The following is a 57,671-nucleotide window of genomic DNA, read 5'->3' as shown; positions in this document are numbered from 1 at the left end:
GTCCACCGCCGCACCGCAGACGTGCGGGCCTATGTGCGGCGGGGCCAGGGAGCGGCTGGCCTGCACGTAGACGTGCTCCGGCGGCCAGTCCGGGTTGGCCTCGCTCAGCGTGGCCGCGTACCGCAGGAAGTACCGCTCCTGCAGCTCGGGCGGCCGGTACGCCTCCACGACGAGCAGGCGCAGCCCCGCGGGGAGCCGACTCTGGGCGTGCAGGAGGCGTTCGACGTGGCCCTGGCGGATGTGCGCGTAGGCGCCGTCCGCATCGGCCATGCGCCCGTCCAGCCGCAGCTCGGGTACGGTGCGGAGATCCACCAGCGGCTCCCCTCGATCCTCGACGGGCATCTCGCTGACCCGCGGGTCGGACATGAGGACGATGTCCAACACGGCGTTCCCCTTGCGTCGGTCGGGCAGGCAAGGAAAACGATCGTCGAGCGCTCTACAAATCCACTCCAAGAACGCACTAAACCCGGGAACGTCCCAGCTCGCCGTGCTCGCGGGTGCCGAACTTGGCGAAGACGGCGACGGCCTCGGCCCGCAGGGACTCCGCGGACGGCCCGTTCCCGGTCGCCTCGCGCACGGCGGCCAGGTCGCGCAGGGTGCGCGCGCGGAACAGCGGCAGGTCGAGCCGCTCCCACGCCTCGACCGCCCGGCGGAGATGCTCCTCGGCCAGGGCGTACCGGCCACGGGCCAGGTGCGACTCGCCGATGGTCCGCTCGACGAGCGCCATGCCGAACCGGTCACCGTGCCGCTCGCACACCCGCAGCGCGTCGCGGAGCTCGGGCAGGACTCCGGCATCGCCGCCGAGCCGGATCCTGGTCTTGGCCAGGGCCTGCACGGCGTACGCGGTCATGAGCGGGTCGCCGGCCTCGCGCAGCAGGACGACGGCCCGCGCGCACAACGCCCGCGCCCGGTCGAGCTCGCCGACGGCCCGATGGACCAGCCCGATGCTCCGCAGCGTGAGGCCCTCGCCGCGCCCGCTGCCCAGCCGGCGGAAGGCGGCCAGCGCGTCGTCGAGCAGCGCGTGCGCGCCGGCGAACTCGCCCTGTTCGAGCAGCACCGATCCGGCCAGCCGGTTGACGTGCGCGATCCCGGCGTCGTCGCCGAGCGCGCGGAAGGTGTCGCCCGCCTGGCGCAGGTGTACCAAGGACTCGGCCAGGTCGCCCTGCTCGCGGCAGGTGGTGCCGATGCCGGTGATGGCCACCGCCTGCCCGTGCGCGTCGCCGCCCGCCCGCAGCAGCGGCAGCGCCTGCCGGAAGAACCTCTGCGCCTCCGGGTAGCGGTCCTGCCGGTAGCGGAGTTGGCCGAGCCCCACCAGCAGGATGGCCTCCGCCAGCGGGTCGCCGGCGCGCCGGGCCGCCTCCAGCGCCGACTCGTGCGTACGCCGCCACTCCTCGAAGCGGGCGTCCAGCCAGAACGAGGAGGAACACAGGGCGGCGGCCACCTCGCAGGCCACCTCGTGCAGGTTCATGGCGGCGGCCCGTTCGACGGCGACGACGAGGGCGGGGCTCTCCGCGTTGAACCAGGTCAGCAGGTCACCGGCCACCCCGTCGGGGACGTCCGCGCCGACGGGCCTGGCCGTGGTGTACTCGCGCCGCAGAGCCAGCGCGCCCGAGGGCCAGGCGGCGGCGGCCCGCGTGATCAGCCACAGCCATCCGCCCAGGACCCGGGTCACCGCCGCCGCGCGCTCCTCGGGCGGCTCCTCCGCCTCGGCCCGCTCGGCCGCGTACACGCGGAGGAGGTCGTGTAATCGGTAGCGGGTCTGGCCCACCGCGTCCACCGCGACGTGGTCGAGGAGCTGGGCGTCCAGCAGGCGGTCGACGACCCCCTCGGCCACCGCCTCGGGCACGTCCAGCAGGGCCGCCATCACCCAGGACGCGAAGTCGGGCACGCCCAACAGCCCGAGCAGGCGGAACGCCCGCTTCGCCGGGTCGTCGAGCCCCCGGTAGCTCAGCCCGACGCTGGCCCGCACCTCCAGATCGCCGGCGGTGAGCTCGTCCAGGCGGCGGCGCTCGTCGGCCAGGCGCAGGGCGAGCGTCGCGAGCGGCCAGTGCGGGCGGGCGGCCAGCCGCGCACCCGCCGTGCGCAGCGCTAGCGGCAGGTGACCGCAGAGCCGGACGATGCGCTCGGCCGCCTCGTGCTCGGCGTGGACGCGCGCGGGACCGGCGATGCGGGCCAGCAGGTCCACGCCCGCCTCTGTGTCGAAGACGTCAAGGTCGTTCACCCGCACCCCGTCCAGGCCCGCGAGCCGGCGCCTGGCGGTGATCAGTACGGCGCAGGTGGGGCTGCCCGGCAGCAGGGGGCGTACCTGCTGCTCGGTGCCGGCGTCGTCGAGCACCACGAGCAGTCGCTTGCCGGACACGGCGCTGCGGTAGGCGTCGACGCACTCGGGCACGGTCTCCGGGATGGCGGCGGGCGGCAGGCCGAGCGCCCGCAGGAAACGGCCGAGCACCTCCAGGGCGGGCGCGGGCGAGCCGGTGACGCCGCGCAGGTCGGCGTACAGCTGGCCGTCGGGGTAGGCCGGGGTCACCTGGTGGGCGACCTTCACCGCGAGCGTCGACTTGCCCACCCCGCCCTTGCCGGAGATGACGCACACCGTCAGCGTGTCGCTGGCGGCGCCGAGCAGGGCGGCCAGCTCGGCGAGCGGCTTCTCCCTGCCGGTGAAGTCGGCGACGCCGCGCGGCAGATGCGCGGGGACCGCCCCGGGGCCGGGCTGCGTCGGCGGCGGAGCGGAGGTCAGGGCAGGGTCCGCGCGCAGGACGGCATCGTACAGTTCCTGGAGCTCCGTGCCGGGGTCCACGCCCTGTTCGTCGGCGAGCGCCTGCCGCCCCTGGTGGTAGACGGTCAAGGCGTCGGCCTGGCGACCCAGCCGGTACAGGGCCTTCATGAGCTGGGCGCGCGGGCGTTCGCGGGCGGGATGGGCCCGGACCAGCTCGGTGAGCTCGCCGACCGCCTCCGCCTGCCTGCCCAGCGCCAGCTCGGCGTCGAGGCGCTCCTCCAGGACGAGCAACCGCGTCTCGTCCAGCCGCGCGGCCTCGCCACGCAGCACGTGCCCGATCCCGTCGAGCGCCGATCCCCGCCACATCGACAGCGCCGCGCGCAGGCTCTCCGCCGCGCACTCGTGGTCGCCGTCCACCGCCTGCCGGCGGCCGTCGGCGACCAGTTGCTCGAACGACTCCACGTCGAGCTGCCCCGGCTGGAACAGCGCCGCGTAGCCGGACAGCCGGGTCTCGATCACCTCAGAACCATCGCCGCCTTCGGCGAGCGTCCTGCGCAGGCTGTAGACGTACGTCTGGACGAGCGCGTGGGCGCTCTTCGGCGGTTCGTCGCCCCACAGCACGTCGACCAGGCGTTCGCTGGAGAGCACCTTCCCGGCGGCCAGCAGCAGGGCGGCCAGGAGGGCGCGGGGTTTCGGACCGCCCAGTGGCAGGCAGCGTCCACCGTCCCAGGCTTCGACGGGACCGAGCAGTCGAAACTCCACTGATCCCCCTCGGGGAACGTGACCTTGTACCGCAGTGATAGCACCACGGCCCGGCCGGCGGAACCCGTGTCACACCCCGGTTTCGGCCACCACGACGACGTCATGAGGAGCCAGCTCCACCCCGGCGGCGCTCACGGGACGGTCACCGTGGTTGAGCAGGAACAGGTGCCGCCCGCGCCGTACGGCCTCCACCTCGTCCGGCAACCCCGGCAGAACGGGCGCGACCGCCGCCAGCCGCAGCGTGTCGCGGACGAGCTCGCGCATGGCCCGCTCGTCGGGCCGCGTGCCGAGGTAGGTGGCGGTGCCCAGTCCGAAGGCGTTCCTGGTGATCGCCGGCGACCCGGGCAGCGGCCCGTCGGCGTAGGCGGCCAGGATGTCGGCACCCTCCGGCACGACGTGGTCGGCCCACAGGTCGGCGCTCCCGCCCGAGGTCAGACCCACGCTCTCACCCTCACTGAGCGGCCAGAACTCCGCCACCCGCAGCCCGAGCAGCTCCCGGAAGGCGCCCGGGTACCCGCCCAGCCGGACGCGGTCGCACTCGTCGACGATCCCGCTGAAGAACGACATCAGCAGGTGCCCGCCGCCCTCGACGTAGCTCCGGAGGTTGGCGGCCGCCGCGTCGGTGCACAGGTAGAGGTTCGGCACGACGACCAGCTTGTACGAAGACAGGTCCGCCTCAGGGGTCACCACGTCCACCGTGACGTTCTCCCGCCAGAGCGGCGCGTAGTGGGCGCGAACCCGCTCGGGGATCTTCAGCTCACCCGGCCTGGCGTCCAGCTCCAGCGCCCACCAGTTGGCGTAGTCGTGCACGATCGCCACGTCGGCACGCACCCGTGTGCCCGCGATCCCGGACAGCTCCGCCAGCTCGGCGCCCAGCCCGGCCACCTCGCGGAAGATCCGGTTGTCCGAGCCGCCGTGCGAGACGATCGCGGAGTGGAACTTCTCCGCGCCGCCCGCCGAGGCCCGCCACTGGAAGTACATGACCGCGTCGGCGCCGCGCGCGACCGCCTGGTGGCTCCACAACCGGTTGAGCCCGTCCCGCTTCGGCCGGTTCGGCGGGCGGTAGCTGATCGCGCTGGTCGCGGTCTCCATCATCAGGTATGGCCGACCGCCGCCCAGCGAGCGCATCTGGTCGTGGAAGAAGGCCGCGTCGATGTGCGCGCCGGGGTCCTTCGGCTCGGGATAGATGTCGAGCGCCACGACGTCGAAGTCGGCCGCCCAGGAGGCGTAGTCGGCGACCGGTTCCCACATGCCCATGATGTTCGTGGTGATCGGCACGTCGGGGGTCAGCTCCCGGAGCACCTCCCGCTCGGCCCGGTAGCAGTCCAGCAGCGCGTCGGAGCTGAAGCGGCGATAGTCGAGCTCCTGCGCGGGGTTACGCAGCGTCGGGGTCGTGCGGGGCGGCAGCACGTCGGCCCAATCGGTGAACCGCTGGCTCCAGAACGTGGTGGACCAGGCGGCGTTGACCGCGTCGAGGTCGCCGTAGCGCTCGCGCAGCCAGGCCCGGAACTCCTCTGCGGAGACGTCGCAGTAGCACTCCTGGATGTGGCAGCCGTACTCGTTGCCGACGTGCCAGATGGCCAGCGCGGGATGCCGGCCGTACCTCTTGGCCATCTCTACGGCCAGGTCCGCGGCCGCCTGGCGGTAGACGGGCGAGCTGGGGCAGTAGTGCTGGCGGGAGCCGGGCGACAGGCGCACGCCGTCGCGTGAGACCGGCAGCGTCTCGGGGTGCAGGCGGGACAGCCAGGCAGGCGGTGACGCGGTGCCGGTGGCCAGGCTGACCTCGATGCCCGCGTCGCCGAGCAGGTCCATGATCTCGTCCAGCCAGGCGAAGTCGTAGACCCCCGGCTCGGGCTCGACAAGGGCCCAGGAGAAGACGCCGAGCGTGACGATGGTGACCCCCGCCTCGCGCATGAGGCGGACATCCTCGCGCCACACTTCCGGCGACCACTGCTCGGGGTTGTAGTCGGCGCCGAAATGCACTCGCTTCACGTGCAACTCCTGTTAATCATCGTGACATATGGGAACATGGTGAGTCTTGGTAGCAAAGGGGCGGTTAATGCATGATGACCTGCAGGCAGCCATCGAAGATCTGGTGGCGGAGTTCGGCAGGCAAGTCCACCAGGTCCGGGAGACACACGCCCAGCTCCGGGAAGTAACGGCCACGGTATCCGACGGCAATGTCACCGTGACGGCGGGCCCGCAGGGCAGGATCGACGAGATCACCTTTCATCCCCGCGTCTACAGCCGGCTCTCGCCGTCAGAGCTGGCCCAGGCGGTTCTCGATCAGGTCACCAAGGCCAACGCGCAGGTCGCCGAGGAGTCGCGGGGGCTCATGGCGCCGCTCGTGCCCGAGGGGATGGCGGCCGAGCAGCTGTTCGGCGGCGAGTTCGACCTCGACGGGCTGCTGCCGGAGACGCCCTTCCGGACGCCCCGGGAGGCGCGATGAACGAGTGGGCGCAGGGGTTCGACGTCGCCTGGAACCGCATGCGCCGGGCGGGGACGGGCTGGTGCGCCCCCGCCGACACCATACGTGGCGCGCACGGGCTCGTACGGTCCGTGCTCGACAGCGCCCCGTGGGGCCAGGACCAGTACGGCCGGCAGTTCGCCGCCGGCTTCGTCGGCACGCTCGAAGACCTCCTCCAGAGCTGCGGCCAGGGCGCGAAGAGCATCGACGATCTGGAGGAACAGGTCGACCTGGCCGCCCGCAACTACGAGCGGGCCAACCACCTGTACCCGCAGGTCTGAGGCGTGGACCTGCAGACCCTGCTCGGCCCCGCCTTCCCGTACGTGGAACCGGTGCTCGGCTGGGTCGTCGGCATGGACTACCCCCAGGGCGACGGCGAGCGGAGCCTGGCGGGAGCCGCCGACCTGCGTACCGCGGCCACGAGGTGCCGTACGGCGGCCGGCGAGGGCGACGAGACGCTCAGCAACGTGCTCGCCTATGCCATGGGCCCCGCGGCCTCCGCGCTGAGCGCCTACTGGGGGAAGTTCTCCACCGATGACCCCGCGTACGTGGAGGAGCTGGCCAGGTCCTGCGAGAGCGCGGCGAAACAGCTTGAGGCGTACGGACTGGACACCGACTACACGCAGAAGTACATCGCGCTCTGCCTGATCCTGCTGGCCTTCCTGCTGCTGCGGTCCTACGCGTTCGGGCCCGCCACGGGCGGCACCTCGTTCCTGTCGATCGGGCCCGCCTGCTCGATGGCCAGGCTGAACGTCAGGACGATCGCCAAGCTGCTGATGATGAGCATCGCGTTCATGGTCGGCCTGGACGGCGGCACCCAGCTCTGGCAGTTCGCCGAGGGCAAGCGGGACGAGTGGGACGGCGACAAGACGGTCGCGGCCGTGGAGGGCGGGCTGCTGACCGGGCTGGCGTTCGCCGGGCTGGGCGGGCTCATCGCCAAGCTGGGCGGTCCGCGGCTGCTGGGTGGCGTCGTGCTGAAGGAGGAGATGACGGCGCGTGAGCGGGTGGCGGCGTTCCTGACCCAGACCGTGGGCGGGGTGGCCACCCAGAGCAGCGTGGCCTCGGTGATCGGCTCGGTCCCCATGCTGGTGGAGAACGGCCAGCTCACCCCCGAGGCGCTGGGCAAGGCGGCGGTGGCGGGCTTCGTGGGCGGCATCGACGGCCGGGCGGGCTACGCGGGCCCGCGCGCCGCCGACGGCCTCCGCGTGCCGCGGCTGGGAGAGGTGCCACGGCTGGGCGGCACCCGGCTGGCGGACGCGCGGATCCCGGGAGAGACGCCGCGGCCAGCTGACCAGCGGGTGCCCGCGTACCACTTCGGCCCGGACCCGCACGACGGCGCGGGCGGACCGTCCCACGACGGCGCGGGCGGTGCGCCGCACGAGCGGACCGGAGGAGGCGCGCCCGGTGGCGGGGCGCGCGGGACCGGCGGCCGGGCCGTGCCGGAGCTCACGTCCAGGCATCGGGAGATCATCCGGCAGAGCAGGCACGAGGTGGCCTCGGGTGTCTGGTACCGGGATCCGGGCCAGGCGGTCATGCCCAGCGCGGACATGCGGCTGCTGCGGCAGACGCCGGGCGTCATCGAGGTGGGCATCAGCGCCGACCGCAACGGGTTCTACCTCGGCGACCAGCGGCTGTCGAGCCACGACGTGGGCACGATGCTCGCCTACGACCCGGTCGTGATGGCCGATCCCAGCGCCAAACTACGCATCCTGGGCTGCGATCTCTACCAGAACCCCGCCGCGGTGCGGCAGCTCGCCGACATCACCGGCCGGGAGATCATCACGGCCGACAAACTCGTCTACATCGGCGCCGACCGGCTGGCGCACACGGGGAGCATCCCCCAGTACCGCCAGGACGGCCGGCCGATCTTCCGTGACGACGGCCACTGGCACCACACCCAGGCGGAGCAGCCGCACCAGCAGCCGACCGTCCCGCTGGACGTGGCCCGGCCGAGCCACGAGCTCCCGCCGGGGCCGCTCAACGAGGAGACGCTGAAGGCGAAACTGGAGCGGGAGCAACCAAGGATCGAGGTCATCGGCGATGGCCAGCACGGGATCGTGCAGAAAGTCCGATTCCGTGACGGCACTTTCCTCATCAGGAAGGTGCATAACTTCGGGCATGTCACGGTGAAGAAGGACCTGCTCGCCTCCCTTGTCGGGCGGGCGATCGGTGCTCCCGTGCCGCACATCATCAGGGATCCGACGAACCCGGACGCCGTCTACATGCAGTTCATGGACGGCGTCGACCCGTCCCAGCTCAAGGGCAGCGTCTACCCCTTCATCTCCGGCACGTCGGGGAGGTTGCTCGGCCTGCTCGACGCGCTGGTCGCCAACACCGACCGCAGGGGCGGCAACTGGCTCGCCCACGGCAAGGACGGCGTCCACGGGATCGACCTCAGCAGATCCTTCAGCTTCGGGCTGGCGAAGGACGAGTACATGTTGAACGACTTCGCCGAGCACTACATGGACGTGGAGGGCGAGTGGATCGACAACGAGCTCACCCGTCAGGACATCGAGCTGTTCACCGAGCGGCTCGAGGCGCTGCGGCCGGAGTTCGCGAAGCTGGGCCGCGAGGCGTGGCACGACAAGATGCTCGACAACCTGTACCAGATCGGCGACCACGCGACCGGTGACGTGCCGCTGAGCCATGAGCCCGTCCACCACTTCGGCGATCAGGAAGGGGTGAGGCCGTGATCGCGGTCGCCCGAGTCTTCGACGGCGTCAGGAACGGCGTGCCGTACTTCGAGCCCGGCCATCCCCTGGTGGAGAGCCCACGAGAGCGCGAACGGCTGGCCGCCTACCTGGAGGCGGGCCTGCCGATCCTGGGCACCACCGGGCTGGACGTGGACCGGGTCGAACCGGAGCGCGGCGAGGTGGTGCCGCTGAGCTTCCGCACCGACGGGACGTACGTCTGGACGGACACGGTCACCTACTACCTGCGCGCCCACCATCTGCGGCCGGACCCGGAGCTGTGCGCGCACATCGCGGCCGGCGGGTACGTCTGCCCCGAGGTGGGCCCGGACCAGGCCGCGCGGGTGCTCCAGGAGTTCTACCGGTTCTCCGCCGAGCCCGGATGAACCCGCACGGCCGGGCGTCCGTACCTCTACGCAGGACGGAGTTCGCGACCCGAGGAGGACTGCCACGTGATCATGCGTCGCCGGATCGCGAGTGTGGCGGTCGCCGTGCTCGGCGTGGGCCTGCTGCTGCCCGCCGGGCCGGCCGGTGCCCACGGGGCACTGGAGAACCCCCTCAGCCGGGCGGCGGCCTGCGGCGCCGACAGCCCGCGGACGGCCAAGTCGCCCGCCTGCAAGGCCGCCCTGGCGGTGAGCGGTACGGCGCTGCCCCGCGGGTGGGACAACCTCAGGGTGGCCGACGTCGCCGGCCGGGACCGCCAGGTGATCCCCGACGGGAAGCTGTGCAGCGGCGGCATCAAGGGCTACAGCGGCCTCGACCTCGCCCGCAAGGACTGGCCCGCCACCAAGCTGACGGCCGGGGCGGGCTTCACCTTCAAATACCGCGGCACCATCCCGCACAAGGGGACCTTCCGGCTGTACGTCACCACGGACGCCTACAACCCGTCCCGTCCGCTCAAGTGGTCCGACCTGGAGAAGAAGCCTTTCCTCAAGGTCACCGACCCGGCGATGGCGGAGGGCTCGTACGTCATGAAGGGCCGCCTGCCCGCCGGTAAGACCGGTCGCCACCTGATCTACACGATCTGGCAGAACTCCGACACGCCGGACACCTATTACTCCTGCTCGGACGTGGTCTTCCGGGGCGGCAAGACCGCCGCCGCGCGCTCCAAACCCGAACCCGCCGCGCTGTCCGAGGCGGCCGCCGCCGGGCCCGCACCCGCCGGGAACGGCCGCCTGCCATGGGCGGTGGGCGGTGCGGCACTCGTCGCCGCCGCCGGCGTGCTCACCCTGCTGGCCCGGTCGAAGAGCCGCCGCTTCCGGTAACTGACCCGATCGAAACCTCGGGTCCCCGGCCGCCCGAGATCATCGGGCAGCCGGGGACGCCGGGCGCTAGCCCGTCGTGATGAAGCCGTCCGGGTTCACCACCACCGGCGACTCCAGGTAGAGGCCGCGGTACTCGTCCTGGATGCCGCTGTTGTGGATCTGGATGGCCAGCGGGCCGACCTGCCCGGCGGTGGTGTCCTTGAACGCCAGCACCTCGACCGCCGTACACGTGGGGGCGCTCGCGGTGAGCGGGCAGCAGGCCATCCTGGCCTGGCCCGTGCTCTGGTTGGCCACGAGCTCGCACTGGCTCCAGTTATGGATGTCCCACTTGGTGTGCGGGAACTGGGTGAACAGGCTGCCGCCGCCGTTGTTGTGGCCGGGGCGGTAGTCCCAGTGGCCGCCGTTGGGCGGCTGGAACTGGATGGCGCTGAGGGCGTCCCTGATCGGCGTGGTGGTGCCCCAGATCAGCACGGTCGGCGCGTGGTCGCCCGACACCTGCCGGACGTTGAAGATCCAGCGGAAGGTGCCGGTCTGCTGCTTGTTGTAGTAGATCCAGCCCCTGCCTGCCGTACCGGTGCCGTGGATGGCGCCGCTCTTCACTGTCCAGCCGGCCGCCGCGTGCGGGGTCCAGCCGTCCAGCGTGCTGCCGTCGAACATGGAGACCAGGTAGGGGTCGCCGTACGGGTTCTGCGCGACGGTGGTGTGCACGGTGAGGTCGGGGCTCGGCGGGGAGACGTTGCCGGCCGCGTCCCGCGCGACGACGTGGATGACGTGGTCGGCGTCGGCGCTCAGGCCCGTACAGGTGCCCGTGGTGGTCTGTCCTGAGACGGTGCCGCACGCCCGCCCGTCGCCGAACAGGTCGTAGAAGGCGACGCCCACGTCATCTGCCGAGGCGGCCCAGGTCACCGTGACGCTGGCCGAGGTGATGTCCGTCTGGCTCGGCGGGCCGGGTGCCGTGGGCGGATGGGAGTCGATGGGCCCGGAGACGGTGAGCTTGTCGAGGTTGGGGCCGCCGGCGGTGCCTGTGGCGGTCGCCCTGACCGTGTTCGTCCCTTCATTGAGTGAGGCGGTGATGGCGAGGTCCGCCCAGGTGTCCCAGTTCGTCGTGGGGTTGAACGCCTGGCCTGCGGCGACCACGGTGCCGTTGACCGAGATGTCCAGCGGGCGGTTGGCCGTCGTCCCGTTGGCGTAGCGCAGGGTCAGTGTCGTCCTGGCCGCCTCGGGCACGTTCACCATCCACTCGACGTAGCCGCCCGTCGTGTTGACGTAGTCGACGAAGCCGGTGCCGGTGAAGCCGGTGTGGTTGCTGGCCACCGCCGCCTGGGCGAGTACGGCGGTCTCGGCCTGGTAGGCGATGTCCTGGGTGCTGGACATGGTGACGTCGAGGAAGTCCAGGTTGGGGTTGCCGTTGGCGGTGGTCGCGGTGATCCTGACCGAGTTGGCGCCCGCCTGCAGCGTCGCGGTGAGTGTGGCGGTGGCCCAGGTGTCCCAGTTTCCCGTGCCGTTGAACGCCTGGCCGGTGGCGATGGCCGTGCCGTTGACCGTGATGGTGGCGGGACGGTTGGCGGTGGTGCCGTTGGCGTAGCGCAGGGCGAGGGTCGCGGGGCCGGCCGAGGGGGCGGTGACGGAGAACTCCAGGTAACTGCCCGAGACGTTGTCGCCGTTGACGTAGCCGGTGCCGGAGAAGCCGGTGTGGCTGGCCTCGAAGACGCCCTTGGAGATCGTGGCGGCTTCCGCCTCGTAGCGGGTGGCGGCTGCGGCCTGCGCTACACCTCCGATCAATGCCGCCGCCAGGAGGGTGAGTACGGCTAAGACAGGCACCGTTCTGGACATGGCGCAGCTCCCTGTGACGTGCGCTCGTTAACAAACTTTCCTAATATTTCTCGATATGACCACCGGTTGCCAGACGAGTCAATAGGTCGGATGTGTTCTCTTGGCGAACGCCATGGAACGGCATGGAACGCCTCCAAGGCATGGAACTGCGCACACGCTTCACCGACGCCTACGGTCTGACCACCCCGATCGCACAAGCCGGCATGGCGTTCGTCGGCGCGCTGCCGGAGCTGGCGATCGCGGTGAGCAACGCCGGGGCGCTGGGGTCGCTCGGGGTGGGGCTGATGCCGGCCGCCGCCATGGTCGAGACCATCGGCGCGGTACGCGCCGGCACGACCGGGCCGCTCAACGTCAACCTCATCACCCCCTTCGCCAAGCCCGAGCAGATCGACGCGGTCTGCGCGGCCGGTGTCGCGGTGACGTCGTTCCACTGGGGGCATCCGCCGAAGGGCTTCATCCGCCAGTTGCACGGCGCGGGCGTACGGGTCTTCGAGCAGGTCGGGTCGGTGGACGACGCCAAGCGGGCGGTGGACGACGGCGTGGACGTGGTGGTGGCGCAGGGGCTGGAGGCGGGCGGGCACAATTACGCGACGCTACCGACGTTCGCGCTGGTCCCGCTGGTGGTCGACGCGGTCGCCCCGGCGCTGGTCCTGGCCTCCGGGGGGATCGCGGACGGCCGGGGGCTGGCCGCGGCGCTCATGCTCGGGGCCGACGGTGCCTGGATCGGTACGCGGCTGGCGGCCACGGCCGAGTCGGCGGCGCACGAAGGCTACAAGAACCGGCTGGTGGCGGCGCGGGGCACCGACACCGCGCGTACCCGGGTGTTCGGCCCGGAGACCCCGCAGTTCAACCCGACGCGGGTGCTGCGTAACCGGGTGGTCCGCGAGTGGCACGACCGGGCGGACGAGGTGCCGTGCGACACCTCGGGTCTGGAGGTCATCGGGCACACGACGCTCAACGGGGAGCGGGTGGACATGCGCAAGTTCTCCTTCCTGGTCCCGATGCGCGGCCTGACCACCGGCGACCTGGAAGAGATGGCGCTGCTCGCGGGGCAGGGCGTGGGCCTGGTCGACTCGATCGAGCCGGCCGGCGCGGTGATCGAGTCGATCACCGCGCAGGCCCACGCCGCGCTCGCCCGCTATCGCGAGTAGCCGAGCTCACCAGTTGGCGGGCAGTCCCGGCGTGGTCGCGGGCAGGGCGTGGCCGGGCGGGTAGATGACGTACACGATGCCGCCGCTGCTGGAGCTGCGGAGCCAGACGTTCTCGAAGTCGGCCCGCGGATAGATGTGCCGCACGGCGTCGTTGGTGGCGGAGGCGGGATCGTTGGCGATCACGTCACCGGTGGCGGTGAAGCCGACGACCACCATGATGTGCCCGTTGGTGCCGTATCCGGCGCCCGGCAGCTCGCCCTTCTTGAAGGACTGCGAGGTGATCACCGGGATGCCGACGCTGATGAACCGCTCCAGCTCGGTCAGCGACCGCAGGCGGGTGATGAAGCCGTTCAGGCCGTAGCGTCCGGCGTAGGCGGTGTTGAACGGCCAGTTGCCCGAGCCCTGGTAGGCGTAGTCGTAGGAGTAGCGGGCTTCGTAGTCGACCTCCGGGTTCGGGTCGGCCGGATCGACCCAGGAGGTGTCCTGCGCGCTGGGCCACCTGCCCCAGTAGCCGAGGACCATCGTGGTCGAGGTCGGGCTGCACCAGGCCTGACCGCCGCCGTCCCATTCCGGGTAGTGGCCTTCGTGCACGTTCTGGGAGCGGCGCGGCACGCTCAGCTCGGTGCCCCACGCGCCGCCGCCCGGGCTGACCGGCACGGTCTTGCGGTCGGGCACGTTCGAGGCCATCGCCCCCAGCGTCCGTACGGTCGGCGTCACGCCGGAGCCCGGCGTCCGGTAGAGGGTGAGGCGTAGCTGGTAGGCGTTGATCTGCTTGTCCGACGCCGCGACGAACGTGTCGACGGAGACGGTGCCGTCGGCGTCGGCCTGACCGGGCACCGAGGTGCGGCGGATGTCGCCCTCCCCGTACGCCCAGCGGCCGAGCACGTACCACTTGGTCAACCCGGCCGCGTGCCGGCCACGGACCTCGACCTGCAGCCAGCTACCCGCCGGGACGTCGGCGGTCCAGGAGGCGATCAACTGGGTGGCGGCGAAGTCGATCGTCCGCTCCGGGCCGGTCCAGCGGGCGTACTCCCAGCTCTTGGTGCCGAGTGCGTCGGTATAGGTGGTGGTGCCGGCCGCGGCGGCGAACGACAGGCCGTCGCCGGCGGCCGTCCCCTCGAACGTACCGGCGGCGAAGTCGGCTCGTTGATAGACGACGTTCACCGTGGCCGCCTCGGGTCGCGTGGCGGCGAGACCAGGCGCGGGAGCGGCCAGGGTCGCGGAAACCAGGACAGTGGAGAGTAAGACGGTCAGCGCGCGCATGAACCTACCTTGATTGGACGGCGCTCAATGCGGCAGACAGTAGACATTGGGCGCATTCCGCACATCGGAAAATCTACGTACGCGCCGGTTCAGCTCAGGCGCGCAGGGCGGCCCGGCGCTCCAGCCGGGGCAGGCGCATGGTGACGGTCAGACCGCCCTCCGGTCGCGCCTCGGCGGTGACCGTGCCGCCGTGCGCGTCGACGATGGCCCGGACGATCGACAGTCCCAGCCCGGCGCCGCGCGCCGACCGTACCCGGTCGCCCTGCAGCCGGCGGAAGGGCTCGAACAGGTCGTCCACGTCGTACGGCGGGACGGGCGTCCCGGTGTTCTCCACCACGACGACCGCCTCCGCGCCCTCCTCACGCAGGCGCAGCCACACGTCACCGTCGCGGACGTTGTACTTGATCGCGTTCTCCAGCAGGTTGTACACGCACCGCTCGAGCAGGAGCGGGTCGCCCGTCGCGAGGACGGCGCGCAGGTCCTGGTGGAAGGTGACCGGCCGCTTGCGGGGTTGCAGGTCGAGCTGCTCCTCCACGGCCCGGATCACCTGGCGCAGGTCGATGCTCTTGCGGATGGCCAGCTCCTGCTCCGACTGCGCGAGCAGCAGCAGGCCCTCGATCAGCCGCTCGTAACGGGCGTTGGTGCCCAGCAACGCCCGGGCCAGCGCCTTGAGATCCGGCGAGGCCCCCGGCTCCTCCAGCGACACCTCCAGAATCGTCCGGTTGATCGCCAACGGCGTCCGCAACTCATGCGAGGCATTACCGATGAACCTGCGCTGCGCCTCGAACACCCGATGCAACCGATCCAACATCGCGTCGAACGTGTCGGCCAGCCGCTTCACCTCATCATGCGGACCCCGCAACCCGATCCGCTCATGCAACGTACTCTCCGACAACCGCCGCGCCGTCTCCGTCACCCGATCCAACGGCCGCAACGCCCGATCAGCCATCAGGTAACCGAGCACGAACGCGATGACCCCGATCAGGATCATGATGATGAGGGAGGACCGCAGCATCTCGTCGAGCACGCCGTCCGCCCGCTGCTTGACGTTGACCCGCTGGAAGAACACCTCGCCTTTGACCGCGTCCCCTGGCACGCCCTCGGCACGCTCGCCGCTCACCACCCTGGGCCCCGGGGAGAACTGCTCGTTCAGCGCCTGCCCGGTGATCAGGTACGTAGACCAGAGCAGCAGCGAGCCGGCGACGAAGAACGAGCAGCCGTACAGGAGCGTGAGGCGCATCCGGAGCCCCAGCCGGTTCCACGGGAGTACCCGGCCCCAGGCCCGCTCTTTCACGACAAGACCCCTTCCGGTCCCGTTGAGCATGGCGGATCAGGTGTTAGGTGCGGGTAAGGCACTCCAAGACCGCAAAGTGAGGTTGTGACCATCAACCGGCCGGCGTCCGAACAGGACGGCACGCTCCTGAAGAATCGCGACTTCATGCTCTTCTGGACCGGGCAGAGCATCAGCGATCTGGGTGCCGCCGTCACGACGCTGGCGGTGCCGCTCACGGCCATCACCATGCTCCGCGCCTCGACCTTCGAGGTGGGGGTGCTGACCGCCTTCAGCACGGCCGCCTGGCTGGTCATGACGCTGCCCGCCGGGATGATCGTCGACCGCGTCGTCAAGCGCCCGCTGATGATCGGCTGCGGTGTGGCGCGGGGCGTGGTGGTGGCCTCGGTTCCCGTCGCGGCGGCACTGGGCGGGCTGACGATCATTCACCTGTACGCGGTGGCGTTCCTCGTGGGTTCGATCAATGTCGTCTTCGAGATCGCCTGCCAGAGCTACCTGCCGGTCCTGATGTCGCGGCGGCGGCTCATCGAGGGCAACGGCAAGATCGCCACGACCAACGCGGTGGCCGTCGCCGGTGGTCCCTCCCTGGCGGGCGGCCTGATGACGGTGCTGCACAGCGCGGCTCGGGTGATGGTCGTGGACTGCCTCTCGTACGTGATCGGCATCGTGACCCTGCTGCTGATCCGCAGTCCCGAACCGCGGCCCGCCGACCGCGGGGACCGGAGCATGCGCCGGGAGGCGGCCGAGGGAATCACCTTCGTGCTGCGGCACCCGGTGCTGCGGCGCGTCGTGGCGTGCAGCTCGATCTCGAACCTCTGTGACGCCATGGTCACCACGCTCGTCGTCGTCTTCCTGCTCGGCGACCTCGGCACCGATCCCGCCACGCTCGGGCTGGTGCTGGGGCTGGGCAGTGCCGGCGGGATCGTGGGCGGGGTGCTCGCCACGTCGTTCGCGCGATGGGTGGGCGGGGCCCGGGCGTTATGGGCGGGGAAGCTGTACCTCGGGGGGTTCGCGCTCCTCATCCCGATAGGCGGGCCCGGCTGGGGAGTGCTGGCCGTCGCGGCGGGGCTGTTCGCCTCGCGGCTGTCCACTGTCGCGTACAACGTGCTGCAGATCGCCTTCCGGCAGTCGATCTGCCCACCCGAACTGCTCGGCCGGATGAACGCGAGCATCCGGTGGATGATCCGCGGCGCGATGCCGATCGGCGGGCTGCTGGCAGGGATCCTCGGCGCCTGGCTCGGTGCCCGCGCGACCCTGGCCGTCGCGGTGAGCTGTTCCTGGCTGGCGGTGCTCTGGCTGGTGTTCTCACCGCTACGGCGGCAGCGGGAGATGCCGGTCACGCCGGATTGGTCTTGATCACCTTGCCGTTGACGTTGGCCACCAGGTAGGCCGTCCGGTATTTGTCGCCCACATAGATCATCATCGAATCGTGGACGCCGCCCACGAAGGCGAAGGAGGGGTCCACGATCACGTAGTGGGTGGTGGGCTTGGGGACACCCAGCTCCTTGTCCGCCTTGCGCAACAGTGCGGGGAGGCGGTCCCAGTCGAACTTGGCAAGATCTATCGGGGTCTCGTCCGTGCTGCCGCTGGCGGGCTGGCTCGTGACTGCGCCGTCGCGGTAGGCGTAGCTGTCGTAGATGCCCTTCTCGCCCTTGACCGGCGCCTCGAGGCTCGCGTACTCCGGGTACAGCGTCAGCCGGAAGACCTTGGTGCCGCCTATCACCGGCTTCAGCTTGGAGATCATGGTCCGGACACCCGCCGGGGTCAGCAGGTTGCCCGGGTCGGCGGTCTCGGTGGGCTTGCTGGTGCTCTTCTTGGTGGACCTGGTGGCGGAGCTGGTCGGCTCCGCGGTCTTCAGTGCCTGCGGATCGTCGTCGGCGCCGCCGTTCAGCGCGGGCAGGAACGTCCACACCAGCACGCCCACCACCACGACCACGGCGGCGGACACCGCGACCGTGGCCGGGTGGGCACCGCGCCGCGGGCGGCGGCGGCTCACGGGTCCGGTGACCGGGCGCGGGAGTGGCGGGCTGGTGTTCTGCTGGGGGTACTGCGGACCCATGGCCGAGTACGGGCCCATGTTCGGCTGCGGGCCCATGCCGGACTGCGGGCCCATGCCGGACTGCGAGCCCATGTGCGGCGGCGGGAACGGCTGGCCGCTGTTCGGCTGGCCGCTGTTCGGCTGCGAAAACGACGGGCCAGTGGGTGACTGCGGAAACGACGGGCCAGTAGGTGACTGCGGAAACGACGGACCGGTGGGCGACTGCTGGAACGGCGGGCCGCTGTTCGGCGGCTGCGCGAGTGGCGGGCCCGGGGCCCAGCCCGGAGGCGCGGGCATCGACGCGGAGGCGTCGGTCACCGAGGCGAGCATGCGATCCAACGTCTCGCCGTCCGGCCGGGCGGCCAGGTCGCGCGTGAGCACGTAACCGAGCACCGGACCGAGCGCGCCGGCCCGCTGCGGCGGCGGCACGTCCTGGTTGAGCACCGCGGCCAGCGTCGCCAGCGTGGTGGCCCGGCGGAGCGGGTGGCGGCCTTCGACGGCGACGTACAGCAGCATCCCCAGCGACCACAGGTCCGAGGCCGGGTCGCCCTCGTAGCCGTTGATGCGCTCCGGCGCGATGTACTCGGGCGAGCCGATGAACGAGCCGGTCGCCGTCAGGCTGGTGGACTCGCGTACCGCGGCGATGCCGAAGTCGGTGAGCACCGAACGGCCGTCCGGCCGCAGCAGGACGTTGGCGGGTTTGACGTCGCGGTGCTGGATGCCGACGGCGTGCGCGGCCCGCAGCGCGGACAGGATCTCGCGGCCGAGACGCGCGGTCTCCTGCGGCGTCATCGGGCCGTGTTCGAGGCGTTCCTGAAGCGAGCCGCCGGAGACCAGTTCCATGACGAGCCAGGGGTAGCCGCTGTCGCCGTTGTCCACGATGTGGTGGATGGTCACGACGTGCGGGTGGTTCAGCCGGGCCAGGGCGCGGGCCTCGCGGAGCACCCTGGCCCGCAGCTCGCGGGCGGCCTCGGGATCGCGCTCGTCCATGTCGGGATCGGGCGGTCGTACCTCCTTGAGCGCGACCTCCCGGTGCAGGGCCACGTCCCAGGCCCGCCAGACGAGGCCCATGCCGCCGCCGCCGAGCCGTTCCACCAGCTCGAATCGGTCGTCGATCACCCGTCTGCGCATGCAGAGCAGCGTACTGCCGTCAGCCTCGCCCAGGATGGGCTGTCTCATATACGCATTTTTCCTGACAACCGGGTGTTTGGAGCGCTCAACCTGGCGCCTTGCGACTGAGGTGCTCCCAGGCGCGGTACTCCTCCGTCCGGGCCTGCTCCATCTGCTGGACGAGGTCGTACGAGTGGCCGCCGACGATCAGCCGCAGCGGCGGGTCCGGAAGGTCGACCAGCTCCATGATGACGGGTGCGGCCGTGCTCGGCTCGGGTCCGGCGTCGTCGCCCCAGACCTCGGCCAGCTTCTGCCGCAGGGGCTCGTACTCGGGCAGGTGCTCGGTGACGGTGGTGCCGACCGTGAACAGCCCGGTGTTGTACCCGCCCGGCTGGACGATCGTGACCTTGATCCCGAACGGCTCGACCTCCATCGCCAGCGACTGGCTGACCGAGTCGAGCGCCGACTTGCCCGCCGCGTACAGGCCGACCGAGGCGAATCCCCCGCCGGAGCCCATCGAGGTGACCTGGAGGATGTGCCCGGAGCCCTGCGCCCGCAGGTACGGGACGACGGCTTGGGCGACCCAGATCGCGCCGAAGAAGTTGACGTCGAAATGCGCCCTGACCTGCTCCTCGGTGGCCTCCTCCAGCATGCCGAACAGCATCCCTCCGGCGTTGTTGACCACCACGTCGAGCCGCCCGAAGGCCGCCGCCGCCCGGTCCACGCCTTCCCGGACCGCCGCGCGATCGGAGACGTCCATGGCCAGGCGTACAAGACGGTCTGGATGCTCTTCCGCCAGTGCCGCGAGCGGCTCGACATCGCGGGCCGCGGCCACGACCCGGTCTCCCGCAGCCAGCGCCGACTCCGCGAACGCCCGGCCCAACCCCCGGGACGCCCCGGTGATGAACCACACTCGGGTGGCCGTCACGGGCCCCACCTCCTCTCGTTCAAGACGAGACGGTTCGTCTCGCAGGCACAGCTTGCACCCATCACCCTCATTCGTCAAGACGGAACGTCTCGTCTCGTGAAGCTGCTATCCTCATCCGCATGTCCACCGCGAAACAGCCGGACCCCGCCCGTCGCAACGAGCGATCACGCCAGGCGATCCTCGACGCGGCCCGCGAGCTGGTCACCGAGGTGGGCTACGCGAAGGTCACGATCGAGGCCATCGCGGCACGGGCCGGGGTGGGCAAGCAGACGATCTACCGCTGGTGGCGCAGCCGAGGAGCGGTGATCTTCGACTCGTTCCTGGCGCTCAGCGAGGGAGCCGAAGGGCTCGCGCTGCCCGACACGGGCGACATCGAAGCCGACCTCAAGACCGTCATGCGCGCGACCGTCGCCGAGTTCGCCGACCCCGGCTTCGAGGCGCCGATCCGGGCGCTCAACTCGGAGATCATCAACGATCCGGAGCTCGCCGCCCAATACCGCGAGAAGCTGGCCGGCCCCGTGGACGAGGCCAAGAAGGCACGGCTGCGGAGCGCGCAGCGGGCGGGTCAGCTCGCCGCGGACGCCGACCTCGACCTGGCGCTCGAACTGCTGTACGCCCCCCTCTACCAGCGCTGGCTGCACCGCTCCGGGCCGCTCACCCCCGAGTACGCCGACGCCCTGGTGGAGCTCACCCTCAGGGCGTTCCGCCCCTGAACCCAAGGTGGCATCAGCCGACGTGGACGTGCGGTCGGCGTTCGAGGTCCGGCTCGGCCTTGCGGAGGACCTCGCGGGTCAGCGCCGGTACGTCGCCGCCGCCGAAGACCAGGTAACGCAGCATCGCCACGATCGGGTTGCCCTCGGTCCAGTGGAAGTAGATGTGCGGCGCGCCGCCGGTGCGGTCACGCAGGTAGATCAGGAGCGCGGCCAGCGCGTTGGCCACGGCCGAGCTCTCGATGGTGAGGATCTTGTGGCCGTACCGCTCCTCGCCCTTGACGTGCAGCTCGGTCTCGAACTCCGACGCGTCCGGCACCGACACCTCGACGAACAGGCACGGCTCGGAGCTGCGCAACCGGTGGTTGATCCACGTCTCTCGCAGCTTGTCGTTGTACTCGGCCTGATCGCGCTGGTGCGGCTCGTTCGCGAGCACATGGATCTCGCCGCACGCCTCATTGACGAACTCCTCCGCCAGCGGGTCCAGGTGCACCTGGGTGACCCGCAGTTCCGTGGAGCGGGTCGCCCGCGAGATCAGCGACGTGACGACGATGGCCGCGATGAAGAACGAGGCGATCTTCACGCCGTCCGGCCGCTCGAAGACGTTGTCGACCAGCGTGTACGCCAGCACGGCCGAGATGACGCCGAACCCCGCGGTCGCCCGGTGCTGCCTCTTGGTCCGCGCCGACAGCGTCACCGCGACCGCCGCCGACAGCATGAGCACCAGCACGCCAGTGGCGTACGCGCCGCCCTGGGCGTCGACGTCGGCCTGGAAGATGATCGTGATGGCGAACCCGATGGCGGAGAAGACCAGCACCAGCGGCCGCACGGCCCCGGTCCACTCCGGCGCCATGCCGTAACGGGGCAGATATCGCGGCACCAGATTGATCAGACCGGCCATCGCCGAAGCCCCGGCGAACCAGAGGATCGCGATCGTGCTGACGTCGTAGGCGGTGCCGAACCAGTTGCCCAGGTACTCGTGAGCCAGGTACGCCAGCGCGCGCCCGTTGGCCTTGCCGCCCTCCTCGAACTCGTGGTGCGGGATGAGCACGGTGGTCACGAAGCTGGAGAAGATCAGGAACACGCTCATGATCAGCGCCGCGACCGTCAGCAACCGCCTGGTCCCCGCGATCCGCTGCGGGATGTCCCCCTTGACCACCGGCATCACCGCCACGCCGGTCTCGAACCCGGACATGCCCAGTGCGAGCTTGGGCATCACCAGCAGCGACAGCCCGATCATCGCCAGCGGACTGCGGTAACTCGTGCTCAGCGCCTGCTCCCAGTCCACGACCACCCCCGGCGCCTCCAGCACGTGCGCGATCGCGGTGGCCACCACCACCGCGTTCAGCCCGAGATAGACGAAGACGAGCAGGACGGCGATGCCGATCGCCTCGCTGAACCCCATCAGGAACACCCCGCCGAGCAGCGCCAGCAGCACCAGCGTGACGATCACCCGTTGTCCGGCCAGGAAGTCGGGCACGAACGGGTTCTCCAGCAGGTGCGCGGTGGCGTCGGCCGCCGACAGCGTCATCGTGATCACGAAGTCGGTGGCCGCGAACCCGAGCAAGGTCAGCACGAAGAACTTGCCCCACCACTGCGGCGCCAGCTTCTCCAGCATCGCGATCGAGCCCTGCCCGTACGGGCTCTCCTCGGCCACCCGCCGATAGACCGGCAGCACGCCCAGCAACGTCAGGGCCACCAGGAACAGCGTGGCCAGCGGCGACAGCAGCCCGGCCGCCAGTGCGGCGATGCCCGGCTGGTAGCCGAGCGTGGAGAAGTAGTCGACACCGGTCAGGCACATCACCCGCCACCACGAGTGCTTCACATGCGGACCGTGCTCGATCTGCTTGCGGTCGGTCTGCAGCCCCTCCAGCAGCCACGACCGCAGCGTCCCCTCCGTAGCGACCGGCCGTTTCGCCAGCACCATCCCGGTCACCCTCCATCAACATCGCGCACTAGGCACATTAATGAAGAGAGATGGGTGTTTTGCCTGGTTAGGGCGTCAAGAAAACGTATATTTGAAGCGCTCCCCACGACTAAGGTCGGGGGATTCCAGCCAGCTCGGGCTCCGTCTGCGCGGTGGCCTGGGCTGCTGTTGCTTGGCGGTTCACCTTCCGGCCCACGCGGTTGCGTGGTTTGCGCGCCCCAACCCGCACACCCGGTCTGGGCTGTGCGTGCTCCGCCCTCCCGGCGGTGAGGATGTTCTTGGCGGCGTTCACGTCGGCGTGCTCGGTGTGTCCGCACGAGGTGCACCGGAAGACCGCTTGGCTCTCGCGGGACCTCCGATCCACCACCGTGCACACGTTGCACGTCTGACTCGTGTACGCCGGATTAACCGTGATCACATTGGTGCCCGTGTACCGGGCCTTGCTGCGGGCGGCCAGCTCGATCCGATGCCAGCCCTTGCCCAGAATGCTGCGATTCAGGCCAGACTTGCCCGCGGCCCCGTTCGGCAGGAACACACCCGGCCGTTCGGGATCCGGCCTGGGCGCGACACCGGCGGTCATGTTCCTGGTCGCCAGCGCCTCGAACACCACCAGCTCAAAGCTCGTAGCCAGGGCGCAGGCGGTCTTGGCGGCGAAGTCCTGTCGGCGTCGGCGGATCTTCCGCGCCAGTTGGGCGGCCCGCGCGGCAGCATCCCTGCGCCGGGCCGACCCCTTCGTGGTCCGGGCGAAGTCCCGCTGAAGCTTCTTGGCGTGCTCGACTTCCCGATCCCGGGCGAACACCTGGTGATGGAAATATCCGTCCGAGCGAGTGACGACCTTGACCACGCCCCGGTCGATACCGACCGCACTGCCCGGGCTGGCGTGCCGCCCGGGTGCGATCACGCCGTCCTCGACGAGGAAGCTGACGTACCAGTGCTGGCCGTCCCGGCTGACGGTGGCGTTCTTGACCGTCCCGCCCAGCGGGCGGGTGATGCGGAAGCGGACCCAGCCGAGCTTGGGGAGTTTCGCCCGCGCCCAGCGCCGGTTCAACCGCTCGATGGCGATCTTGGCGCCTTCCGGAAACCGGAAGCTCGGAGCGTTCCTTACCCTGGACTTCCAGCGGACCTTCCACGTGCCGTGCCGGGAACACGCCTGGTCCAGGTCGATCAACGTCTGCTGCAGGCAGTGGCCGGGCACCTCGCCCAGCCACGCGAATTCCCGTTTGGCCTCGGCGAGCTGGCGGGCCTGGTCGTGGTAGCCGATCCACGCCCCCCGGCGGCGATAGATGCGGCGCTGCTCCAGAGCGGTATTCCACACGCTGCGGCATGCGCCGCCGATCCGCTCGGCGAACTCCGCCTGGCCGGCAGTCAGATCCAGGCGGTACCTACGTCCGGCCATCATCCGCGATCACCGGTTCTTCTGGTTCTCGACGTACCGCCTGACGACCTCCAGAGGCGCCCCTCCGACGGTGGCCACGAAGCAGGAGGAGCTGGTCCACAGCGTCGGCAGCTTCGACCTCAAGCTCGCAAACTCCTGACGCAGGACACGCGAAGAGCGACCCTTGACGGCCTTGACCAGCTTGTGGATCCCGAACCGCGGACCCACCTCGACCAGCAGATGCACATGGTCAGGCATGACGTCCAGCTCCACCAGCCACGCCCCCCATTCTCCTCGATCACCTCGCGAATGAGCTGCATGAGCCGTTCCTCGACCTCTCCGCCCAGCACCCGCCCGCGGTACTTAGGGCACCACACCACCTGGAAGACGCACTGGAAGGCGATGTTGCCGGTCGTGAGCAAGGTCACCGCCACCTGGGCCAACATAAAGCAACGACTCATCTACCGCTCAAAGATTCGACAGAAGAGCTCACCCCCACGGCCAAAGCCAGGGGTCCGCGCCCTAGATCACCGATCGAGGTCAGCGGCCCATCACGTCAGATGTGAAAATAACAGCCGCCGCGATACTCCGCGCGCCGAGCCACCACAGCCAGCCTGAGCTGGGACTTCACTTTCAAGACCGCTCGTCGGATGTTACGAGGTAGGGCTCATTGTAACGCTGGACAGCGTGAGAATCACATGTCAATGTTAAGCCGCGTTATGCTCCCTCCGCTTCGCGGAAACCCCCTCCGGAGACAGCCATGATGACCGACGACAGGGAAGCCCGGCGGGGACCCGCGCGGCGGCAGGAGGCCATCGCGGAGCGGATCCACGCCAAGGGCGAGCTCGCGGCCGCCGAGCTGGCCGAGCTGTTCCAGGTCAGCGTGATGACGATCCACCGCGATCTCAACGAGCTGGAACGCCAGGGGATCGTCCGCAAGCTGCGCGGCGGCGTCACGGCGCAGCCGTCCAGCGTCTTCGAGAGCAACGTCGCCTTCCGCGAGAAGTCGATGCGCAGGGAGAAGGACGCGATCGCCGCCAGGGCGGTGGAGCTGGTCGAGCCCGGCATGGCCGTCATACTCGACGACTCCACCACCAGCCTGGCACTGGCCAGGAAGCTGGAGCCGCTGGCACCGCTGACCGTCGTCACCAACTTCCTGACGACGATCGAACTGGTCGCCGGCATGCCCGGCATCCGGCTGATCGCGCTGGGCGGCGACTACGACGTGCTGCACAACTCCTTCCTCGGCGTCTCCTGCACCGACGCGGTCGCGGCCCTGCAGGCGGACCTGTGCTTCGTCTCCACCTCGGCGGTGACCGGCGAGTACGCCTACCACCAGGAGCAGCACATCGTGCCGGTGAAACGGGCGATGCTCGCCGCCGCGACCCGCAGCGTGCTGCTGATCGACCACACCAAACTGGCCAGGACAGCGCTGTACCGGGTCACGAGCCTCCAGACGTTCGACCATGTCATCGTGGACGACGGCGCCCGGCCGGAGGCGCTGTCCGGCCTCGACGAGCTGAACCTGTCCTACGACGTGGTGGCTGTGGCCACCTCTCCTTTGGACCCTTTGGAGCTGCCATGACCCTGCCGGCCGAGCTCGCCGACATCCTGCGTCACCCGCCTCGGGCGTACTCCCCTGCGGCCATCTGGTGGTGGAGCGGCGAGCGGTTGAGACACGACCGGCTGCGCTGGCAGTTGGAGCGGTTCGCCGAGGGCGGCGTGTGGAACCTCGTGATACTCAACCTGGCGCCGTCGGGACCGATGTTCGGCTCCGACGCCGACGACCCGCCGTTCTTCTCCGAGGACTGGTGGACCCTGCTGGAGCAGGTGTGCGCCGACGCCGAGGAGCTGGGGATCTCCCTGTGGTTCTACGACCAGCTCGGTTTCTCGGGCGCCGACCTCCAGGCCCGGCTGGTCGACCAGGAGCCCCGCTTCGCCGGCCGGTGGCTGTCGCCGGACGGCTCGGTGACCACCCGCGGCTTCGACTACCTGTCCGCCGAGGCGTGCGCGGCGCTGATCGACCGGGTGCACGGCGAGTTCGAGCGCCGGATGGGGCACCGGCTGGGCCGGGTCATCGCCGGTTCCTTCCAGGACGAGCTGCCCTCGCTCCCCACCTGGTCCGACACCTTCGCCGTGGAGTTCGAGAAGCGCCGGGGCTACGACCTCACCCCTCACCTGCCGCTGCTGTGGGCGGACGGGGAGGGCGCGGGCGAGGTACGCCAGGACTACCAGCGCACCCGAGCCGAGCTGGCGGAGGAGGCGTTCTTCCGCCCGCTCGCCGCCTGGCACGAGCGCCACGGCCTGCTGAGCGGCTGCGACCAGCAGGATCCCGCCCGCGCCGGCTACCCGGTGGAGGGCGTCCAGCTGTACGCCGACTACGCGCGCACCCACCGCTGGTTCAGTGCGCCGGGCTCCGACCATCACGGTGACGCGCGGGTGCACTCCTCGCTGGCCCACCTGTACGACCGGCCGCGCACCTGGATCGAGGCGTTCCACTCCAGCGGCTGGGGCGGCACGCTGGAGGAGACCTTCGACTGGCTGCTCCCCTGGCTGCGGGCCGGAGCCACGCTCTACAACCCGCACGCCGTCTACTACACGACCAAGGCCGGGTGGTGGGAGTGGGCGCCGCCGTCCACGGACTGGCGCCAGCCGTACTGGCGGCACCACCGCGTCTTCGCCGACGCCGTCACCCGGCTGTGCGCGATCCTGTCGCTGGGCCGGCACGCCTGCGACCTGGCGGTTCTCATGCCCACCGCGACCGCCCAGGCGAGCACGCGGCTCGACGGCGTGGCGGCGGAGGCCGCGCGGGCGCAGGAGGTCTACCGCGAGATCGTGGGCGAGATGGCGTGGTTCCGGATGCGGCCCGGCGCCCTGGACCGGCTCGGCCTGGACGCCGACGTGATCGACGACGACTCACTCCAGCGAGCCACCATCCGACCCACCACGGCCCACTCCGGCGCGGGCGTGAACTCTACGGCACGGACGCGGCTGGCGGTCGCGGACGAGTCCTATGCCGCGATCGTGCTGCCCGCGTGCGTCACGCTCGATCCGGCCACGGAGGAGGCGCTCGTGGCGTTCGTCGACGAAGGCGGGCTGGTCGTCGCCGTCGGCGCGCGCCCCGAGGGCCCGCTGCGCTCGCGGGTCCGCTTCGCCGCGACGACGGCCGACCTCGGCCCGCTGCTGTCGCCGCTGCGCCGGGTCGAGGCGCCGGTCCCCCCGCTGGTACGGGAGTTCGACGGCACCACCATCGTCTACCTTCAGGCCACCTTCCCCATGGCGAGCCGGGTGTCGGTCGAACGGCCCGACGACCGCGGCACCGACCAGGGCTGGGACTCGGCCACCATCGACTTCGACCCCGGCCGGTACGCCGCCGAGATGCCGGTGCGGGTGCACGGCGTCTCGGGGACGCCACTGCTGGTGGACCCGTTCGGGGGTGGTGTGCGCGCGTTGCCGTACACGGTGGACGGCGAGCACACCGAGGTCGTCGTGCCGTTCGACGCCGGTCCCGCCGCACTGCTCGTCTTCACCGGCGAGACCAGCGAGACCGGCGAGACCGGCGAGCAGGCGGCGACGCCCGAACCGGCCGCGCCCCCCACGCGGGAGCTCGACCTCGGCTCCGGCTGGGAGATGGAGCTCGTACCCACGCTGGACGACACCTGGGGCGACCTCGGCCACTCCGGACCGGTCCTGCACCGCTGGGAGGTCGAGCACCGCGTGAACAGCCTGAAGTGGCGGCCCGCGTACGCGACGTACGGCTCGCACGGCAGCTCACGGGTCGACGGCGGCGAGTGGCGGCCCGCGGTGTTCTCAACCTCGCGTGGCATCAGGAAGGACCCCATCCACCGCCGGACGCTCGGGCCCAAGGGTCACGTGCCGGAGGAGTTCCTGGACTTCGGCGAGGTGGCCATGGGGAAGAGCGCCTGGTTCAGGGCCGAGCTGACCGTGCCGGAGCACGGGTTCCTCGCGATCGGCGCGGCAGCCGCCAAGGCGGTGCGGGTCGACGGCCATGACGTCGAGCTGGACGACAGGGGCTACCTGGCGCTCGCCCGCCGGCCGCTCTCGCCCGGCAGCCACCTGCTGGAGGTCCGGCTGGTGCCCGAGGACGACGAGTGGCTGCGCGCGCACGTCGCCGTCGTGGCCAGCCCCGAGCACTACCTGCGCCCGGAATGGATCACCGGCCCGGCGGGGCCGGCCGAGCTGACCGCTTCGTTCACGCCGAAGGGCACGCTGCTCCAGGTGGCCTCGATGACGGCCTGCCAGGTGCTGGTCAACGGGGTGGAGATGGGGCGGCAGGGCGGCTTCGACCCGTACGCCGACGAGCGCAAGCCCCGGGTACGCCGCTACAACCTGGCCGGAGTGCTGCGGCCCGGCGCGAACGAGGTGACCATCCGCGTGGGAGACGGCGCCGAGCCGGTCCTGGTCGACGGCTGCGTCACCTCCGGGCCCGGCTGGTGGGCGACGCATGACGGCGAGCGCGCCCCGGCCGAGACCCGCAGGACGCAGTACCACGACCCCGCCGCCCTACACCTGCCGCGCCGCCCGCACCCGCTCCCCGGCACCGCCTGGCTGTCAGGGGACGAACCGGTCGCGTCGCCGGTCGTTCTGCCGGTCGTGCTGGCGGAGGAGGGTACGGCGGGGCGCGTCGAGTGGCTGCGCTTCGAGGTCCCACCGGGCGCGACCGCCCTGCGGGTGCCGTTGCGCGGCGCCGCCGAGCTGCTGGTCGACGGGAAGAGGGTGGCGGAGGGCTCCGGCTGTCTGGAGACGTCCCTCGACGGGCGGGCCGGGCCGCGCGAGGCCCTGCTGAGGGTGGTGACCGAGGCCGGGCACACCGGCGGCGCCATCCTCACCGGACCGATCGAGATCGAGACCGGCCCCGGCCCGATCGAGCTGGGCGACTGGGAGCGAACCGGCCTGCCGGAGTACAGCGGCGGCGTCCGCTATCGCCGCACCGTACGTCTCGACGAGCGCCCGGCCACCGGCCTCATGGACCTCGGCCGAGTGCGCGGCACCGCGGAGGTGCGGGTCAACGGTCACTCGTGCGGGATCAGGGTGTGCTCGCCGTACCGGTTCGACGTCGGCGCGGCACTGCGGGCCGGTGAGAACACGGTCGAGGTCGAGGTGTACGGCACGCTGGCGCCACACCTCGACGCGGTCAGCCCCACCCACTTCGTCTTCCCGGGACAACGGGTGACCGGCCTGCACGGTCCGGCCCGCCTACTGCTCGGCTAGCCGCGTTCCCACAGATACCGCTCCGCCACCAGCACCACGAACGATCGCCGCCCCGCTCCACAAAAGGACCCCAGCAACCACCATCCCCACTCCACAGAAGGACCCCAGCAACCACCGCCCCCGCTCACAAAAAGGACCCCAGCCGAAGTACGGCGGGGAGTGCGGGAACGTAGGCCAGCCACCTAGGTGCGAAACCGGTTCCGATAAGTCGTCGCACTAAGCCCGAAATACGCCTTGAAGCGGCGCGCGAAGTGGCTCTGGTCCGGCCACCCCACCGCCCGGGCGATCGACGTCACCGGCTCATCAGTACGCAACAGCAGGTCGGCCGCCGTCTCGACCCGCAGCCGACCCAAGTAGGCCATCGGCGGCAACCCGGTGGCCGACTTGAAGAGCCGCACCAGGTAGGCGGGGCTGAGCGCGACAGCCCCGGCCAGCTCGGCCAGCGTCCAGTCGTGGGCGAGGTCGCCTTCCACCATGCCCACCACCCGCATGACCGTCGGATGCGTCACCGAGCAGTCGGCCGCCGCCTCGTCCTGGCCGGTGTCGACGGTGCGGGACAGGTGCCCGAGGAAGAGCGAGAGCCAGCCGATGACGTCGGCCCGGTGCTGCTGGATGCTGCGATCGCGCAGCCGGTCGAGCGCCTCCAGGTAGCCGACGCACGTACGGAGATCAACTTCGTCCAGGTGAGTGGTCAGCAGGCCGCGGCGCTGCAACGAGTGCGGCCCGGTCCAGAGCAGGTAACCCAGCCGGGGGTCCTTGCGCGTCCAGGACAGCTCGTTGCGGAGGAGGTCGGTGCCGATGCAGCAGTTGTACAGGGCGAGCCGCGCGCAGTCCTCGTACCCGTGCCAGACGCCCGGACGCAGCAGGACGACGTCCCCGGCCCGCAGTTCCTGCCGTCCCGACGAGGAAAGGTGGACGGCCGTCCCGGCGACCACGACGGCGATCTCCACGAAGCTGTGCGTGTGCACGGGCTCCACGCCCTGGTGCGTGTATCGGCGCGCGTAGGCGGGCGAGCCGTCGGTGATGAAGAGCAGCCCGCGCGACAACTTCAGAGGGGTGGCCATCACAGCAGCCACCTTAACCACCGGGATTGACATCAATTTCGTCCGACTCAGACGTGTTTAGTGCTATCTGTGCGGCCACTCCGGCTTCCATGCTTTCTGCTGTCCGCCTCTCAACAGGATGGAGAGGACGCCCCTTGTCCAAAGCCGTGGCCAGAATCGCCGCCATCCTCCTGCTAGCCGCCGCCCCGCTCGCCGCCGCCACGGCGGCGCAGGCCGACCCCGTCAACGACTCCGCCTACGGAACCCCGCTCGTCGCCGTCTCCGGAGCCGGCGTCATCTGGCACCCGACGACCGGGCTGAGCACTCTCAAGGCGCAGTCGGGCCTCACGCAGGTCGACTTCGCCGACGTCATGACGAGCGCCAACCACCCCATGCGCACCTGCGACAGCACCGAGGCCGCGGGGCTGCCGATCAAGCCCGCCGCCACGGTCAGCTGGTGCTGGGACAGCGGTGACGCGAGCACCACGACCTGGATCCCGCAGAGCCTCACCACCTCCGGGGACGCCGACGACGACGGCACCTGGGGCGCGTACAAGGCCATCATCAGCGGCTGGAACTACTGCAACTCCGGCGAGTGCGGTGCGAACGCCCGCAACAACGACGCCAGGGTCGCCTTCATCGACTACACCAACCCCTCGGCGCCGAAGTACCGCTGGGTCTACCTGGTCGCGCCGACGGACGGCACCACCAACTCGAACGCCACCAGCTACTCCAACAACACCTTCGGCCCGGCAAAAGCTCATATGGGCGGCATGGCGTGGTACGGCGACAAGCTGTACGTCAGCGCGACCGGCGCCAACTCCACCGGCATCAGGGTCTTCAGCATGTCGGAGATCCTGCAGGTGAACGATGCGAGCTCGGCCATCGGCAAGACGAGCAGCGGGTACGCCGCCTACGGCTACCAGTACGTGATGCCGGAGGTCGGCTTCTACAGCTACGCCAGCGGCACGTGCACCATGAGCACCGACACGGGCGTGCCCTGCTTCGCCTCCATCTCCCTGGACCGCAGCACCAGCCCCGACTCCCTGACCGCCGTGGAGTACTTCAGCGACCCCGCCCTGCACGGCAGGGTCTACCGGTACAACCTCGGCGGCCCGAACTTCCTGCTGAGCGCCAACGCCAGCGGCTACACCCCGGCGGCCCAGGCGTACCGCACCCGGGTCGGCAACATGCAGGGAGTGCTGTCGTGGAACGGCACCTGGTACGTCTCGCACAGCTGGGCGGACGAACGAGGCGAGCTGTGGGCCCTGAACACCTCCACCGGCAGATCCCACACCTGCACCAACCCCTACAGCTCGGCATATGAGTGCTGGGGCTTCCACCCCGAGTCGCTCACCTACGACTACGCCACAGGCCTGGTCTGGTCGCTCACCGAGTGGACCAAGAACCAGTGCGCCACCGAAACCGCCACCCCACTGAACTGCGGCCGGACCATCTTCGCCTTCCCCCGCACCGCACTCCCGTAGCCCATCTCCGGGAGGAGGGTGAGCCCCCCGTGCCCTCCTCCCGCCCTACGCCTCGCCGACCTGGGCGATGTCGACCCGGTGATGCCGATCGCGGAGCCGTTGTACGGCCTCGGGAGGCGCGTTCGAATCGACCACGATGACGTCGAAGGCGTCGAGAGGAGCGACCCTGTGCAAGGCCACCCGGTCGAGCTTCGTGTGGTCGACCGCCAGGATGCAGCGCGTGCCCGCGGCCACCATGGCCCGCTTGACCAGCACGATCTCCTGCTCCTGATGGAAGGCGTGCCGGTCGGAGATGGCCGAGGTGGAGACGACCACGGTGTCGGTGTTCATCGCCTCGACCGCGTCGACACAGGCCACGCCCAGGAAGGAGTCGTGCGTCGGGTAGTACTCGCCGCCGAGCGCCATGAGCCGGATGCCCGGCATGGGGGCGAGCAGCTTGATCGCCTCCAGGAAGTTCGTCACCACGGTCAGCGGAGCCGCCTCGTCAAGATGGCGGGCGACGGCCAGCGCGGTCGTGGAGTCGTCGAGCATGACCGAACTGCCCGGCTCGATCAGCCCCACCACGTGCCGGGCGATCGCCTCCTTCTCCGCCGTCTGGGCGGTCTTGCGGTAGGCGATGTTGCTCTCGAAGATGCTGGACGCCTGGGCACTCGCGCCACCGCGGTATTTCCGCACCATGCCCTGGCTCTCCAGCAGATCCAGGTCACGATGGACGGTCATCACACTCACACCGAACGTCTCGGCGAGCTCCGTCATCGAGGCCGAGCCCTGCCGCAGGACATGCTCCGCCATGGCCTGGCGCCTGGTGGCCCCACCGGCCGCCCGTGACTTCACCTACGGCACTCCCCATGCATCGGTGAGACCTTCACGAATCCTTATAATCTCTCACACCACCGGCACCATGAGGAGCGACCTGGCATGCCCTGAACCGGCTCAGGGCTGGAAACGGTGCTCGCCTCGCCGGTCTGGCCTGCGCGCTGGCGACCCTGAGCAAGCGGTGATCTGCCCCGGGAAATAGCCCAACGACACCGGTTGAGGTCCATGGCCTAATCTGCCCTTCGGAGGAGAGCTGATGACCATGGACCTGCGGTTCGCCGTGTTGGGGCCGTTGCGGGGCTGGCGAGGCGAGGAGCCGCTGGATCTCGGTCGCCCGCAGCAGCAGGCGTTGCTGGCGCTGTTACTGCTGCGCCAGGGCCGCGCACTGTCCGATGAGGCGATCGTGGACGGGCTGTGGGGTCAGGCGCCGCCCGCGCGGCCGACGCACGCGATGCGGATTCTGGTCTCGCGGTTGCGGCCGGTTCTGGAGCCGGACGGGTCGCCCTGGAAGGTGCTGACCACGGTCTCCGGCGGCTATGCGCTGCGGCTTCCGCCGGGCGCGTTGGACGCCGCGGTGTTCGAGGAACGGGTGGAGGCGGCCGACAAGGCCCGGGCCGCCGGAGAGCTGAGCCGAGCCAGGGACCTGCTGTCCGAGGCGCTCGCGCTGTGGTCCGGCGTTCCGTTGCTGGGGCTGCCTGGGCCGCAGGCCGAGGCTCATCGAGCCCGGCTGACCGAACGGCGGCTGCTGGCCCTGGAACACCGGCTGGAGCTGGACCTGGAGCTGGGTCGTCACCAGCGGCTGGTCGCGGAGCTGACATCGTTGTCCGAGGAGTTCCCGTTGCGGGAACGCCTGCGGGGGCTGTTGATGCTCGCGCTGTACCGGTCCGGACGCCAGGCCGAGGCGCTGGCGGTCCACGCCGCCACCCGCGTGTTGCTCGCCGACGAGCTCGGCGTCGATCCCGGTCCCGACCTCACCGCCCTCCACCAGGCGATACTGCGCGCCGACCCGGCACTGGCCGCTCCTGTTCAGGCGCCTGCCCGTACGGCTCCCGCCCAGTTGCCCGCCGACGTCGTCGATTTCACCGGACGGCAGGCGCTGGTCGGGGAGCTGACCGGCCTGCTGCACGAGGGCGCGAGCCTGGTGATCTCCTCGGTGTCGGGCATCGGTGGCGTCGGCAAGACCGCGCTGGCCGTCCACGTGGCCCATCTGGTCCGCGACCGCTATCCCGACGGGCAGCTGTACGTGGACCTGCGCGGTGTCGAGGCGGCCCCGCTGGCGCCGGCGGCCGTGCTCGCGGCGTTCCTGCGCGCGCTGGGCGTCTCCGGTGACAGCATCCCCGAGGACCTGGAAGAGCGGGCCGCGCTCTATCGCACCACGCTGGCGAACCTGCGGATGCTGGTCGTCCTGGACAACGCGGCCGACGCCGACCAGGTCCGTCCGCTGCTGCCGGGTGCGACCGCCAGCGGGGTCGTCATCACCAGCCGGGCCCGGCTGATCGGTCTGAACGCCGACCGGATGATCGATCTGGCGGCGCTCACGAGCGGCGAGGCGCTGGAGTTGTTCACCCGCATCGTCGGGACCGCCCGCGTCGCCGCCGAACGCCAGGCCGCCGAGCAGGTGGTCGCCGCCTGCGCCTGCCTGCCGCTCGCGGTCCGCATCGCCGCCTCCAGGCTGGCGGCCCGGCCGGGGTGGACCATCGCCTCGCTGGTCGTCCGGCTCGCCGACCAGCGCCGCCGATTAGCCGAGCTACGCACTGGCGACCTGGCGATGGAGGCCACCTTCTCCCTGGGGTACGGCCAGTTGGACGTCGGCCAGGCCAGGGCGTTCCGGCTGCTGGCCGTACCCGATGGCGACGACTTCTCGGTGGCCGCGGCGGCGGCCGTACTGGATCTGGAGGACTGGGCGGCGGAGGACCTGTGCGAGTCGCTGGCGGACGCCGGGCTGCTGGAGGCGCCGAGTCCGGGCCGCTACCGCTACCACGACCTGCTCAAACTGTACGCTCGCGGACTTCCCGAGCAGGACCGGGACGCGGCGTTGCACCGGCTCGTCGACTTCTACCTGGCCACCGCCAGAAGCGCGCAGTCCGTGCTGGAGCCGGACGCGCTCTCGACCGCCCGGCAGTCGCCCACCGTCTCGCCCGGCCTGGCCTTCGCCGGCCATCCGGCGGTGGAGGGGTGGCTGGACGCCGAGGTGGCCAACCTGTTCCACACGACGCTGCAGGCCGCGTCCGATCCGGCCGTGGCGGATCTGCTGTACGTGCTGCTGTACGTGGCGCGGGTGCACCTGCGATGGGAGCAGATCCGGCAGATCGCCCAGACGATCGCACAGGCCGCGGCCGAGCGAGGCGACCGGCGCAGCCACGGCCTGGCCCGTACGGCTGTGGCGGCGATGCTCATCTTCCAGCGCTCACTCAATGAGGGGGTCGAGGAAGGAACGGCGGCCCTCGCGCTGGGCCGGGCGATGGACGACCCGGTGATCGTGGTGGAGAACCTGCAAGTGCTCGGCGCCGCCGCGATGATCCGGCGTGACTACGAGGCCGCCATCGGTCATCTCACCGAGGCGCTCCCCCTCCATCGCGAGCTGGGCGATGTGGCCGGAGTAGGAGCGGCCCTGGGGATCCTGTCCCGGGCCTGCCTGGCGCTGGACCGGCAGGACGAGGCCGTCGACCTGGCCAGGCAGGGCGTGAAGCTGGTACGGGAGACGCGGCGCTCGCGGGATCTCGGCACCCGGCTGTACGACCTCGGCATCGTGCTGCACGGGGTCGGCCGGTGCGACGAGGCGGCCGAGGCCTGGGCGGAGTCGCTGACCCGGCACCGGGCCGCCGGTGATCGCCTGATGGAGGGCGGCGCCCTGTTCCGGCTGGCCGAATGCCATCTGGCGGCGGGCCTGTTCGACGAGGCCAGGGTACGAGCGGAAGAGGCCGTGGCGGTGAACGTCGAGATCGACGCCGCCTGGGAACAGGCTCGGGCGCTGACCACACTCGGCAAGGCGCTGTCTCTGCTGGACCAGGAGGAGAGCGGCCGGGCCCGGCTGCGGGAGGCGTTGGAGATCTTCGAGCGGCTCGACGTTCCCGAGGCGGAGGACGTACGGGCGATGCTCTGGCAGTCGGTTGGCAGTCGAGGTCCGGCACCGTTGTCCACATGACAGAGACCACTGTGGAAAAAGTGACCTTCGACGCCGACGGCATCACCCTCGCCGGGCACCTGCACCTGCCCGCCACGGCCGACCGCGGACTGCCCGCGGTCGTGGTGGCAGGGGCGTGGACCTCGGTGAAGGAGCAGATGGCCGGGCTGTACGCGCGGCGCCTGGCCGAGCGCGGTCTCGCCGCGCTGGCCTTCGACTTCACCGGGTTCGGCGAGTCGGGCGGTGAGCCGCGTGACGTGGAGTCGCCTTCGCTGAAGGTCAGGGACCTGAGCCACGCCGTCGGCTACCTCTCCTCCCTGGACCGGGTGGCGCCGGCCCGGATGGGCGCGCTGGGCATCTGCGCCGGTGGCGCGTTCGCCGCGGTGGCCGCCGCCGACGATCCGCGGATCGCCTCGCTGGCGCTGGTCGCGCCCGGCCTGCAGGACGGCGAGTTGATGCGGCTCGCCCTGGGCGGCGAGGAGGCCTTCGCGGCGCGGTTGGCGGCAGGGCAGAAGGCCCGCGCGCACTTCGAGGCGACCGGCGAGGTCGAGTACGTGCTCGGAGTCAGCGAGACCGACTCCACGGCCGCGATGTTCGGCCCGTACGCCTACTACCTGGACCCCACCCGGGGCGCCATCCCCGAGTGGGGGAACAGGTGGGCGACCATGGCCTGGGCCGAATGGCTGACCTTCGAGCCGCAACCGTCAGCGGACCGCATCACCGCGCCCGTGCTCATCGTGCACAGCGAGAGCGCCGGGATCCCGGTGGGCGCGCGCCGGTTCGCCGACCGGCTGACCGGGGCCAGGGAGCTGGTCTGGCTGGAGGGCCGCGGCCAGTTCGACTTCTACGACACCGAGCCCACGGTCACCGAATCCGTGGACAACGTCGCCCGCCACCTGCACGCCACCCTCTGATCACCCGAGGTCGTGGGCCCGGTGCAGACCCAGTCTCCGGTTCAGCTGCCCGGTCAGCCGGGTGACCGTGGTGCGGGGCAGTACGCGAGGAACCCACGACGCCACCCTGTTGACCGCCCGCCCCGGATAGGAGTTGACCGCGCCCCTGGCGAAGGCGTCGAGGGTCTTGACCGCGACCCCTTCCGGCGCATCGATGAACGCCGGATTCATGGTGGCGGTGGTGCCGTCGAAGAACCCCGTGGCGGTGGCTCCGGGGTGGGCTCCCATGACGCGTACTCCAGTGCCGCGAAGCTCCTCGGCGAGCGACTCGGTGAACGACAGCACGAACGCCTTCGTCGCCGCGTAGCTGGCCTGGTACGGCATCGACTGGAAGGCGGCCGTGGAGGCCACGTTGATGATCCCACCGTGTCCCCTTTCGGCCATGCGGCCGCCGAGCACGTGGGTCAGGCTCATCAGGGCGGTCACGTTCAACTCGACGGAGCTGACGTTCCGCTGGAGCGAACTGCTCAGGAACGGGCCGACGGCACCCGCGCCCGCGTTGTTGACCAGCAGATCGACGGTGTGGCCCCGCCGGTCCAGCTCCGCGATCAGGCCCGTCACCCCGTCGGGCGCGGTGAGATCGGCCGTCACGGGGTGCACGTCGACCTGGTGCGCCTCGCGGATCTCGTCGGCGACCCGGCGCAGCGCGTCGCCGGAGCGGGCCACGAGCACGAGATGAGCGCCTCGCCGCGCGAGTTCGTGCGCGTAGGCCGCGCCGAGTCCCTTGGATGCGCCAGTGACGAGCGCGGTGACACCGCGGTACCTGTACATGACCATCCCCCACCTCATTTACTTCGAGTCTCAAACCAAAAGCAGACTAACAGCTTCGAGCCTCGAAACAAACTGCTATCCTCCAGGTATGACGAACCAGGCGCTGGAGCAGGTGGTGCGGGCCGGTCACGAGGTCTTCATGCTGACCAGCGACCGCATCGCCAAGGCACTGGAGGAGCTCCGGCTCACGCACGCGACGGCGCAGGCCCTGTGGGCGATCGATCCCGGGGAGCCCGCGCCGTCGATGAGGATGCTGGCGGGCCGGCTGTTCTGCAACGCGCCCAATCTCAGTTTCGTCGTCAACCAGCTGGCCGATCGTGGGTACGTCGAGCGTGCCGTGGACCCCGGCGACCGGCGTTCGAGGGTGGTCGTGCTGACCGAGCAGGGTCGGCGGGTACGCGAGCGGGTCATCGAGGTGACGCTCGCCCAAACCCCGTTCGCCGGCTGCGCGCCGGAAGACCTGAGCCGCCTCGCCGAGATCTTCCAGCGGATCCTGAGCCACACCGCCCGGTAAGTCGACGGCTGTCGAGTGGTCATCAGCAGACGGGGGGCCGTCCCGCCCGGGCCAGCCGGGCCACCGTGGACCAGCGCATCGGTGTGCGGGCGCCGTGCCCTCCGCGCAGTCCCTCGGCGAGTCCGGCGAGGGAAGCGCGTAACGCCGCGGGATCCCGGAAGCGCCACAGGGTCGTCAGGGCCCAGGTGGCGAGGTTGAGGGGGATCAGCGGGGCGGGCAGGTTGCGGAGTGCCAGCCAGACCCGGTTGCGGGCGTTGAGACGGTAGAAGTTCGTATGGCGGGCCGGGTCGGTGGCTGGGTGATGAACGATGACATCGGGCGCGTAGTGGCCGATGGACCCGCGGTCCCACAGCCGCCAGGCCAGGTCGATCCCCTCGTGAAAGAGGAAGAAATGGCCAGGCCATCCGCCGACGGCCTCGAACAGGTCGCGGCGGACCATGACGACGCCCTCAGCCATGACGGTCACGGTGCCAGCCCGGTCGGGACGAGAGACGCGCAGGCGGGGCACCCAGCGCCGCAGGGTGCGGCCGGTGACCGGGTCGGCGATGCGCGGCTGGACGTAGGCGCGGCGCGGGTCGCGGGCGAACTCCGCCGCTAGGCGGAGCAGCGCGTCGGGGGCGGGGAGCACGGCGTCGTTGTCGAAGAAGAAGATCAGGTCGCCCTTCACGTTGGCGGCGCCCACGTTGCGTCCCTCGGGAATGCCCACGTTCGTCGGCAGCTCGACGGTCCGCACGCCGCCCGGCACCTGCTCCGGCGTGCAGCCGTTGCCGACCACCACGATGTCCAGCTCGACGCCTTGCTGGGCGAGCAGGGAGTGCATGGCGACGGAGAACTCGTCGGGCCGGTCGTTCATGGTCAGCACCACGGCGCCGACCGTGGGGCGAGGGGTGCCAGTGCTCACTGGTCTTCCTTTGCTGCCTCAGGCGCGCTGGTACCGACGACATCATGGTCACAGGTGAATCGTTCGGCTACCGCTCACTGTGTCGCCATGCTGTCGTCACACCACGGACGCCCCACCCTATTAGGCGGAGATGGTCGGCGGGAGCGCGTGGCAAGATCGGGCTAACGTGGCGCCGAGAGGGAGGACGCGTGGCAGTGGCACGAGTACTTGTGATCGGTCTCGATCCCGCCGAGATCCAGGGCTGGGACCCGGAGCCGGTCCGGGCGGCGATGGCACGCGGTCGGGCCCGTTTCGACGACCTCGGTATCGAGGCCGACTGGTGCCTGGTGGTGCTCGGCAAGAACCCCGAAGGTGCGATCGTGGCGGCCCTGACCCGCGAGGACTACGCGTGCGTGGTGATCGGGGGCGGCATCCGCAAGCACGAGCCGTACCTCGAATTCTTCGAGAAGGTGGTCAACCTGGTCCGGCAGCACTCGCCTCATGCGGCGATCGCCTTCAACACCAGCCCCGAGGACTGCGCCGACGCGGCTCTACGGTGGCTGCGCTGACCCAGCTGTGCGACAAATAGGCGGTGGTCAGTTCGACCGGCGGGCGACGGCCGGCATCAGGGTGAAGGCGAACAGCGCGCACAGGATGCCCGTCGCGGCGCAGGCCCACCACAACATGTGCGCCTGGAACAGGACGGCGCCGACGGCCGGCCCGGCGAAGCGGGCGATGGCGGTGGTCCAGCCGTACAGTGCCTGGTAGGTGCCGTGTGCGCCGTCGGGGGTGAGGTCGGCGATCAGGGCCGCCTCGAAGCCCGCCATGCCGATCTCGCCGATCGACCACAGCACCACCGTGGCCACGTAGTGCCAGGGCTCACTGGCCACGCCGGTCAGCGCGAGGCCGACGCCCACCACGGTCATGGAGACGCCGAGGACCGGCAGGCGGGGCAGCCGGGACAGCCAGGTGATGAACAGCGGCTGGAAGATCACCACGATGGCGCCGTTGACGGTGATGAGCAGCCCGTACAAGGAGGCCGGGAGTCCGTCGGCGGCCAGCGCCAGGGGCAGCGCGTACGAGGCCTGCGCGTACAGGATCAGGCCGATCAGCAGGAAGACCAGCGCGGCCATCAGCACCCGGTCGCGGGCCGCGATCGCGTACCCGTTGCGCGCGGGCTTGGGCGCGGCCCTGTCGTGGCTGCGTGGGATGCCGACGTACACGATCACGGCGAACGCGACGCTCGTAGCGACGTCCAGGATCACCAGGAGCCAGAACCCGTGGGCGAGCAGCAGGCCGGCGATGGCGCCGGCGGCGGCGGTGCCGACGTTGACCGCCCAGTGCATGAGCCCGAACGCCTTGGCCCGCAGGTGCGGCGGGGTGGTCTCGGCGACCAGCGCCGAGGCGGCGGGCCGGTAGACGTCGCCGGCCAGTCCCATGGCCAGGGCCGACGCCATGAGCCAGCCCAGGCTGCCGGCGACGCCGATGAGGATCAGGCAGGTCGCGGTGGCCAGCAGGCCGCCGATCAGGGTGAGGCGGCGGCCGAACCGATCGGCCAGGTACCCGCCCAGAGGTTGCCCGCCCAGGCCACCCAGCCCGTACGCCGAGACGACGGCGGCGATCTGCGCGGCCGCGTACCCCCGGCCGGTCAGGTAGAACACCAGGAACGGCAGCACGACCCCGCCGAACCGGTTGACCAGTTGGCCGGAGAACAGCAGCCAGAACACCTTGGGCAGGGTGGGGCGGGCGGGAGCCGTGATCGTCATGCCAGCATGGTGCGGGGGCCCTGCTGGGTGAGGCGACACATTCGGCCCCCGCCGAATCAACCGTCCATCAGCGCGTGGGCGCGGGGTGTGCGCACGTAGAGCATGGCCCGGCCGACGCGGTGCTTGGTGACCAGGCCGGCCGACCGCAGCAGGGTGAGCTGCTCGGAGACGTTCGCGGGCGACAGGCCGGTACGGCGGGACAGGTCGGTGGTGGAGGCCGGTGCGTCCAGTTCGGTGAGCAGCAGGGCTCGGGAGCGGCCGATGACGGCGGCCAGCGCGTCGGGCGCGGGCGCGGTGCCGCGCTCCCACAGGGTGGCGATGGCGCGCACCGGATAGGTGATGATCGGCTGGCCGGGTGAGTCGGTGCGGTAGAACAGGCCGGGCCAGACGAAGATGGACGCGGCCAGCAGCAGCCCCTCGCCGGCCAGCACCCGGGACATCTCCTCGGGGCGCTGTTCCAGGTGCAGGTCGCGGCCCTCCCAGCGGATGGTCGAGTGCATGTCCGCGAACACCCCGGCGGGGCCGTGTTCGGCGTACTGCCTGGTGCGATAGAGCAGGTCTCCTTCGAGGAGGTTGCGCATGCGTGGCCAGTGCGGGGCGAAGGCGAGCTGCCAGTAGGTCTCGATGGCGAGCACCAGCCGGTCGAGGCCCGCAGCCGGATCCTGGTGCAGCTCAGCGGCGCAGCCGGTAAGAGGGCCGAGCTCACTCGCCATGCGGTCGAGGTCGGCCCGGATGACCTCGTGGGGGGTGGCGCGTAACACCGCCAGCTCCCCCGCCAGGTCCGGAGTCGGACCGGTGGGGACGGGACAGAGGAAGTCGGGGATGTAGCCCCCGCCGGTGATGAGGTCGAGCAGCGGTCCGAGGTCACTGCCGAGCTGCGGGCGTACCTGCTTGAACCAGGGCAGATGCAGGGCGCGCCGGGCGGGTGTGCGGAGCGCGTGGATGCTGGCGGCGACCTCCCGCAGCGGGGAGAAGGCGAACCTGAGAAAGGACAGATCATAGGCGGAGAACGCCAGCGTGAGCATGCGCGGGGCTCCTTGGATTCGGCTGCGGCCGAATGTATCGCAGAGCCCCGCGGCCGGCCGGTCAGCGCTCCGCGTCGTCGGTGAGCAGGAACGCGGGCCGGGAGCGGTCCCAGCCCGGTACGTTCAGCTCGTTGAGCGCCGAGACGATGCGCTTCTCCTCGTAGACGAAGTGCGTCTCCATCAGCGCGGCCAGGCTGTCCATCTCGCGCCTGACGTCGACGGGGTTCGTCTCCCCGTCCAGCCCGGCGACGAGTGCCTCAAGCCGTCGCAGGGAGTCTTCGACCAGCTGGTGGTCGCGGCGCAACTCCTCCAGCACCGGGCGCAGTTCGGGAAACTGCTCGGCGACTTCGGGGAAGGCGAGGTCGTCCTCGCCGGTGTGGTGCCGGGTCAGCGCTGAGCAGAAGGTCAGGCAGTGGGCCCGGAGTTCGCGCAGGCGCGGGCCGCCGGCGAAATAGGCATCGATGTCTTCACGCAGCTCTGCCAGCTCCTCGCGGAGCCAGAGGTGCACTTCGATCAACTGATTACCGAACGCCGCCAGGCGCTCGTTGGATGTCACCAAAGGTCATTCCCATGGTTTCAGCGCCTCCATGCCCTCGGCGGTCTGCTTGCCGGGTACACCGCGACGCTGACGACGGATCTCATCACTCTTGCGCCCAACCGTCAAGCCAGCTTGCGGGTGCGGTCTGGACATTTGGGATAATTCACTCATGCCGATTGACTCGCACCTGCTTGTGCTGTTCACCCTGACCACGATCGTCGCCATGATCACTCCTGGGCCCGACATGCTGTTCATCCTGGGCTGCGGAATGCGCGGCGGTCCGCGTGCCGGCCTGCTGGCCACGGCGGGGGTGGCCACGAGCGAGGCCGTCCACGTCGCCGTGGCGGCCGCGGGACTGGCGGCTCTCTTCCAGGCGGTGCCGGTGGCCTTCACCGTGGTACGGATCGTCGGAGCCGCGTACTTGATCTACCTCGGGGTGCAGATGCTCCGAAACCGCAAGGGTCTCGACAGCGAGATGCCCGTGGAGGCCGGAGGAAGGATGTCGGGCCGCCGGGCGTTCACCAGCGGCCTGCTGACCAATCTGCTGAACCCGAAGATGGTCACCTTCACCATCGCGTTCCTCCCCCAGTTCATCAACCCGCAGCTGGGCCAGGTGTGGCTGCAGTTCGCCATCCTCGGCGCCATTCTCATCGCGCTGGAGTTCGTGGTCGACGGCGCGGTCGGAGTGCTCGCCGGTCGGATCGGCGGCTGGCTGCGCCGCAGGGCCGCCGCCCGCCGCCGCGTGGACATCGCCACGGGAGGCATCTTCATCGGTCTGGGGGTACGGCTGGCCGTCGAGCGCTGAGTCCACGCCCGCCACGCGGCGCCACATGGTCCGTGATCAGCCGCGCTCGCCGACCTCGGTCTTGTATGTGTGAAATCCGCGCCGATGGTAGTTGGGCAGCGCATGGGGGTGGTCCAGGCTGGAGGTGTGCAGCCAGACCCGCCTCACGGAGGGGGTCAACCGCCATGCGCGCTCTATGGTCAGCGTCAGCGCGTATCCGCCCAGATTCTTGCCGGTGAACTCGGGAAGCAGCCCGAAGGTCTCGATCTCGACCTCCTCTCCGGGGTGGACGTCGTAGGCGGCCATGCCCACCGGTTCGCCGTCGAGGGAGAGCAGCCAGAACATCCGCGCGGGGTGCCGGGCGAACCACGTGGACCATTCCTGTTCGCTTCGCCGCGCGCTCGCCCAGCCGTACGGCGCGCCGATTCTGGCCTGCAGGTCGATGACCAGCGATGAGCCGCGGTCCAAGGGCTCCAGGGCGAGGCCCGGCACAACCTCGCCCGCGTTCAGCTGGCCCGCTGTCACCATCTCGACATATGTCACGATTTCCCTCACTTTGTCATGTTAGAGGGCTGCTCGATCTTGGGCCGGCTGTCCTGTCACAGGAGGAAATATCCGGACACCTACTCTCATGTGACATTGCCTTATCGGAAGGACGACGACGTGGGAGCAGCGGAGCCTCGGCGGCGTTTCGAGGCGCTCTATACGGAGCACTACGCGGCCGTCTCCGCCTACGTCCGGCGACGTACCGACCACGCCGACGACACCGCCGACGTGATCGCCGAGACGTTCACGACGGCATGGCGGCGGCTCGACCAGGTGCCGCCCGGCGACAAAGCCAGACTCTGGCTGTACGGCGTGGCCAGGCGCACCCTGGCCAACCACCGCCGGGGCGAGTCGCGCAGGACGGCCTTGACGTCGCGCCTGAGCGAAGAGCACGCCGTCTGGCTCGACTCGGAGGTCGGCCAGGCTCCCGGGGCGACGCGCGAGGCCTTCATGCGCCTGTCCGAGGACGACAGGGAACTGCTGTCTCTCGTCGGTTGGGAGGGGCTCGGCAACGCCGAGATCGCCAAGGTTCTGGGCTGCACGCGCATGGCCGTACGGCAGCGCCTGCACCGCGCCCGCAAGCGTTTCGCGACCGAACTGGCCGCCATCAATGTCGTCGATCTCAACAGGTACGGCTCGCGAGCCGTCAAGCTCGCGAAGGAGAGCACGTGAACACCAACGTCGACGAAGCCATCAGAACCCTCACCCCCGCCCCCGGCCCCGGCCTGACCCCGGTCGCACGGGAGACGATGAACGCGATCATGGACGCGGAGCCCGCGCCCACAGCCGTCACCCGCAGGAGATGGCGCCCACTCCTCGCGCTCCCGATCGCCGCGGCGGTCATCTCGGCGGCCTGGGCGATCCCTTCGGTCCTGACCCCCGCGCCCGCCTCCGCGCTCGACATCAAGGAGGAGGGCGACCACTACGTCATCGAGGTCAAGGACCTGAACGCCAACCCGAAGGTGTACGAGAGCCAGCTGCGGGGAGCCGGTCTCGACATCTCGCTGGATCTCGTACCCGCCACGCCGAGCTTCGTCGGCGAGATCGACCCGGGCACGAGCGGGCCACAGGACGAGATCAAGACCATCGACCGGCCAGAACAGTGCGGCCTGGACCGCGACTGCCCGATCGGCATCACCATCGCCAAGGACTTCGCCGGCTCGGCGATGATCACGCTCGGCCGCGAAGCCCGTCCCGGCGAGGAGTACCAGATCGTCGCGGGCCTTGATTCGCCTGGTGAACCCCTGCACTGCGTGCCCTTCTACAACAAGCCCGTGAGCGAGGTACGGGCGCTGTTGAAGGAGCGCGGGCTGGGCATCGACGGGTACGTGCTCCTCGACCAAGCCACGCAGGGCACGGAGTCGCAGGTCAGGGCGTCGGTGCCCGACTCCATGTACGTGACCGGCGGCCATCTGAGCAAATACGGCATGGCCTCCCTCGCCGTCGGCGACGCACCGCTGTCCCCCGAGCAGGTGGCGTCGCTGAACAAGAAGATGCACTGCGCGGCGGGCTGAGTCCAGCGAACGGCGGGGCGTGCTTCCACAGGGGCGAAGCACGCCCGCCACAGCGGCACCCCTCATCCGACCTTGATCGGTGTCGTCAGGACGACTACCCTGATCGCCGTGCCGCCGGAAGGCGGGGCCGTGGCGATCGCGTCACGCGGGAAGAGCCCCGGCCACGACGCCATGGAGTTTGGAACCCGACTGACGATGAGCGCAGAAGAGGATTTCCAGCAGGTCGGCGCCGAGCTGGCCGACCTGGGTGTACGGATCTCCAGGATGATGGGGAGTCCCGCGCTCAAAGATCAGGCGGGGAAGGTGTTCGCGAGCCTGCAGCGCGACGGCGCGATGGTGTTCCGGCTGGTCAGGGATACGCCCGAGCACGCGACCGCGCTCCAGCTGGCCGGGGCCTCTCTGTTCGACCCCTCGGGCCAGGGCAGGGAGATGAAGGACTGGGTGGTCGTGCCCCACTCCTCGGCCGAGAAATGGACGGATCTGGCGGAGGCCGCCCTCAGCCGCCCACGCTGATCAGCATCGGCCACGGCTGGTCGGACAGGCTCAGCGTTCCCCGAACACCGCGCGGCCGAGCGGCGGGACGGCTCCGCAGGTGCGGAAGAACCATCGAGCCGCTGATCGCTTCAGCGCGCTTCTGGTGATCGCGCCTTCGGTGTTGCGTACGACCTCGCGGACCGTCTCGAACCCGTAGCGCAGCATGTCCGCCTCGTACGCGCGCAACGCCCGCGGCAACGGCTCCTCGCCGCGGTCGGCCGCGGTGAGCGCGGCGCAGAGCCGGTGCGCGTCGCGCAGCGCCGTGTTGCCGCCGAGCCCGCCGACCGGGGGCATGTGGTGGACGGCGTCTCCGAGCCCGGTGACGTTGCCGGTCTCCCACTGGCCGAGCGGTTCGGCGGCGCTGAACCCGGTCTGGTACAAGGTGTCCGGGGTCGAGGCGGTGACGAGGCGGCGCAGGTCGGGATGCCATCCGGCCGTCCGCTCGGCCAGCAACTCCCGCACCGCGGCCGGATCGTCCTGAGCCTTCGACGCGAAGCTCGCCGGGAGGGAGTCGCGGTGCGTGATGAACGCCCACAGGACATAGTCGTCGTCACGCGAGTCCGCGAGCAGGTGCTCCGGGTCGAGCCCGAGCGCGCGTATCCGGTCGCCGAGTCTGGCGATGATCGCCGTAGGGTCCTCGCGCCTGCGGAAGATCGCGGTGAACAGGAAGTCACTGCGCGGCCAGAAGACGTTCTTGCCGGCCAGCAGCCGCTCCGGCAGCCACCGGCGGTTCTCCTCGGTGAGGAACACCTTGCCGGCGACCGCCGTCGCCGGCAGTGCGATGCGGCCGGCCGCCGGGTGGAGCTGCGCCCACACCCGGGAGTTGGCGCCGTCGGCCGCGACGAGCACGTCGGCGGTCGCGGTGGTGCCGTCGGCGAACTTCGCCGTGACCGTCCCGTCGTCCGCCCGAGCGAACCCGGTGAACTCCTTGCCGAAGCGGACCACGTCGTCCAGGCCGGCCAGCAGCAGTTTGCGCAGTGTGACGCGGCTGACGGCGTGCTCGCTCACCGTGGGGTCGAGGGGGTCATGATCCGGGCCGTCCTGCCCGATGAGGATGAGCGGTCGCAGCCGCTCGTCGAGGAAGCCGATCCCGGGCCCCGGATCGCCCGCGGTGGCCACCAGCAGTTCCCATAAGGCGGGTGGCAGGCAGGCGTGCAGGGCGATGCTCCCGGTCGGCTCGATGTTCAGCCGGAAGCCCTGGAGTCGTGAGTCGGCCGTGCGGTCCCGTTCGTACACGGTGACGCGTACGCCGGCCCGCTTCAGGCCCTGCGCCAGGCAGAGCCCGCCGATCCCGCCGCCGATCACGGCGACGTCCAAGCGTCGAGGCGACATGGAGTTCCTACTCTCCGGTAAAGGGCGCGCTGTCAGGTTCGCCGGCCATGTCCGCGAGCTCCGCCAGCAGGCGGTCGTGCCAGGTGACCTCCGTCTCCAGCCGCATCAGGGTCTGGTCGAAGGCGATGGCTTCCAGCCTGGCGAGGTGGGGCTCGGCCTGACTGCGTAGATTGCGCCAGAAGTCGAGTTGGCCGGCGTACGAGTCGCGCCGCTGCTGGGCTGCGGTACGCAACTCCTCGGGGCTGATCTCGCTGACGTGCAGGAGTACCAGCTGGATCGGATCCGGCCGGAGCCCGGTGTCGGCCAGGGCGGACCTGATCACCGAGACCAGCTCGGCCCTGCCCTTGTCGGTGATCCCGTACACCGTCCGGGCGGGGAGGTTGCCTTCCTGCTCGGTGCGGACCACTTCGACGACGCCCTCGTCCGCCATCCGGCGTAGCGCGCCGTACAGCGATCCGGGCTTGATGTCCGCCCACAGCTCGACCCGGTCGAGTTGCGCGGCGGCGCGGATCTTGTGCCCGTGCATGGGGCCGCCGTCAGCCAGAGCGCCGAGAATGAACAGGCGGGTTGCTCGCATATGAGTACTAAAACATGAGTAGTCGCTGCCGCACAAGTAAGGCGCCATCAGCGCACCGGACTCTGTCGGATCCAGCCGGTAAGGTCCTCGCGTCCGGAACGGAACGTCATCGGAGAAGTGCGCAATGGCCCGTCATACTCCGCCTCGGCCGGTAGCTGTGGAGGCACTCTTTCCCGAGCTGAAGCCGCTCAGCAGAAGCGCGCTCCGGCTGCATCCGCGTGCGGGAACCCCGTCCTACGAGGACAGCTCTGTCGGAGGGCCGCTGAGGTGGCCGGCCGATGAGCCCTGGCCGTTGTGCGCCGAGGAACACTACTACGACGACGGCCTGGAGGACGCCACCCGCCACGAGGCAGTGGTCCCCATGGTGCCGGTCGTACAGCTCTACGCGGCGGACGCGCCCGGTGTGCCGTTCCCGCAGGGAAGCGATCTGCTCCAAGTGTTATGGTGCCCGTTCAACCACGGGGATGATCCCTACGAGCGCTGCCCCCTGCCGCAGGTGCGCTGGAGGAACGTGGCAGATGTCCGCCATGTGCTCGCCACGCCACCGGAACCCGCCGACGCTCCCGAGGGTCACGTTCCCATCCCCTGCGTGGTGCACCCGGAGCAGGTGACGGAATACCCCGACTGGGACGACATACCGCAGGAACTGCGCGACGAGATCGACGACCGGCTGCACCGGTTGGAGGAGACCACCGGGTGGGATTACTTCTACCACCTGAGCACGGCCCCCGGCACCAAGGTCGGTGGTCATCCGCGCGGATGGAACGGCTCGACGACCTGGTTCAGCTGCGAGAGGTGCGGACAGCCCATCCACCATCTGCTGACCGTCGCCTATGAGGAGTTCGATGGGAAGTCGTGGCAGACCTGGCTCCCGGTGGAGGACCGGCCCGACGACAACAGGGGGCCGGAGCTCTACCTTTCGGAGTCCGAACGAGCCGCGGCCGCGGAGAACCCGCCCGGCCTGATGGTGTCGGGCGGAGGCAGTGTGTACCTCTTCGAGTGTCGCTCCTGCCCTGATCGCCCGGTTGAGCACCTTTTCTATCTCAACTGAGCAAGACGAACGGGACTCCACCTTCCAGAAATGCCTCCAGGATTCCGGACATGGACGTAGATGACCGATGATCCAGTTAAGGAGACCGGATGGGAGTCGATCCCGACAGCCGGTTCGTGGAGATCTACGAATCCGCCTACGAGCCCATACTCGGCTACGTCCTGCGCCGCTGCCCGCATCCGGAGGACGCCGCCGACGTGGTGGCCGAGACGTTCACCACGGCGTGGCGTCGCATCGAGGAGTTGCCCGAGGGCGACGAGGCAAGGTTGTGGCTGTACGGCGTGGCGCGCCGGGTACTCGCCAACCACCGGCGCGGCGAGCGGCGCCACGAGCAGCGTACGGCGGCCCTGCGTGATCGGCTCGCCGCCTTCCCCGCGCTGGCCCGCCCGCCGGAGGACGAGATCTCGCAGATGGGACGGGTCTTCCGCGACCTGACCGACGACGACAGGGAGTTACTCTCCCTGGTCGCCTGGGAGCGGCTCGACCATGGGCAGATCGCCCGCATGCTCGGCGTCTCCCGCAACGCCGTGCGGATCAGGCTCTATCGCGCCCGCAAGCGTTTCGCTCGGGAACTGGCGAAAGCCGGGATCGACCATCCTCGTGCCGTCGCTCTGGAAGGAAGCTCACTGTGAACCTCACCGATCTCGCCCGCCTCCGCGACAAGGACCTCGCCGGAGAGGCGTCCGCACCCGAGGCGCGGATGCTGATGCACGCGATCATGTCCGAGGAACGGGAACCGGTGGCCGCGGCGCGGCCACGCCCGAAGGTACGACGGCGGCTCGTGGTGAGCTTCGCCGCCGGGCTGAGCCTTGCCACTGCCGCCGCGGTAGCGGTCATCGCCCCCACGATGCGGTCTGGCAGCACGATCTCCGTCGCACCGTCGGTGTCCGCGGCGGCCGAACCGAATGCCCGGCAGATCCTGCTCGCCGCCGCCGTCGCTGTGGAGAAGGCCCCTGCGAGCGGCGACTACTGGCGCACCGCGGGCGTCACCCGATGGATGATGACCGATCCCACGCGCAGCTATGTGCTCGAGGAGGGGCGGTCTGGAGAGCTGTGGCTGGCGAAGCGGACGGATCTGCGGAGCTGGCGCATCCGGCAGGATCTCGGCGTCAAGCCCGCGACCCCGCAGGACGAGGCGGCATGGCGGGCTGCGGGGGCGCCCACCAGCTGGCGATACCCCAAGAACATGAAGACGGAGAACCTGTTCGCCCTCCCGTTCGGGCCGCTGGAGGCGGCGGCGGGTGAGCGAACCGCCGAACGGCTTCACGGCAAGTGGAAGGGCACGGCCGGTGACCTGACAGGGGAATTGATGACCTGGAAGGAGGTGCGCGCGATCCCGAGCGAGCCCGACAAGCTCAGGAGCTACCTGGAAGAGCACATCACCCGGCGCCTGACGGCGGACGCCGGGTACGACGTGGAGGAGGTGACGTGGTACCTCCTTGTGCAAGCCTGTGAGGACATCATCAGTCGCCTGCCCGCCTCGCCCGAGGTACGGGCATCCGCGTACCGGATCCTCGCGTCTCTGCCCGGCATACAGGCTGAGGGGGAGATGACGGACCCGCTGGGCCGGCGCGGGCAGGCGCTCAGCTATCAGGAGGAAATAGAGCCGGGTCTGTTCACCCAGGTTCGGATCGTGGTCGAGCCCAGCACCGGTCTGCTTCTTGCCCAGGTGAGGACGAACACCACCAAGCTCGCGGACGGGCGGCAGGCGGAGCTCCGTGTCTCCACCTCGTACCAGGCGATCGGCTGGACCGACGAACGCCCAGAACTGCCCGCGCACCGGGACTGAGCCGTTCACCAATTCGAGCGCGCGAGGGCCGCTTTTCCCGAGTGCTACGTCGACCTCAAATCATTGGAATGCCACAATTGCTGCGACGCCCAAGGGGGCTCGGCGGGCGAGGCCGGGAAAGATTCCGCCGACCCGTTGAAGCCCTGTCGCAGATTCCTGACCTGCTAATTTGATTGTCCTAATATCTCTGGACAACGTCTGGATGATCGGACGGGGCAGATCGCTTGCCATTGTCGGGCATCGGCGGTCAGAGTAGCGCCGTTCCCAAGCGCCGGTGTTCGGCATCGGCGGCATCGACAGGCGCACGGATATTCCACTGAATGGCTGTGCGCGGTCGATCGGGGACTCCCGAGTCGGAAAGTACAGAGGATTTCTTTGAAAGGAGATCCGATGATCGGACGAAAAGGGATTACAGGCGCGGCTCTCGTCGTCGGGCTGACGGCGACCGCCCTTATGGGAGGGTCGTCCGCGTCGGCGCAGGCAGGGCTGGGCGTCACGGCCGTCTCGGACGACTCAGCCGTCCTGGCGGCCCCGGGCTGGTCGGCGAAGGCCTACCTGGGGATCAGCTACCACGACCGCTGCAAAGGCTGGCAGCGGATAATCACCCCGTACAAGAGCGGCGATCGCATCACCACCAGCAGGCAGGTCCACTGCGAGAAGGGCGAGTGGGGCCGCCGGGCCGTGGTCAAGACGACCCTCCAGCAGTATCGCGGGCTCGGTTTCTGGCGGACGAAGGCCACCTCGGAGGTGAAGAAGGGAAGGGCGGCGTTCACCGTGACGACGACCCCTTCGTGGAAGTGCTCCGGCGGTAGCCAGCTCTACCGCAACCAGACGAAGGTGCATCTGTACTCCCTCCTGCGTGGCAGCGAAGTGGCCACCCTGTACAAGCGGTCGCAGGAGCGCCGGATCAAGTGTTGATCCCGAGCTGGGACGGGGACGTAGCTCGGCCGGACTTCGGCCCTTGGCGCTCGCGAGAGCGCCAAGGGCGTTTCTTCCGAAGTTTTCTTCCGAAGGAGTGAGCGGCGGATGGGATCGCGTGAGAGAAGGCACGTCCCGGTGCGGTGCGTGATCGTCGGCGGGGTCGTGCCCGCCCTGGCTTTGGTGCTGTGGGCGACGGTCTCGGCGGCGGAGGGGCAGCCGTACGAGGACGTCAAGAGGCAGTACATCGCCGCCGTGGACGCGGTGTGCGAAGAAGCGTCCCGGCAGTCGGATCTCCGCGAGGAGCCACCCGCGAACCTGCGCGAGGAGGTGGACGAACTGCACCGCGCGTCGGAGTCGATGACCGGCACCATCGCCGCGATAGAAGCGATCGCGCCGCCCAGTGGTGACGTCGCGCGGGTGCGGGAGAGGTTCTTCGTACCCGCCAGGGCGCTGACCGCGAGCCTGCGCGAACTCAGCGGAAGCGCGGAGGCGGCGCTGCGCGCGGGCAGGGAGGGCGAGGCGAAGAAGGCGGTGGAGCGGTCCTTGGCATCGGACGAGAACGAGAAGGCGCTGCGCTCCTTCGCGGCGGAGTACGGCTTCCGGGCCTGCGCGGGCGAATGACCAAGGCGCCCGAGTAAACCTCAGATTTCCGGACTTATTCGGACAATCCAGGTAATCTCATTTGCTCTCAGGTGGCACAGGTCATGCCGGACTCGTCGGCATGGCCGGATGACGGTGCCGGACAGGGCAGGTGAAGATGCCGGAATTACCGGGGCCATCAGCCTCGCAGGGGGACGAGCCTGGCCCGCAGCGGACGGACAGGGGGTCGCGCCCCGGCCGAAAGCCGGTCCGGCCGGAACCGGCCGCGGGCCCGGTGGCGGCCCTCGCGTATCGGCTGTGGGAGCTCAAGGCGGAGGCGGGCGACCCGTCCTTCGCGGAGATGGCGACCCGTATGGGCGCGGCGGCCTCGAAGTCCTCACTGGCGGCCGCCGCCCGGGGGCTGGTGCTGCCGACCTGGGAGACGACGTGGGAGTTCGTCCGGGTCCTCGCCGTCGACCGGCTTGGGCAGGACGCCGAGGTGGCCAGGCGCGAGTGGCGAGCCCACTGGGAGCGGGCCGCGAGCGCCGCCGTACTTAGCGAGACCGCCGAGGGCTATACGGACCTCTCTCTCGCCGAGGCGGGGGTCCGTATGGCTCAGCACCCCGAACGCCGAGCCCTTGCCAGGAGACCGGTCATGATCGCGGCGGTCGTGACCGTCGCCGCCGGAGCCGCCCTCTTCACCTGGCTCGCCCCGCTCTCCGGAAAGAACGAGCCCACCGCGCAGGCCACCCCGACTCGGGCCGCCACCCCCTACGACGATTCCGCCTTCGAGCAGGACGTCACCCACCCGGACGGCACGGTGGTGAAGTCGGGGACGGAGTTCACGAAGATCTGGCGGATCAGGAACACCGGCACCATCCCGTGGCGGGGACGCTATCTCACCCGGCTGAACGACACCCCGTGCCAAGCCCCCAAACGGGTCGAGATCCGCGTGGTCCAGCCGGGCGAGCCCGTCGACATCGCGGTACGCGTCCGTGCGTCGGACTCCCCCGGCAGATGCAAGATCTACTGGAAGATGACCGACGGGACCGGGACCCAACTGCTGTCCACCAAGAGGCCGATCTTCCTGGATGTGGTCGTCGGCTGATCAACTCTCGAAGCGCGCCTTGGCCGGCCCGAAGGACCGGCCTGCCCAGTGTGGACTGCGAACTCCGAGCCGCTCACATGAACGGCGCTGCTGGGTCGCCCCGGTGCGAGCACGAGATGTGCAGGCGCGGGTGCGCGGGCACCACGCCTGCCGCCCAGCAGCAGGCCGCGTCCGAGTCGGCCTGCGGGATGTTCTCTGTTGTGTAGATGGGCTCGGCTGCCATCGGATCAGCGTCGGCCGACCAGACGCCCCAGCCACCGTGCCACCAGGCGACCCGCCACACCTGCTCGTCCCGTTCCGCCGTCGGGTCATCGGCGAACGCGTGGATGGGCCGGTGCCAGAACCAGTGCCGTCGGCTCGGCCGGAAGTAGAAGCCCTGGCGTTTGTGACCGAACATGCACGTAGGGTCGCACGAGAACTGGCGGCGTACAGTATCTGTCGAACAGCGGACGACATGTCAGGCGCTGTCCAGGTGACGGCGCGGGATCTTCAACGGCGCTCGTCCTCGACCAGCCGCAGGCCCTTATCAAGGCGGGCGCACTCAGCACGGGCAGTCGCAGCCAAGCCCCTCAGCCAGCGGCCCTGATCGCAGCGCGCGGAGTCTGAAGCATCGCTCTGCCGCCGCTGACCGACCTCAGCGAGGGCCGCCGCGGCGTCGATCAACCACGCCGAAATTCGTTGGACGTCTGTCAGGCACTCTGCGACCCTCTGCACGGTGACAGATGAAGCCGATCGCCAGACGTCGTTCCCCACCAGTCCGAAGCATGTGCGCTTTTTCGAGTTGTCGAGCACCGCGATGTCCGCTCTGCTCGATGGGGATCTGCCCACAGCCAGCAACACGGCTGGGGTCGCTCTGACTGAGTACTTCGTGACAGACAGAGCACGGTGGCTGTGGCGGATTCGGATCGACCAGATGGCCGCCGACCCCCGCCACGCACCGTGGATAGCGCGGCAAGCGGTAACCGGCACCGAAGGGGTCGTCATCGGTCATGCCGGCTTTCACGGACCGCCCGATGAGGCGGGCATGGTAGAGATCGGCTACGCGGTCGCTCCTGACTTCCGTCGCCAGGGGTACGGCCGAGCCATCTTGATCGAGTTGCTGCGTCGGGCCGCGGCCGAACCGGCGGTCAAGACCGTACGGGCGACGATCAGTCCCGACAATGTGGCGTCCCTGGCCACGATCGCCGGCTTCGGCTTCGTCAAGGTCGGAGAAGACTGGGACGAAGAGGACGGTCTCGGACTCATCTTTGAAGTTCCTGCCAACCGCAGCTGCTAGATGCAAACCATCCTCGTTCCGAGCTCCGCCCTTATTCTGTTGCTTTCAGCGGTGAAGCCGGCTCGGCATACAGCTCCTAACAAATGACGGTCTTCCCGGCCCGGAGAGCCGTCCGGCGAATGAACCGCAACCCGCCGAGCGCGATCAGTTCGTAAAAGACCTCCGTGCAGTCGCAGGTCCACTTCACGACCCGACCACCCGCCTCACCCCGGCGTGGAGGGTGCCACGTCAGCTGGTCATAGTGCGGCCGCACGGCTGACACGTGCGGTGCCGTGCAATGAGGCGGAAACCGCCAGTGCCCGAGCACCCAGCTCACCCTTTCACCTCCCACCCTCCGCGCGCGGCTCCGGCCACCACGCCTTCCCCGGCGCGGCCGGGCACGGCGACACCCGTGAACACTTCCGCCCAGACCGCGCGCTGTCCCGCGCCCAACAGGCGCACGCCCCACTTGAGCGCGATCTGCTCGACCAGCCACAGACCCCGCCCGTGACAGTCGTCACCGCCGGACTCGCGTGCTCGTGGAACCGTGTCCGCCCCGTCATCGGTCACCTCAACGCGAACGACCTCGGCATCAATGGCGACGACCTCCACCGTCACCACCCCGCCATGCAGCCCCGAAGCGGTGTGGATGAGGGCGTTGGTGATCAACTCGCTGACGATCAGCCGCGCACTCTCCGCGTCCTGGTGCCCTGCCGTCGCCAGCATCTCCGCAATGCAGTGACGAGCCACCGCCACCGACTGCGTCGCCCCCGGCAACACGACTTCACCAAGAAACCGCTCGCTCACCGCGCCACCTCCCAAACACGCGTAGCCGCATCCACGTCGTACGCATCCACCCACCGACCCCGACCGTGACCCCACGTGAAGATCCACTGCTCACCCCTCAAAGCCGCCCTCACATACAGATGACCGCGCGCCCTGCGTACGGCGATGAACGGCTCAACCTTCGACGGGCACTCCACCGCGTGCGCCAGCCCGAATTGCGACAGATCCCATGACAGTCGCACTAAGTGCCTGAATAGCTCCTCTTCGTGGTCGAATTTACGCATGCCGGACCTCCTTTGGGCGGCGTCTGTAATGCACAGCTGTCGTTCGTGTTCGCACCGATCGGGCTATGGCGAGGATGCGATGGTGCAACGATGGCCAGTGTCTATCGGCAGGTGCAAATTGGCAAGTGCCAGATAGCAGTTGCTAGCGTTGTTGCTTGCTTGCCTGAGAGTGGAAAACTGGGAAGGTGATCCCAATGGCGCGCCCGACAGGTAGTCCGACCGTGCGGCGACGCAGCTCGCGGCCGAGCTGCGTCGCCTACGCGAAGATCGCAATCTAGGGATTGAACAGGTCGCCGAGCAGCTCGACTGGCACCCGACCAAGCTCAGTCGGTTCGAGACCGCTCGTCGGGCGATCCAGCCCAGCGATGCCCGAGCACTGTTGGGCATCTATGAAGTCGGCCCTGCCGAGCGAGACGCCCTGCTCACGCTGGCGCGCGAGGCTCGTCAGCGTGGCTGGTGGCACTCCTACGGACCAGCAGTCCCTGAGTGGTTCGAGGTCTACGTAGGCCTGGAATCGGCCGCATCCTCATTGCAGATCTACGAGGGCGAGTTCGTGCCGGGCCTGCTACAGACTGCGGACTACATCCGGGAGGTGCATCGAGCCTCTCTGCTTCATGCGTCCAGCGAGGACATCGAGCAGCGAGTCGCTGTTCGACTGACGAGGCAGAAGCTTCTGACGAGCGAGGGTGCCCCGAACGTGTCCATGGTCATGAACGAAGCAGTGATTCGCCGTGTCGTTGGCGGCTCCGAGGTGATGCGCGCTCAGCTTCAGCGGTTGCTCGATGTGGCGGACCTGCGGAACGTGACGCTACAAGTACTGCCCTTCGCGGTCGGCGCGCATCCCGCCATGGACGGGGCGTTCCACGTCCTGGGCTTCGAACCCACAGACCCGCGCGTTGTGTACATCGAATACCACACCGGTACCCTCTATTTGGAGAAACAGCACGAAGTAGATCGGTATACGGTCATGTTTGACCACCTGCGGGAATCGGCGCTGTCTGCTGATGAATCGTCGACACTCATCCGGCAGGTGGCACGCGATCTTCAGGCGTAGCAGACCAACCACAGAGAAGGGGGTGCGGGATGCCGCAAGATGACCTGTCCCGCGCCATTTGGCGCAAGTCGTCCAAGAGCAACGGCCAGGGTGGTGCCTGTGTGGAGGTTGCCAGCAACCTGCCTGGCATCGTGGCCGTCCGCGACAGCAAGAACCCTGACGCCCCCGCGTTGGTGTTCACCCACGTCGAATGGGAAGCGTTCCTCGATGGCGTGAGCAAGAAAGAGTTCGACTTGCCATAAGTGCTTTGACTAGGCCGTTTCCATGTTGGGGCGGCCGTATCAAAAGAGTGCCCGGTCGCCTTGCTGGTGGCCGGGCACTCTTTTGTAACCCTCCAACTTTGAGTGGTGTTCGATCGCACCTTCGGCGGGGCTCCGCTCCGGAATGATCTCCCGGATTCACTCGGGAGCGCCGTAAGAGGCTGATATAGGGCATGGGCTTCACCGTGGAAGCAACCGATGTCCTGCGCTGGTCAGCCTGACGCCGCCAGCATCAAGGCACTGGCCCGACGCTGTCACTACCACCGCAGATACAAACCATGATCGCGAAATATCGCTGGAGTACTAGAAGAGCGGCATCACCTTGTCCGGCTACGGACGCGAGCCTGTCCGGTGAACCATCGAGGTGGGTGACGCGCGAGCGTGGCAGGCAGCCGGGTGTGTTCGTCCACAACCGCCTGCGCGAGTTGTCGGTGTGTCAGGCCTCGCGCGGTGCGAAGGTTGGCTCCTTTGAGATTGGCGTTCTTCAGGATTGTCCCGGTCATGTCAGCGCGGCTGAAGTCCGCCCCTTCCAGATCGGCGTAGCTCAGGTCGGCGCGGTCGAGACGGGAGCCGTCGAAAGACGCCTCCCGAAGCCGGGCGCTGGACAGCCAGGCATCCCGCAGGTCGGCGTACCTTATCCAGGCTTGCGGAAAGTGAGCGGCCTCGAGGTAGGCGTACCGCAGTGAGGTGCCGTCCAGGGCTGGCTCGGGACAGCTCGCCCCGCTGAAGTTGATGCCGTCCAGGCGGCTGGCATTGAGCTGCAGCGACAGCGGGCCGAGGTCTTCGGCCAACTCTATGGCCAAATTGAACGCGGTTGCGATGTCCGCGCGCAGCACGGGACCGCGTAACCCCGAGGCCGGGTCGATGAGGCCGCGGAGCCCACTTCGCCTGGACAGTGCAGAGGCGCGGCGGCTCTCGTCTTTGACGAATTGGCACAGGATCGACATGATCGCTTTCGCGTCGCGCGGGGAGTCGGTGGTGATCCGGCCAAGGGCGTGTAGCGCACCGAGCCGCACCGCCAGGGACGTGCTGCCCAGCTGAGTGATCGTCTGGGTGAAGCGGTCGGTGATGTGCGATTGCCTGCTCAACAGGTAGGTGCGCGCGGTGAACGCCAGGGAGCCGCCCGCGCCCAGCGCGAGCAGCAGGGTGATGAGCGTTGTTCGGGCGTCGTTGCGCACTTCGGCGAGCGACTGACCGGTCAGCTTCAGGCCGGGGTCCACCAGCGTACCGGGCAGCAGCCACAAGATCAGCGCGCACAGCAGCAGGGTGCCGGCACCGACAGCGACATATGCGAGGATCGCTCGGCGGCGGGGCGCGTCGACCTCTTGCCTGAACCTGACGACTCGCTGCGGGAGGTGCACCTGCGTGACCCGGAAACCCGTCGAGGCCCACAGGCGCCGTCGCCCCCTCCACCAGTTCTCGTCCTTGAGCGCACGGTCGGGCAGACGGCCGTCGATGATGTCTTCGATCTGGTCGAACTTGAAGTCGATCCGAACTAGTGGCCCGTCACGCAACCTTGGCCGGGTAACTGGTCCAGCTTCGGATAGGTGAAGTGGCGGCGAAGCTGGTCTTTGGTTGGGCACGGGCGTTGCGCCAGCGGACGTAGCCACCGATCGCCGTGT

At 69.7% G+C, this 57,671-nt stretch carries 51 protein-coding genes and 2 pseudogenes (1 of these 53 running past the window's edge); 29 read left to right on the top strand and 24 right to left on the bottom strand.

The annotated features are described in order from the left end of the window. The 3 genes from KME78_RS28065 to KME78_RS28055 all read right to left on the bottom strand — a co-directional run. Positions 1-384, bottom strand: partial view of a M15 family metallopeptidase gene (locus KME78_RS28065; protein WP_219532367.1) — the 5' portion only. It extends 282 nt beyond the left edge of the window; the window shows 384 of its 666 coding nt (coding positions 1-384); its start codon is at positions 382-384; the stop codon falls past the left edge of the window. Between the two features lie 76 nt (positions 385-460). Further along, positions 461-3,478 carry an AfsR/SARP family transcriptional regulator gene (locus KME78_RS28060; RefSeq protein WP_219532365.1) on the bottom strand — a complete coding sequence of 1,006 codons (3,018 nt, stop codon included), beginning with the start codon at positions 3,476-3,478 and terminating at the stop codon, positions 461-463. A gap of 69 nt (positions 3,479-3,547) precedes the next feature. After that, positions 3,548-5,470 (bottom strand): beta-galactosidase, encoded by a 1,923-nt coding sequence (locus KME78_RS28055; RefSeq protein WP_219532364.1) that lies wholly within the window; start codon positions 5,468-5,470, stop codon positions 3,548-3,550. A gap of 67 nt (positions 5,471-5,537) precedes the next feature. Between KME78_RS28055 and KME78_RS28050 the strand changes: the two genes are divergently transcribed. The 5 genes from KME78_RS28050 (at position 5,538) to KME78_RS28030 (ending at position 9,900) form a co-directional block, all read left to right on the top strand. Further along, positions 5,538-5,927, top strand: coding sequence for a YbaB/EbfC family nucleoid-associated protein (locus tag KME78_RS28050; protein WP_219532363.1), 390 nt, complete (start codon positions 5,538-5,540; stop codon positions 5,925-5,927). Beyond that, complete coding sequence (locus KME78_RS28045; RefSeq protein ID WP_219532362.1) at positions 5,924-6,226, top strand: hypothetical protein; 303 nt, start codon at positions 5,924-5,926, stop codon at positions 6,224-6,226. The genes KME78_RS28050 and KME78_RS28045 overlap by 4 nt, the downstream gene beginning before the upstream one ends. Before the next feature lie 3 nt (positions 6,227-6,229). After that, complete coding sequence (locus KME78_RS28040; RefSeq protein ID WP_219532361.1) at positions 6,230-8,638, top strand: WXG100-like domain-containing protein; 2,409 nt, start codon at positions 6,230-6,232, stop codon at positions 8,636-8,638. After that, entirely contained in the window at positions 8,635-9,021 is a 387-nt protein-coding gene (locus KME78_RS28035) for a hypothetical protein (RefSeq protein ID WP_219532360.1), read from the top strand. Before KME78_RS28040 ends, KME78_RS28035 begins: the two co-directional genes overlap by 4 nt. Before the next feature lie 72 nt (positions 9,022-9,093). Next, positions 9,094-9,900: a lytic polysaccharide monooxygenase auxiliary activity family 9 protein gene (locus KME78_RS28030; protein ID WP_219532599.1), complete on the top strand. Its 807-nt coding sequence runs from the start codon at positions 9,094-9,096 to the stop codon at positions 9,898-9,900. A 66-nt stretch (positions 9,901-9,966) separates the two neighbouring features. Here KME78_RS28030 and KME78_RS28025 read toward each other — a convergent pair whose 3' ends face one another. Next, positions 9,967-11,733, bottom strand: coding sequence for a CBM35 domain-containing protein (locus KME78_RS28025; RefSeq protein WP_219532359.1), 1,767 nt, complete (start codon positions 11,731-11,733; stop codon positions 9,967-9,969). Between the two features lie 122 nt (positions 11,734-11,855). On the opposite strand from KME78_RS28025, the gene KME78_RS28020 reads away from it, so the two are divergent. Continuing rightward, positions 11,856-12,884: an NAD(P)H-dependent flavin oxidoreductase gene (locus tag KME78_RS28020; RefSeq protein WP_219532358.1), complete on the top strand. Its 1,029-nt coding sequence runs from the start codon at positions 11,856-11,858 to the stop codon at positions 12,882-12,884. A gap of 6 nt (positions 12,885-12,890) precedes the next feature. Here KME78_RS28020 and KME78_RS28015 read toward each other — a convergent pair whose 3' ends face one another. Together KME78_RS28015 and KME78_RS28010 are read right to left on the bottom strand one after the other, a co-directional pair. Beyond that, entirely contained in the window at positions 12,891-14,147 is a 1,257-nt protein-coding gene (locus tag KME78_RS28015) for a C39 family peptidase (protein ID WP_219532357.1), read from the bottom strand. Positions 14,148-14,241: 94 nt separating this feature from the next. Further along, positions 14,242-15,441: a sensor histidine kinase gene (locus KME78_RS28010; RefSeq protein WP_219532356.1), complete on the bottom strand. Its 1,200-nt coding sequence runs from the start codon at positions 15,439-15,441 to the stop codon at positions 14,242-14,244. Positions 15,442-15,525: 84 nt separating this feature from the next. Between KME78_RS28010 and KME78_RS28005 the strand changes: the two genes are divergently transcribed. Continuing rightward, a complete protein-coding gene (locus KME78_RS28005; RefSeq protein WP_219532355.1) occupies positions 15,526-16,794 on the top strand; it encodes an MFS transporter in 1,269 nt (422 codons plus the stop codon). Here the strand turns inward: KME78_RS28005 and KME78_RS64700 are convergent. Both KME78_RS64700 and KME78_RS27995 read right to left on the bottom strand, forming a co-directional pair. Continuing rightward, complete coding sequence (locus KME78_RS64700; RefSeq protein WP_246651998.1) at positions 16,775-18,655, bottom strand: serine/threonine-protein kinase; 1,881 nt, start codon at positions 18,653-18,655, stop codon at positions 16,775-16,777. The two genes, KME78_RS28005 and KME78_RS64700, sit on opposite strands and share 20 nt — an antisense overlap. Positions 18,656-18,692: 37 nt before the next feature. Next, positions 18,693-19,514 (bottom strand): SDR family NAD(P)-dependent oxidoreductase, encoded by an 822-nt coding sequence (locus tag KME78_RS27995; RefSeq protein WP_219532354.1) that lies wholly within the window; start codon positions 19,512-19,514, stop codon positions 18,693-18,695. A 119-nt stretch (positions 19,515-19,633) separates the two neighbouring features. Between KME78_RS27995 and KME78_RS27990 the strand changes: the two genes are divergently transcribed. Further along, positions 19,634-20,227 carry a TetR/AcrR family transcriptional regulator gene (locus KME78_RS27990; protein ID WP_219532353.1) on the top strand — a complete coding sequence of 198 codons (594 nt, stop codon included), beginning with the start codon at positions 19,634-19,636 and terminating at the stop codon, positions 20,225-20,227. A 13-nt stretch (positions 20,228-20,240) separates the two neighbouring features. On the opposite strand, the gene KME78_RS27985 is transcribed toward KME78_RS27990, so the two are convergent. The 3 genes and pseudogenes from KME78_RS27985 to tnpA all read right to left on the bottom strand — a co-directional run bounded on the left by KME78_RS27985 (position 20,241) and on the right by tnpA (position 23,960). Next, entirely contained in the window at positions 20,241-22,151 is a 1,911-nt protein-coding gene (locus KME78_RS27985; RefSeq protein WP_219532352.1) for an APC family permease, read from the bottom strand. A gap of 109 nt (positions 22,152-22,260) precedes the next feature. After that, positions 22,261-23,550, bottom strand: coding sequence for an RNA-guided endonuclease InsQ/TnpB family protein (locus tag KME78_RS27980; protein WP_219532351.1), 1,290 nt, complete (start codon positions 23,548-23,550; stop codon positions 22,261-22,263). Between the two features lie 6 nt (positions 23,551-23,556). After that, positions 23,557-23,960 (bottom strand): annotated as a pseudogene (tnpA, locus tag KME78_RS27975) (IS200/IS605 family transposase). A 326-nt stretch (positions 23,961-24,286) separates the two neighbouring features. Here tnpA and KME78_RS27970 point away from each other — a divergent pair. Both KME78_RS27970 and KME78_RS27965 read left to right on the top strand, forming a co-directional pair. Next, positions 24,287-25,111: a DeoR/GlpR family DNA-binding transcription regulator gene (locus KME78_RS27970; protein WP_219532350.1), complete on the top strand. Its 825-nt coding sequence runs from the start codon at positions 24,287-24,289 to the stop codon at positions 25,109-25,111. Continuing rightward, positions 25,108-28,758, top strand: coding sequence for a glycosyl hydrolase (locus KME78_RS27965; protein ID WP_219532349.1), 3,651 nt, complete (start codon positions 25,108-25,110; stop codon positions 28,756-28,758). Before KME78_RS27970 ends, KME78_RS27965 begins: the two co-directional genes overlap by 4 nt. A 182-nt stretch (positions 28,759-28,940) precedes the next feature. On the opposite strand, the gene KME78_RS27960 is transcribed toward KME78_RS27965, so the two are convergent. Then, entirely contained in the window at positions 28,941-29,822 is an 882-nt protein-coding gene (locus KME78_RS27960; protein ID WP_219532348.1) for an AraC family transcriptional regulator, read from the bottom strand. Between the two features lie 134 nt (positions 29,823-29,956). On the opposite strand from KME78_RS27960, the gene KME78_RS27955 reads away from it, so the two are divergent. Next, the gene (locus KME78_RS27955; RefSeq protein WP_219532347.1) at positions 29,957-31,288 is read left to right on the top strand and encodes a hypothetical protein; all 1,332 of its coding nucleotides are present in this window, start codon (positions 29,957-29,959) and stop codon (positions 31,286-31,288) included. A 45-nt stretch (positions 31,289-31,333) separates the two neighbouring features. On the opposite strand, the gene KME78_RS27950 is transcribed toward KME78_RS27955, so the two are convergent. Then, the gene (locus KME78_RS27950) at positions 31,334-32,122 is read right to left on the bottom strand and encodes a DeoR/GlpR family DNA-binding transcription regulator (RefSeq protein ID WP_308127159.1); all 789 of its coding nucleotides are present in this window, start codon (positions 32,120-32,122) and stop codon (positions 31,334-31,336) included. A 238-nt stretch (positions 32,123-32,360) separates the two neighbouring features. On the opposite strand from KME78_RS27950, the gene KME78_RS27945 reads away from it, so the two are divergent. Further along, positions 32,361-35,249 carry an AfsR/SARP family transcriptional regulator gene (locus tag KME78_RS27945; protein WP_219532346.1) on the top strand — a complete coding sequence of 963 codons (2,889 nt, stop codon included), beginning with the start codon at positions 32,361-32,363 and terminating at the stop codon, positions 35,247-35,249. Continuing rightward, the gene (locus tag KME78_RS27940) at positions 35,246-36,142 is read left to right on the top strand and encodes an alpha/beta hydrolase (RefSeq protein ID WP_219532345.1); all 897 of its coding nucleotides are present in this window, start codon (positions 35,246-35,248) and stop codon (positions 36,140-36,142) included. Before KME78_RS27945 ends, KME78_RS27940 begins: the two co-directional genes overlap by 4 nt. Here the strand turns inward: KME78_RS27940 and KME78_RS27935 are convergent, their stop codons facing one another. After that, entirely contained in the window at positions 36,143-36,958 is an 816-nt protein-coding gene (locus tag KME78_RS27935) for an SDR family NAD(P)-dependent oxidoreductase (protein ID WP_246651997.1), read from the bottom strand. It lies immediately after the preceding gene. Positions 36,959-37,040: 82 nt separating this feature from the next. Between KME78_RS27935 and KME78_RS27930 the strand changes: the two genes are divergently transcribed. After that, positions 37,041-37,466 (top strand): MarR family winged helix-turn-helix transcriptional regulator, encoded by a 426-nt coding sequence (locus KME78_RS27930; RefSeq protein WP_219532344.1) that lies wholly within the window; start codon positions 37,041-37,043, stop codon positions 37,464-37,466. Positions 37,467-37,488: 22 nt separating this feature from the next. Here the strand turns inward: KME78_RS27930 and KME78_RS27925 are convergent, their stop codons facing one another. After that, on the bottom strand, positions 37,489-38,367 hold the full coding sequence (locus KME78_RS27925) for a glycosyltransferase family 2 protein (protein ID WP_308127158.1): 879 nt from the start codon (positions 38,365-38,367) through the stop codon (positions 37,489-37,491). 188 nt (positions 38,368-38,555) lie between these two features. On the opposite strand from KME78_RS27925, the gene KME78_RS27920 reads away from it, so the two are divergent. Next, positions 38,556-38,915, top strand: coding sequence for a hypothetical protein (locus tag KME78_RS27920; protein ID WP_246651996.1), 360 nt, complete (start codon positions 38,556-38,558; stop codon positions 38,913-38,915). 27 nt (positions 38,916-38,942) lie between these two features. On the opposite strand, the gene KME78_RS27915 is transcribed toward KME78_RS27920, so the two are convergent. From KME78_RS27915 to KME78_RS27905, 3 genes are all read right to left on the bottom strand, one after another. After that, positions 38,943-40,112: an MFS transporter gene (locus KME78_RS27915; protein WP_219532343.1), complete on the bottom strand. Its 1,170-nt coding sequence runs from the start codon at positions 40,110-40,112 to the stop codon at positions 38,943-38,945. Positions 40,113-40,168: 56 nt separating this feature from the next. Continuing rightward, positions 40,169-41,137 carry a winged helix-turn-helix domain-containing protein gene (locus KME78_RS27910; RefSeq protein WP_219532342.1) on the bottom strand — a complete coding sequence of 323 codons (969 nt, stop codon included), beginning with the start codon at positions 41,135-41,137 and terminating at the stop codon, positions 40,169-40,171. Between the two features lie 61 nt (positions 41,138-41,198). Further along, a complete protein-coding gene (locus KME78_RS27905; protein ID WP_308127157.1) occupies positions 41,199-41,693 on the bottom strand; it encodes a hemerythrin domain-containing protein in 495 nt (164 codons plus the stop codon). Positions 41,694-41,844: 151 nt separating this feature from the next. Between KME78_RS27905 and KME78_RS27900 the strand changes: the two genes are divergently transcribed. Next, entirely contained in the window at positions 41,845-42,480 is a 636-nt protein-coding gene (locus KME78_RS27900; protein WP_219532340.1) for a LysE family translocator, read from the top strand. Between the two features lie 36 nt (positions 42,481-42,516). Here KME78_RS27900 and KME78_RS27895 read toward each other — a convergent pair whose 3' ends face one another. Beyond that, entirely contained in the window at positions 42,517-43,014 is a 498-nt protein-coding gene (locus tag KME78_RS27895; protein ID WP_308127156.1) for a GNAT family N-acetyltransferase, read from the bottom strand. A 108-nt stretch (positions 43,015-43,122) separates the two neighbouring features. Between KME78_RS27895 and KME78_RS27890 the strand changes: the two genes are divergently transcribed. The 3 genes from KME78_RS27890 (at position 43,123) to KME78_RS27880 (ending at position 45,032) form a co-directional block, all read left to right on the top strand. Further along, positions 43,123-43,677, top strand: coding sequence for an RNA polymerase sigma factor (locus KME78_RS27890; protein WP_308127155.1), 555 nt, complete (start codon positions 43,123-43,125; stop codon positions 43,675-43,677). Continuing rightward, entirely contained in the window at positions 43,674-44,519 is an 846-nt protein-coding gene (locus KME78_RS27885) for a hypothetical protein (protein ID WP_219532338.1), read from the top strand. The genes KME78_RS27890 and KME78_RS27885 overlap by 4 nt, the downstream gene beginning before the upstream one ends. 195 nt (positions 44,520-44,714) lie before the next feature. Next, a complete protein-coding gene (locus KME78_RS27880) occupies positions 44,715-45,032 on the top strand; it encodes a hypothetical protein (protein ID WP_219532337.1) in 318 nt (105 codons plus the stop codon). Positions 45,033-45,062: 30 nt separating this feature from the next. Here KME78_RS27880 and KME78_RS27875 read toward each other — a convergent pair whose 3' ends face one another. Both KME78_RS27875 and KME78_RS27870 read right to left on the bottom strand, forming a co-directional pair. Then, entirely contained in the window at positions 45,063-46,385 is a 1,323-nt protein-coding gene (locus tag KME78_RS27875) for an FAD-dependent oxidoreductase (protein ID WP_219532336.1), read from the bottom strand. A 7-nt stretch (positions 46,386-46,392) separates the two neighbouring features. Continuing rightward, positions 46,393-46,962 (bottom strand): PadR family transcriptional regulator, encoded by a 570-nt coding sequence (locus tag KME78_RS27870; protein WP_219532335.1) that lies wholly within the window; start codon positions 46,960-46,962, stop codon positions 46,393-46,395. Positions 46,963-47,086: 124 nt separating this feature from the next. On the opposite strand from KME78_RS27870, the gene KME78_RS27865 reads away from it, so the two are divergent. The 6 genes from KME78_RS27865 to KME78_RS67335 all read left to right on the top strand — a co-directional run bounded on the left by KME78_RS27865 (position 47,087) and on the right by KME78_RS67335 (position 52,410). After that, positions 47,087-48,013, top strand: a complete 927-nt coding sequence (locus KME78_RS27865) for a YwqG family protein (RefSeq protein WP_219532334.1) — start codon at positions 47,087-47,089, stop codon at positions 48,011-48,013. 89 nt (positions 48,014-48,102) lie between these two features. Beyond that, positions 48,103-48,645 (top strand): RNA polymerase sigma factor, encoded by a 543-nt coding sequence (locus tag KME78_RS27860; RefSeq protein WP_219532333.1) that lies wholly within the window; start codon positions 48,103-48,105, stop codon positions 48,643-48,645. Continuing rightward, positions 48,642-49,802, top strand: a complete 1,161-nt coding sequence (locus KME78_RS27855) for a CU044_5270 family protein (RefSeq protein ID WP_219532332.1) — start codon at positions 48,642-48,644, stop codon at positions 49,800-49,802. The genes KME78_RS27860 and KME78_RS27855 overlap by 4 nt, the downstream gene beginning before the upstream one ends. 390 nt (positions 49,803-50,192) lie before the next feature. Beyond that, positions 50,193-50,720, top strand: coding sequence for a hypothetical protein (locus KME78_RS27850; RefSeq protein ID WP_219532331.1), 528 nt, complete (start codon positions 50,193-50,195; stop codon positions 50,718-50,720). A 108-nt stretch (positions 50,721-50,828) separates the two neighbouring features. Next, positions 50,829-51,344: a hypothetical protein gene (locus KME78_RS27845; RefSeq protein WP_219532330.1), complete on the top strand. Its 516-nt coding sequence runs from the start codon at positions 50,829-50,831 to the stop codon at positions 51,342-51,344. A gap of 253 nt (positions 51,345-51,597) precedes the next feature. After that, entirely contained in the window at positions 51,598-52,410 is an 813-nt protein-coding gene (locus tag KME78_RS67335) for an NBR1-Ig-like domain-containing protein (RefSeq protein ID WP_219532329.1), read from the top strand. Positions 52,411-52,483: 73 nt separating this feature from the next. Here KME78_RS67335 and KME78_RS27835 read toward each other — a convergent pair whose 3' ends face one another. Continuing rightward, a complete protein-coding gene (locus KME78_RS27835; protein ID WP_219532328.1) occupies positions 52,484-52,807 on the bottom strand; it encodes a hypothetical protein in 324 nt (107 codons plus the stop codon). A 318-nt stretch (positions 52,808-53,125) separates the two neighbouring features. On the opposite strand from KME78_RS27835, the gene KME78_RS27830 reads away from it, so the two are divergent. Further along, positions 53,126-53,686: a GNAT family N-acetyltransferase gene (locus KME78_RS27830; protein ID WP_219532327.1), complete on the top strand. Its 561-nt coding sequence runs from the start codon at positions 53,126-53,128 to the stop codon at positions 53,684-53,686. Between the two features lie 312 nt (positions 53,687-53,998). Here KME78_RS27830 and KME78_RS27825 read toward each other — a convergent pair whose 3' ends face one another. Further along, positions 53,999-54,472: an ATP-binding protein gene (locus KME78_RS27825; RefSeq protein WP_219532326.1), complete on the bottom strand. Its 474-nt coding sequence runs from the start codon at positions 54,470-54,472 to the stop codon at positions 53,999-54,001. Between the two features lie 510 nt (positions 54,473-54,982). Between KME78_RS27825 and KME78_RS64690 the strand changes: the two are divergent. From KME78_RS64690 to KME78_RS27815, 3 genes and pseudogenes are all read left to right on the top strand, one after another. Next, a pseudogene (locus KME78_RS64690) lies at positions 54,983-55,096 on the top strand (helix-turn-helix domain-containing protein); the annotation flags it as partial. An 18-nt stretch (positions 55,097-55,114) separates the two neighbouring features. Continuing rightward, positions 55,115-55,789, top strand: a complete 675-nt coding sequence (locus KME78_RS27820) for a DUF5753 domain-containing protein (RefSeq protein WP_246651995.1) — start codon at positions 55,115-55,117, stop codon at positions 55,787-55,789. 29 nt (positions 55,790-55,818) lie between these two features. Next, entirely contained in the window at positions 55,819-56,031 is a 213-nt protein-coding gene (locus KME78_RS27815; protein WP_219532325.1) for a DUF397 domain-containing protein, read from the top strand. Between the two features lie 335 nt (positions 56,032-56,366). Here the strand turns inward: KME78_RS27815 and KME78_RS27810 are convergent, their stop codons facing one another. Continuing rightward, a complete protein-coding gene (locus KME78_RS27810) occupies positions 56,367-57,563 on the bottom strand; it encodes a pentapeptide repeat-containing protein (protein WP_219532324.1) in 1,197 nt (398 codons plus the stop codon). Between the last annotated feature and the right edge of the window lie 108 nt (positions 57,564-57,671).

This window comes from Nonomuraea guangzhouensis (assembly GCF_019396345.1).
GTDB lineage: Bacteria > Actinomycetota > Actinomycetes > Streptosporangiales > Streptosporangiaceae > Nonomuraea > Nonomuraea guangzhouensis.
Note: the sequence above shows the minus strand (reverse complement) of the source record. Positions and strands in the feature narration are given on the sequence as shown.

Coding starts and splice junctions, on each gene's coding strand:
- KME78_RS27835 (WP_219532328.1), bottom strand. CDS start 52,807: ATGTTCGGTCACAAACGCCAGGGCTTCTACTTCCGGCCGAGCCGACGG.
- KME78_RS28015 (WP_219532357.1), bottom strand. CDS start 14,147: ATGCGCGCGCTGACCGTCTTACTCTCCACTGTCCTGGTTTCCGCGACC.
- KME78_RS27935 (WP_246651997.1), bottom strand. CDS start 36,958: ATGGTCATGTACAGGTACCGCGGTGTCACCGCGCTCGTCACTGGCGCA.
- KME78_RS27945 (WP_219532346.1), top strand. CDS start 32,361: ATGACCATGGACCTGCGGTTCGCCGTGTTGGGGCCGTTGCGGGGCTGG.
- KME78_RS27870 (WP_219532335.1), bottom strand. CDS start 46,962: ATGCGAGCAACCCGCCTGTTCATTCTCGGCGCTCTGGCTGACGGCGGC.
- KME78_RS27860 (WP_219532333.1), top strand. CDS start 48,103: ATGGGAGTCGATCCCGACAGCCGGTTCGTGGAGATCTACGAATCCGCC.
- KME78_RS28045 (WP_219532362.1), top strand. CDS start 5,924: ATGAACGAGTGGGCGCAGGGGTTCGACGTCGCCTGGAACCGCATGCGC.
- KME78_RS27965 (WP_219532349.1), top strand. CDS start 25,108: ATGACCCTGCCGGCCGAGCTCGCCGACATCCTGCGTCACCCGCCTCGG.
- KME78_RS27985 (WP_219532352.1), bottom strand. CDS start 22,151: ATGGTGCTGGCGAAACGGCCGGTCGCTACGGAGGGGACGCTGCGGTCG.
- KME78_RS27875 (WP_219532336.1), bottom strand. CDS start 46,385: ATGTCGCCTCGACGCTTGGACGTCGCCGTGATCGGCGGCGGGATCGGC.
- KME78_RS27930 (WP_219532344.1), top strand. CDS start 37,041: ATGACGAACCAGGCGCTGGAGCAGGTGGTGCGGGCCGGTCACGAGGTC.
- KME78_RS27915 (WP_219532343.1), bottom strand. CDS start 40,112: ATGACGATCACGGCTCCCGCCCGCCCCACCCTGCCCAAGGTGTTCTGG.
- KME78_RS64700 (WP_246651998.1), bottom strand. CDS start 18,655: ATGAGACAGCCCATCCTGGGCGAGGCTGACGGCAGTACGCTGCTCTGC.
- KME78_RS27940 (WP_219532345.1), top strand. CDS start 35,246: ATGACAGAGACCACTGTGGAAAAAGTGACCTTCGACGCCGACGGCATC.
- KME78_RS27845 (WP_219532330.1), top strand. CDS start 50,829: ATGGGATCGCGTGAGAGAAGGCACGTCCCGGTGCGGTGCGTGATCGTC.
- KME78_RS28030 (WP_219532599.1), top strand. CDS start 9,094: ATGCGTCGCCGGATCGCGAGTGTGGCGGTCGCCGTGCTCGGCGTGGGC.
- KME78_RS27850 (WP_219532331.1), top strand. CDS start 50,193: ATGATCGGACGAAAAGGGATTACAGGCGCGGCTCTCGTCGTCGGGCTG.
- KME78_RS27910 (WP_219532342.1), bottom strand. CDS start 41,137: ATGCTCACGCTGGCGTTCTCCGCCTATGATCTGTCCTTTCTCAGGTTC.
- KME78_RS28050 (WP_219532363.1), top strand. CDS start 5,538: ATGCATGATGACCTGCAGGCAGCCATCGAAGATCTGGTGGCGGAGTTC.
- KME78_RS27990 (WP_219532353.1), top strand. CDS start 19,634: ATGTCCACCGCGAAACAGCCGGACCCCGCCCGTCGCAACGAGCGATCA.
- KME78_RS27960 (WP_219532348.1), bottom strand. CDS start 29,822: ATGGCCACCCCTCTGAAGTTGTCGCGCGGGCTGCTCTTCATCACCGAC.
- KME78_RS27865 (WP_219532334.1), top strand. CDS start 47,087: ATGGCCCGTCATACTCCGCCTCGGCCGGTAGCTGTGGAGGCACTCTTT.
- KME78_RS28025 (WP_219532359.1), bottom strand. CDS start 11,733: ATGTCCAGAACGGTGCCTGTCTTAGCCGTACTCACCCTCCTGGCGGCG.
- KME78_RS27880 (WP_219532337.1), top strand. CDS start 44,715: ATGAGCGCAGAAGAGGATTTCCAGCAGGTCGGCGCCGAGCTGGCCGAC.
- KME78_RS27900 (WP_219532340.1), top strand. CDS start 41,845: ATGCCGATTGACTCGCACCTGCTTGTGCTGTTCACCCTGACCACGATC.
- KME78_RS27970 (WP_219532350.1), top strand. CDS start 24,287: ATGATGACCGACGACAGGGAAGCCCGGCGGGGACCCGCGCGGCGGCAG.
- KME78_RS28020 (WP_219532358.1), top strand. CDS start 11,856: ATGGAACGCCTCCAAGGCATGGAACTGCGCACACGCTTCACCGACGCC.
- KME78_RS27980 (WP_219532351.1), bottom strand. CDS start 23,550: ATGATGGCCGGACGTAGGTACCGCCTGGATCTGACTGCCGGCCAGGCG.
- KME78_RS27815 (WP_219532325.1), top strand. CDS start 55,819: ATGCCGCAAGATGACCTGTCCCGCGCCATTTGGCGCAAGTCGTCCAAG.